Source organism: Pseudomonas fulva NBRC 16637 = DSM 17717 (assembly GCF_000730565.1).
Taxonomy (GTDB): domain Bacteria; phylum Pseudomonadota; class Gammaproteobacteria; order Pseudomonadales; family Pseudomonadaceae; genus Aquipseudomonas; species Aquipseudomonas fulva.
Genome location: NZ_BBIQ01000004.1, coordinates 230686 through 273440, shown reverse-complemented (window position 1 = coordinate 273440; position 42755 = coordinate 230686). Strand labels below are relative to the sequence as shown.

The 42755-nt window shown below is 57.8% G+C and carries 35 protein-coding genes and 3 pseudogenes (1 of these 38 running past the window's edge); 24 read left to right on the top strand and 14 right to left on the bottom strand.

The annotated features are described in order from the left end of the window. The 13 genes and pseudogenes from PFU01S_RS06780 to PFU01S_RS06735 all read left to right on the top strand — a co-directional run. A pseudogene (locus tag PFU01S_RS06780) lies at positions 1 to 1096 on the top strand (DUF2345 domain-containing protein); the annotation flags it as partial. 269 nt (positions 1097 to 1365) lie between these two features. After that, on the top strand, positions 1366 to 3066 hold the full coding sequence (locus PFU01S_RS06775) for an esterase/lipase family protein (RefSeq protein WP_028687933.1): 1701 nt from the start codon (positions 1366 to 1368) through the stop codon (positions 3064 to 3066). A 20-nt stretch (positions 3067 to 3086) separates the two neighbouring features. Beyond that, positions 3087 to 4067 carry a T6SS immunity protein Tli4 family protein gene (locus PFU01S_RS06770; RefSeq protein WP_236166153.1) on the top strand — a complete coding sequence of 327 codons (981 nt, stop codon included), beginning with the start codon at positions 3087 to 3089 and terminating at the stop codon, positions 4065 to 4067. A gap of 697 nt (positions 4068 to 4764) precedes the next feature. After that, entirely contained in the window at positions 4765 to 5652 is an 888-nt protein-coding gene (locus PFU01S_RS06765) for a T6SS immunity protein Tli4 family protein (RefSeq protein ID WP_028687935.1), read from the top strand. A 105-nt stretch (positions 5653 to 5757) separates the two neighbouring features. Then, positions 5758 to 6954 (top strand): annotated as a pseudogene (locus PFU01S_RS06760) (DUF2345 domain-containing protein); the annotation flags it as partial. A gap of 14 nt (positions 6955 to 6968) precedes the next feature. Beyond that, positions 6969 to 7166: a hypothetical protein gene (locus PFU01S_RS22095; RefSeq protein WP_125922827.1), complete on the top strand. Its 198-nt coding sequence runs from the start codon at positions 6969 to 6971 to the stop codon at positions 7164 to 7166. Positions 7167 to 7220: 54 nt separating this feature from the next. Beyond that, positions 7221 to 8918 carry an esterase/lipase family protein gene (locus PFU01S_RS06755; RefSeq protein ID WP_028687939.1) on the top strand — a complete coding sequence of 566 codons (1698 nt, stop codon included), beginning with the start codon at positions 7221 to 7223 and terminating at the stop codon, positions 8916 to 8918. 115 nt (positions 8919 to 9033) lie between these two features. After that, positions 9034 to 9921 carry a T6SS immunity protein Tli4 family protein gene (locus PFU01S_RS06750; protein ID WP_028687940.1) on the top strand — a complete coding sequence of 296 codons (888 nt, stop codon included), beginning with the start codon at positions 9034 to 9036 and terminating at the stop codon, positions 9919 to 9921. A 559-nt stretch (positions 9922 to 10480) separates the two neighbouring features. Beyond that, positions 10481 to 10744 (top strand): hypothetical protein, encoded by a 264-nt coding sequence (locus PFU01S_RS22090; protein ID WP_154665219.1) that lies wholly within the window; start codon positions 10481 to 10483, stop codon positions 10742 to 10744. Between the two features lie 41 nt (positions 10745 to 10785). Further along, on the top strand, positions 10786 to 10980 hold the full coding sequence (locus tag PFU01S_RS21405) for a hypothetical protein (RefSeq protein ID WP_028687941.1): 195 nt from the start codon (positions 10786 to 10788) through the stop codon (positions 10978 to 10980). Between the two features lie 162 nt (positions 10981 to 11142). After that, positions 11143 to 12522, top strand: a pseudogene (locus PFU01S_RS06740) (DUF2345 domain-containing protein); the annotation flags it as partial. A 194-nt stretch (positions 12523 to 12716) separates the two neighbouring features. Then, on the top strand, positions 12717 to 14420 hold the full coding sequence (locus tag PFU01S_RS21675) for an alpha/beta fold hydrolase (protein ID WP_248694604.1): 1704 nt from the start codon (positions 12717 to 12719) through the stop codon (positions 14418 to 14420). A 101-nt stretch (positions 14421 to 14521) separates the two neighbouring features. After that, a complete protein-coding gene (locus PFU01S_RS06735) occupies positions 14522 to 15484 on the top strand; it encodes a T6SS immunity protein Tli4 family protein (protein WP_028687425.1) in 963 nt (320 codons plus the stop codon). An 867-nt stretch (positions 15485 to 16351) separates the two neighbouring features. Here the strand turns inward: PFU01S_RS06735 and arfB are convergent. The 4 genes from arfB to PFU01S_RS06710 form a co-directional block, all read right to left on the bottom strand. Beyond that, complete coding sequence (arfB, locus tag PFU01S_RS06725; protein WP_028687427.1) at positions 16352 to 16765, bottom strand: alternative ribosome rescue aminoacyl-tRNA hydrolase ArfB; 414 nt, start codon at positions 16763 to 16765, stop codon at positions 16352 to 16354. 138 nt (positions 16766 to 16903) lie between these two features. Continuing rightward, entirely contained in the window at positions 16904 to 17242 is a 339-nt protein-coding gene (locus PFU01S_RS06720) for a hypothetical protein (RefSeq protein WP_028687428.1), read from the bottom strand. 188 nt (positions 17243 to 17430) lie between these two features. Then, positions 17431 to 17808, bottom strand: coding sequence for a nuclear transport factor 2 family protein (locus PFU01S_RS06715; protein WP_028687429.1), 378 nt, complete (start codon positions 17806 to 17808; stop codon positions 17431 to 17433). A 49-nt stretch (positions 17809 to 17857) separates the two neighbouring features. Further along, positions 17858 to 18679, bottom strand: a complete 822-nt coding sequence (locus PFU01S_RS06710; RefSeq protein ID WP_028687430.1) for an NADPH-dependent oxidoreductase — start codon at positions 18677 to 18679, stop codon at positions 17858 to 17860. A 139-nt stretch (positions 18680 to 18818) separates the two neighbouring features. Between PFU01S_RS06710 and PFU01S_RS22870 the strand changes: the two genes are divergently transcribed. Next, the gene (locus PFU01S_RS22870; protein ID WP_033736983.1) at positions 18819 to 19133 is read left to right on the top strand and encodes a DUF7693 family protein; all 315 of its coding nucleotides are present in this window, start codon (positions 18819 to 18821) and stop codon (positions 19131 to 19133) included. On the opposite strand, the gene PFU01S_RS06700 is transcribed toward PFU01S_RS22870, so the two are convergent. Further along, the gene (locus PFU01S_RS06700) at positions 19116 to 19478 is read right to left on the bottom strand and encodes a DUF7079 family protein (RefSeq protein WP_028687432.1); all 363 of its coding nucleotides are present in this window, start codon (positions 19476 to 19478) and stop codon (positions 19116 to 19118) included. The two genes, PFU01S_RS22870 and PFU01S_RS06700, sit on opposite strands and share 18 nt — an antisense overlap. Before the next feature lie 9 nt (positions 19479 to 19487). After that, a complete protein-coding gene (locus tag PFU01S_RS06695; protein ID WP_027914971.1) occupies positions 19488 to 19793 on the bottom strand; it encodes a DUF6482 family protein in 306 nt (101 codons plus the stop codon). Positions 19794 to 20032: 239 nt separating this feature from the next. Between PFU01S_RS06695 and PFU01S_RS06690 the strand changes: the two genes are divergently transcribed. The 4 genes from PFU01S_RS06690 (at position 20033) to PFU01S_RS06675 (ending at position 25986) form a co-directional block, all read left to right on the top strand. Beyond that, positions 20033 to 21319 carry a DUF2254 domain-containing protein gene (locus PFU01S_RS06690; RefSeq protein ID WP_028687433.1) on the top strand — a complete coding sequence of 429 codons (1287 nt, stop codon included), beginning with the start codon at positions 20033 to 20035 and terminating at the stop codon, positions 21317 to 21319. Between the two features lie 283 nt (positions 21320 to 21602). Then, positions 21603 to 22295, top strand: a complete 693-nt coding sequence (locus PFU01S_RS06685; RefSeq protein ID WP_028687434.1) for a DUF421 domain-containing protein — start codon at positions 21603 to 21605, stop codon at positions 22293 to 22295. A gap of 157 nt (positions 22296 to 22452) precedes the next feature. Then, positions 22453 to 24714, top strand: coding sequence for a TonB-dependent receptor (locus tag PFU01S_RS06680; protein ID WP_028687435.1), 2262 nt, complete (start codon positions 22453 to 22455; stop codon positions 24712 to 24714). Between the two features lie 264 nt (positions 24715 to 24978). Beyond that, complete coding sequence (locus tag PFU01S_RS06675; RefSeq protein ID WP_028687436.1) at positions 24979 to 25986, top strand: zinc-binding alcohol dehydrogenase family protein; 1008 nt, start codon at positions 24979 to 24981, stop codon at positions 25984 to 25986. Positions 25987 to 26009: 23 nt separating this feature from the next. Here PFU01S_RS06675 and PFU01S_RS06670 read toward each other — a convergent pair whose 3' ends face one another. Next, on the bottom strand, positions 26010 to 26624 hold the full coding sequence (locus tag PFU01S_RS06670) for a dTMP kinase (RefSeq protein ID WP_028687437.1): 615 nt from the start codon (positions 26622 to 26624) through the stop codon (positions 26010 to 26012). A gap of 199 nt (positions 26625 to 26823) precedes the next feature. Here PFU01S_RS06670 and PFU01S_RS06665 point away from each other — a divergent pair, with 199 nt between their 5' ends. Beyond that, complete coding sequence (locus PFU01S_RS06665) at positions 26824 to 29370, top strand: HWE histidine kinase domain-containing protein (RefSeq protein WP_028687438.1); 2547 nt, start codon at positions 26824 to 26826, stop codon at positions 29368 to 29370. 128 nt (positions 29371 to 29498) lie between these two features. On the opposite strand, the gene PFU01S_RS06660 is transcribed toward PFU01S_RS06665, so the two are convergent. After that, the gene (locus PFU01S_RS06660; RefSeq protein ID WP_028687439.1) at positions 29499 to 31142 is read right to left on the bottom strand and encodes an acetolactate synthase large subunit; all 1644 of its coding nucleotides are present in this window, start codon (positions 31140 to 31142) and stop codon (positions 29499 to 29501) included. Positions 31143 to 31310: 168 nt separating this feature from the next. Between PFU01S_RS06660 and PFU01S_RS06655 the strand changes: the two genes are divergently transcribed. From PFU01S_RS06655 to PFU01S_RS06635, 5 genes are all read left to right on the top strand, one after another. After that, positions 31311 to 32192, top strand: a complete 882-nt coding sequence (locus tag PFU01S_RS06655) for a LysR family transcriptional regulator (protein WP_027914963.1) — start codon at positions 31311 to 31313, stop codon at positions 32190 to 32192. Between the two features lie 155 nt (positions 32193 to 32347). Then, a complete protein-coding gene (locus PFU01S_RS06650) occupies positions 32348 to 33532 on the top strand; it encodes an MFS transporter (protein ID WP_028687440.1) in 1185 nt (394 codons plus the stop codon). A gap of 159 nt (positions 33533 to 33691) precedes the next feature. Continuing rightward, positions 33692 to 34543, top strand: coding sequence for a LysR family transcriptional regulator (locus PFU01S_RS06645; RefSeq protein ID WP_028687441.1), 852 nt, complete (start codon positions 33692 to 33694; stop codon positions 34541 to 34543). Positions 34544 to 34637: 94 nt separating this feature from the next. After that, positions 34638 to 35633: an aldo/keto reductase gene (locus PFU01S_RS06640; protein WP_028687442.1), complete on the top strand. Its 996-nt coding sequence runs from the start codon at positions 34638 to 34640 to the stop codon at positions 35631 to 35633. A 122-nt stretch (positions 35634 to 35755) separates the two neighbouring features. Further along, positions 35756 to 36706, top strand: coding sequence for an endonuclease (locus PFU01S_RS06635; protein ID WP_028687443.1), 951 nt, complete (start codon positions 35756 to 35758; stop codon positions 36704 to 36706). A 24-nt stretch (positions 36707 to 36730) separates the two neighbouring features. Here PFU01S_RS06635 and PFU01S_RS06630 read toward each other — a convergent pair whose 3' ends face one another. The 6 genes from PFU01S_RS06630 to PFU01S_RS06605 all read right to left on the bottom strand — a co-directional run. Continuing rightward, a complete protein-coding gene (locus PFU01S_RS06630) occupies positions 36731 to 37693 on the bottom strand; it encodes a 2-hydroxyacid dehydrogenase (protein WP_028687444.1) in 963 nt (320 codons plus the stop codon). Then, positions 37690 to 38994: an MFS transporter gene (locus PFU01S_RS06625; RefSeq protein ID WP_028687445.1), complete on the bottom strand. Its 1305-nt coding sequence runs from the start codon at positions 38992 to 38994 to the stop codon at positions 37690 to 37692. Before PFU01S_RS06625 ends, PFU01S_RS06630 begins: the two co-directional genes overlap by 4 nt. 43 nt (positions 38995 to 39037) lie before the next feature. Further along, complete coding sequence (locus tag PFU01S_RS06620; protein WP_028687446.1) at positions 39038 to 40003, bottom strand: sugar kinase; 966 nt, start codon at positions 40001 to 40003, stop codon at positions 39038 to 39040. Continuing rightward, the gene (locus PFU01S_RS06615; RefSeq protein ID WP_028687447.1) at positions 39996 to 40784 is read right to left on the bottom strand and encodes a sugar phosphate isomerase/epimerase family protein; all 789 of its coding nucleotides are present in this window, start codon (positions 40782 to 40784) and stop codon (positions 39996 to 39998) included. Before PFU01S_RS06615 ends, PFU01S_RS06620 begins: the two co-directional genes overlap by 8 nt. Before the next feature lie 73 nt (positions 40785 to 40857). Beyond that, on the bottom strand, positions 40858 to 41877 hold the full coding sequence (locus PFU01S_RS06610; RefSeq protein WP_028687448.1) for a LacI family DNA-binding transcriptional regulator: 1020 nt from the start codon (positions 41875 to 41877) through the stop codon (positions 40858 to 40860). Between the two features lie 323 nt (positions 41878 to 42200). Beyond that, positions 42201 to 42755, bottom strand: the end of a protein-coding gene (locus PFU01S_RS06605) for a c-type cytochrome (RefSeq protein ID WP_371259673.1). 720 nt of this gene lie beyond the right edge of the window; only the last 555 of its 1275 coding nucleotides appear in the window; the start codon falls outside the window, past its right edge — the gene reads right to left on this strand; its stop codon occupies positions 42201 to 42203.

Below are 42755 nucleotides of genomic sequence, written 5' to 3'. Positions count from 1 at the left end.
GACTGGGGTAGCGTGCACGTGCCACGCGCTGGCGAAGAGGTGGTGGTCACCTTCCTCGACAACGACATCGACCGCCCGCTGATCATGGGCCAGGTGTACGGCGGTCACAAACCGGCCTGGCACTCCAGCGGTTTGATGAGCGGCTACAAGAGCAAGGAAATCGGCGGCGGCGGCTTCAACTAGTGGGTGATGGACGACTCCACCGGTCAGGTACGCACCCAATTGCACAGCAGCCATGGTCACACCCAGCTCAACCTCGGCTACCTGATCGACCAGCGCGGCAACCACCGCGGCGCGCTGCGCGGCACCGGCTTCGAGCTGCGCACCGACGCCTATGGCGCCCTACGCGCCCAGCAGGGCCTGTACCTCAGCACCTGGAAGCGCAGCAACGCCCAGGGCGCCCAGCTCGACGTCAGCGAAGCCCAGCAACAACTGCAGAACAGCGAGCAACGCCTCAAGACTCTGTCCGATACCGCCAAGCAGCACAACGCCGACGCCCTGCAAGCCGGCCTGGACAGCCTGACCCAGCTCAACGCCGATGCCGACGTCACTTATGGCAACGACAACAGCAGCCCGAGCCAAGGCCCGAGCGAACAGCAACGCAACGGCGGTGACACCGCGTGGGCCATCCGCAGCGGCGGACGCGGCAAGACCCCGGGGTACCAGAAGCCACTGCTGATCGCATCCTCCCCGGCCGACATCGCTACCGCCACGCCGCAGAACACCCACCTGCACAGCGGCAAGCATCTGACTGTGAGTACCGGTGAAGACGTCAGCATCGCCAGCGGCAAGTCGCTGCTGGCCAGCGTGGTGCAGAGCATCAGCCTGTTTGCGCAGAACGCCGGGGCCAAGTTGTTTGCGGCCAAGGGCAAGGTGGAATTGCAGGCGCAGAACGACGAGATGTTACTGACCTCGTTGCAGAACATGAAACTTAGCTCGACGGCGGCCGGAATCGAGATCGCCGCCAAGGACGGGATTCTGCTGACCAGTGGTGGCGGTTACATTCGTATCAAGGGCGGCAACATCGAAATCCATGCGCCGGGAACCATCGATGTCAAAGGGGCAAAAAAGGTCTTCAGCGGCGGCACCAGCCTGTCGCACAGCTTCAATGAAATGCCCAAGACCGACTTTGCCGACCCGTATGTGATCAAGAAGCTCAGCACCGGGGAGCCTGCGCCGGGGGTGAAGGTTGAGGTGACCCGGGCTGATGGCAGCGTGATGCAGTATGTGTCGGATGCGGCTGGGAAGATTCCGGTGCAACAGAGCCAGATTGCTGAGTTCATGAAAATTAAAGTCTTGGGGGATGCATGACGGGTTGTTTCGCTAAGCCTCGTCTATCCACATTTTGAAATAAGGGCCATCGCCATGGGAACTAAAACCACGACACCTAAAGACGCTGCGTTGCACCTGCCTCAAGAATACGATGAGGATGGCATGCTGACGGCCACCACCACACTGTCTTCGTCCACCGACCCCAGAGAAAAGTGTGTAGCCTACAAAGGTCAGAAAATTGTACCGATCATCTTCATTCCTGGGATCATGGGTACCAACCTCATGAACATGAAAACCAAGAAGCGTGTCTGGGTTGCCCCAAACATGGACGGCTTATTCCCGGTGGTCAAAACGCTTGGCCTGCTATTCGGCAGCTGGTTCAAGTCATCTAAACAACGGCAGGCGGAGCTTGACTCCACGCCGGGTGCTTTGGGTGTTTACGAAGGAGGTGAGTTGGACGATGCCGGCAGCGGGCTTTCAACAGATGAAATGCGCACCCGCAAGTGGGGGGCAATCATGCGATCTGCTTATCATCCGATCATGGGTGAAATGCAACGGCAGATGAATAACATCATGCTCAACAACGATCTTCAGGGCGAATGGAAAGAGCGTGTTGGCCAAGCACCAGGCGACTGGGGAGACTGGGAAAACAACCCCAGTCTTGCAGCAATGGGCGATGCGAGTGGTTTGAAAAACGCAGCAGATACACAATATGAGGTGTGGGCGGCTGGCTATAATTGGCTTCAATCGAATCGAGATTCAGCGAAAGACATTATTAACTTCATCAACAACACAGTACTTCCACATTACAATGGCAAAGCCGGAAACGTAATCATCGTCACCCATTCAATGGGTGGGTTAGTAGCACGAGCAATGGTGGCATGCCATGGATTCTGCAAGTTATATGGAATTATTCATGGCGCAATGCCTGCTACAGGAGCTCCGGCGAGTTACAAGCGAGTTCGCGCTGGCTTTGAAGCATTGGCTGAAAAGAAAATTTTAGGCCGAGATGCTGCCGATGCAGTCGCGGTGATGGCGTTCGCATCCGGGCCGTTGGAGCTGCTCCCTTCCCACGATTACAATGACGGCCACCCGTGGCTTTTCACCAAAGACACCACTACATTAGACCGCGCAATGCGACTGCCAGTGCGCTGCCCTTATGAAGAAATCTACAAATCAGATAACTGGTGGGGTTTAGTTCCTGACAATAATAACAGACTGTTAGACCCCGCCGGAGTTGTGGCGGCGCACCAGGCCAAGCAATCTAAATGGAGTGGCATTGGCGATGAACCTCCATCATTACGATCACGGTTTTTCGAAGTTATCGATGGCGTCAAGGCCTTCCATGGAGACATAGAGGAAAAGTACCACTCTGAAACATTTATACATTACGCTGCCGAATCAAAATCTTCGAAGCTTTATACTTGGGGCACTATTGAGTGGGGGGCAAAAAATTTGATAGGCCTTGATGCAATGAATGCAAAACTGAGCGGTGACAATCTGGAGGCGCAAGTGGAACTCAATGGGTTTTACACACTCGAAATTGGCCCAGGCTATTATCCTGGCGACGGAACGGTGCCTGCTTTTTCCTCTTCGTCGCCACGTGGAAAGCCGGGGGTTAAGGGTGCCTTCGCGCATGGTCAGAACAGCGGAGCGTTAAACCAATACTGCAAGACAGGAATATTCAATCAGTCAACCGGTTACGGCCATCAAGATGCCTATACTGACAAGGCTGGGCGCACTCGATTTGCCACACTGTACAGCTTAGTTCGACTATCTGCACAAATCAGCTAACGGTGCCCAAGGAGTAGTAAATGCGCAGTATGTATAAGGCTTCTCTAACGCTATCTGCCCTATGGTTACTCAATATATCCGTTGCGACTGCAGACAAAATGGAAGGCAACGCCATGAATGATACAAACTGGACTACACATTATTTTGGCCGTTTCGAAATCACCCTACCGAAAGGATCAGAAATTTCGGCAGACTATAAAATTTTCAACGAAAATCTTGTCCTGATAAGTAAAAACGGACGCAGTGACCTGCCGACCTTAGCAAACCAAAAAACAGAGGAACTCAAAAAGGGTATTGCTCGAGGAACCAGCAGTCGTTACGAAAAAACGGTGCCTTTAAACAACGGCAGCATATTGCTTCTTTCTCGGCTCGGTGAGTTTTATACATTCAATGTATATTTACTTTCAAATAAAAATACACTCTATCACCTGATGGCCAAAACAATTAACAAAAAAAGCATACCTGGCGGCGTTGAAAAAATGCGCTTGCTGAGCGATTCAATTTTCTTCCGTCGCCCCAATGAAGCCCCTCCACCGGGCGGTTTTGCCATTGAGGCCGGTTATACCACACTCCCTAACGACAAATTCTTTGAGTCCATCTATATGGGTGCTCAAATCTCCGGTCACCCTGGCACCTATATCAGTCTTCTGACCAAAGGCATCCTAGAGAAAGAACCAACTCTTTTGCAGCGATTTGATAATCACGAGCATGGCATTTCCTTAAATGAGCTGACCCATTCAGGCCGGATACGAACGTTGCGAAAACAAAAGCGGAGCGTTGGACACTTAAACGGTGAAGAAGTCGCGATTAGTACATCAATCGATGGCAAGCAATTTTATGCATTCCAGTTCGAGTACGAAGGAACGCTGGAATCAAATACGCGACCTTACGTCGCCATTGAACTCGGTACACATGAAGAAGGAAGTAACTTTAGATCTGAGGATGAGGCATTAGCATTTTGGGATCGCATGCTAGCCAATTTCAAACCTCTCTCGGAGTAAAGAAAAGACTGTTCAGAGTGGCTATGCGTCATCTATTGCGACTACTCACTCTGTCAGGTTGCGATATTTAACGGGCCTTTGCGTATAACTCTTACCGATATCCTGACCCATCCATGATAGGCGCTCGCCTTTGTGTTTATCAGCGAGCTTCAGAGATTTTCCGACCACCCCGGGCGACTTTTGCACACGGAAATAATGGCACACTAAATCTAACTATTTGAGGAACAATCGAGTGGGCAGCCAACAACTTACAAGGCCTCGATATTAAAACAGCCAATCTGAGCAGCGACAACTTAGACGCTGAAATCACGCTAAACGGCTTGTATACCCTTAGCATTGGGCCTGGTTACTACCCTGGCGACGGTACGGTCCCGGCATTCTCATCTACTGCACCTCGGGGAAAACCAGGCGTGCTCGGGACTTTTGCTCATGGTCAAAATGGTGGATTACTGAATCGTTACTGCAAAGAAGGAGCGTTTAATAACACGATGGGCTACGGCCACCAAAATGCTTATACTGACAAGGCGGGGCGAACGCAATTTGCCACTTTGTACAGCCTGATAAGAATTTCCAGCAGCATTTGATGTTTCGATAGGGATTCGGGATGAATATAAATCACCGTTTTTTATTAGTTGCAGTATTGATAGTTACTTCATGCTCCCTTTTCGCAGCCACCAGCAAACCAAGAGAGGCCTCCATGTCTGGTAACAACTGGAACACGCATTACTTCGGGCGTTTTCAACTATCGCTCCCGCCAGGCTCGGAAATCGCTGCTGACTACAAGATTTTTGATGAAAAACTTGAATTGGTGAGCAAAAATGGAAAGTCTCAACTGCCCGTCATTACTCAACGCCTCATCGAGGATCTGGAAAAAGGAGTCGCTCGCGGGACAAGCAGCAAATACGAAAAAACCATTCAGCTCGACAATGGAAGCGTCCTTTTGCTTTCACGCCTCAGCACACTATACACCTTCAATGCGTACTTGCTCACAAGCAAAAACACGCTATATCACATGATGATAAAACGTGTCACACCAAACGGTGTGCCCGAAGCAGTAGAGAACATGCGAAAACTAAGCAATGCCATTTATTTCAGACGTCCTGATACGGAGCCCCCGCACGGAGCATTCGCATTGGAGGCTGGTTACTCCACGCTCCCCAACGATCAATTTTTCGAATCTGTCTATATGGGCGCGCAAATTAAGGGCCACGCAGGCAACTATGTAAGCCTCCTTACAAAGAGTATTACTGAGAAAGAGCCCAGCCTTCTCGAACGGTTCGACCAAAAGGAATATGACCCTGTAGTCGGTGAACTGTCGAATCGTGGTAAGCTACAAATACTTCGAAAGAAAAAACTTACTGTCGGCGGTATCGAAGGGGAAGAGGTGGCCGTTAGCACCGTAATTGATGGAAAAACATTTTATGCCTTCCAATTTGAATACGACGGAACATTAGAATCGAATACGCGCCCCTATATCGCCATTGAACTGGGCACTCATGAAATCGGAAGTAATTTCAATTCGAATGAGGAAGCACTAGCGTTTTGGGATGAGCTATTGCGTGGCTTCAAACCTCTTTCGGAGTGAATGGACGATGGCGGAACAGCTATACATTTCGCCATACAGCCACCTGCTGCAACTGTCCCCCATTGGCGGAGTGAACAATGGGTAAATCGGTAATTATCCTGCTATCTCAACCGTGTGTGCGTGCGTTTCCACTGGGATCGCCTCAGCCAGGACGGCGAGCTTTCCTCGTGCTGGCTGCGCATGCTGCAGCCGAGCAGCGGCCCGGACTGGGGCAGTGTGCACGTGCCACGCGCCGGCGAAGAGGTGGTGGTCACCTTCCTCGACAACGACATCGACCGCCCGCTGATCATGGGCCAGGTGTACGGCGGTCACAAACCGGCCTGGCACTCCAGCGGTTTGATGAGCGGCTACAAGAGCAAGGAAATCGGCGGCGGCGGCTTCAACCAGTGGGTGATGGACGACTCCACCGGTCAGGTACGCACCCAATTGCACAGCAGCCATGGTCACACCCAGCTCAACCTCGGCTACCTGATCGACCAGCGCGGCAACCACCGCGGGGCCCTGCGCGGCACCGGCTTCGAGCTGCGCACCGACGCCTATGGCGCCCTACGCGCCCAGCAGGGCCTGTACCTCAGCACCTGGAAGCGCAGCAACGCCCAGGGCGCCCAGTTCGACGTCAGCGAAGCCCAGCAACAACTGCAGAACAGCGAGCAGCGGCTTAAGACGCTTTCCGATACCGCCAAGCAGCACAACGCCGATGCTCTGCAAGCGGGCCTCGACAGCCTCACCCAGCTCAACGCCGATGCCGACGTCACTTATGGCAACGACAACAGCAGCCCGAGCCAAGGCCCAAGCGAACAGCAACGCAACGGCGGCGACACCGCGTGGGCCATCCGCAGCGGCGGACGCGGCAAGACCCCGGGCTACCAGAAGCCACTGCTGATCGCTTCCTCCCCGGCCGACATCGCTACCGCCACGCCGCAGAACACCCACCTGCACAGCGGCAAACACCTCACCGTGAGCACCGGCGAGGATGTCAGCATCGCCAGCGGCAAGTCGCTGCTGGCCAGCGTGGTGCAGAGCATCAGCCTGTTTGCGCAGAACGCCGGGGCCAAATTGTTTGCGGCCAAGGGCAAGGTAGAGTTGCAGGCGCAGAACGACGAGATGCTGCTGACCTCGCTGCAAAACATGAAACTCAGTTCAACCGCTGCCGGTATCGAGATCGCCGCCAAGGACGGGATTCTGCTGACCAGTGGTGGCGGTTACATTCGTATCAAGGGCGGCAACATCGAAATCCATGCGCCGGGAACCATTGATGTCAAAGGGGCAAAAAGGTCTTCAGCGGCGGAACGAGCCTGTCGCACAACTTCAATGAAATGCCCAAGACCGACTTTGCCGACCCGTATGTGATCAAGAAGCTCAGCACCGGGGAGCCTGCGCCGGGGGTGAAGGTTGAGGTGACCCGGGCTGATGGCAGCGTGATGCAGTATGTGTCAGATGCGGCTGGGAAGATTCCGGTGCAACAGAGCCAGATTGCTGAGTTCATGAAAATTAAAGTCTTGGGGGATGCATGACGGGTTGTTTCGCTAAGCCTCGTCTATCCACATTTTGAAATAAGGGCCATCGCCATGGGAACTAAAACCACGACACCTAAAGACGCTGCGTTGCACCTGCCTCAAGAATACGATGAGGATGGCATGCTGACGGCTCACACAACACTTTCTTCATCGAGTGATCCGATTGAAAAGTGCCTTCAGTGCAAAAGTGACAAAGTGATTCCGATTATCTTTATCCCGGGAATCATGGGCACACACCTGATGAACATGCAAACCAAGAGACCAGTCTGGATTGCTCCTAACTTGGATGGCATTCTACCCAAGATCAAAATTGTCGGACTACTCCTCGGAAGCTGGTTCAAATCCTCCAAGCAACGCCAAGCCGAGCTAGACTCTACTCCCGGAGTAGTTGGTGTATACGAAGATGGTGAATTGGATACCGCTGGCAGCGGATTATCGAAACAGGAAATCAAGAAACGCAAATGGGGCTCACTGATGAGAACGGCTTATCATCCGATCATGGGCACCATGCAGAACCAAATGAATAGCGTCATGGTCAATAAAGAGCCTCAAGGGGAATGGAAAGAGCGGATCAAGCAGGAACCATGTGACTGGGGGGATTGGGAAGAGAACCCAAGCTTAAGCTCGCTTGGAAAAGCCAGCGGACTGGATGAAGCCGCAGATATACAGTATGAAGTCTGGGCGGCCGGTTACAACTGGTTGCAAACGAACAGAGATTCAGCCGAGGATATTATCAATTACATTAACAAAACAGTTATACCCTCCTATAAAGGAAAGGCTGACAAAGTAATAATTGTTACACACTCCATGGGCGGCTTGGTGGCGCGAGCAATTGTAGCGTGTCACGGGTTTAAGAATGCCTACGGTGTTATTCACGGTGCAATGCCAGCGACGGGCGCACCTGCTAGTTACAAGCGCGTTCGTGCAGGTTTCGAGGCATTCGGTGAAAAGAAAATTTTAGGCAGAGATGGAGCGGACGGGGTCGCGGTAATGGCGTTTGCTCCGGGCCCCCTTGAATTGCTGCCAACACGTGACTATAACAATGGACAGCCATGGTTGTTTGCGAGGGATCGTAAAACCGGCAAGAAAACATTGGGGCTTCCCAAAAAATGCCCCTACGAGGAGATTTACAAGTCAGGCAGATGGTGGGGGCTTATCCCTGAACGCAACAACAACCTAATGGACCCAGCAAATATAATCTCGACCAAATTGAGCAGCGATGATGATGAAGGGTTTCACCAGAGCGGCAATAAACTTCGTGACCTATTCCACCAAACGATAGACTCAGTAAAAGTTTTTCATGGCGACATTGAGGGTAAGTACCACACCAGCACTTACGTGCATTATTCAGCAGAAGCCAAATCTGAAGATCTATTGACATGGGGAAATATGGATTGGTCTGCTGCAAATCTTGACGGCCTTGACATTTTAAATGCCCAGCTGACAAGCGATAATCTTGATGCCTGCATTAGTCTAAACGGCTTATATGAATTTGAAGTAAGCGAGCCGGCTCATGCTGGTGACGGGACAGTGCCCGTTTATTCATCCGCATCACCCAGAGGAAAAATCGGCGTACTCGGTGCCTTTGCTCATGGTCAAAACAACGGAATGCTTAACCACCACTGCAGGATTGGCAAGTACAACTGCACTGTTGGCTACAAGCATCAAAATGCTTATAACGATAAAGATGGACGCTCTACTTTTGCCACTCTGTATGGGCTGATTAGGCTTTCCGCACCTCAGACTTGAACGTGAATATGAAATGAGAAAAAATTTTATGAGCATTGCAAATATAGCACTCATATCGCTAATGGCTTTGCTTTACGCTCAACTCTCCACGGCTCAGCCACCCCAGGATATCAATATGCGCAATGTCGATTGGCAAACTCGTTACTATGGTCGTTTCAAACTTGATCTGCCCAAAAACTCAGAAGATTCTGCTTACTATAAAATATATAATGAGAAAATAGACCTTATCAGCAAAAATGGAAAAAAGGATATTGAGTCAAAAACCGAAGAACTGGTTGGGCAGCTTAAACAAGGTAAAGCTCGAGGCACATACAGCCGTTATGAAAAAACAATTCTGCTTGATAACGGAAGTGTATTGATCGTATCAAAGCTTGAGAAGCTCTACACTTTCAACTGTTTTTTCTTGACTAGCAAAAACACACTTTATCGCATGACTGTCAGCGCCTTAAATGAAGCAGATTACAAAGGCGCTATTGATAAAATGAAAATGATAAGCAATGCAATTCATTTTAGATCACCGCAAAACGCCCCTCCTGCCGGAGCCTTTGCTATCGAAGCAGGATACTTGAAATTTTCTCCCCAGCAACCTGCAGAGTCAGTTTATATGGGTTCCCAAATCGCTGGTCACCCGGGCACGTACGTCAGTCTTCTCACACAACGTGTTAGCCAACTAGAGGAGCCTCTTTTTACTCGCTTTGACAAACAAAAAAATAGTGGTATCAGCGGCGCGCTTTCTGAACTTATTAACAAAACAAAGACCTTGCGAAAGCAAAGCCGTATGATTGGAGCGCTGCCCGCGCAGGAAATAGCAATCATGACCGAAGCCGACGGCAAGCTCTTCTATAATTTTCAGCTTGAGTACCAAGGCACGGTAAAATCCAATTCTTCGCCTTATTTCGCTCTGGAGATGGGTACGCATGAGGTGGGAAGTGATTTTAAATCAAACGAAGAAGCACTAGCGTTCTGGGATCGTGTGGTTAATAGCTTGAAACCGGTTCCATGAAGCTATAGAGGCCGCTTCTTTTGTGATGGCCTTGGACCGTTTACGAACGCCAGGGCCAGTAGAATTGACACAATAATAAAATCTGGATCAAGCTTGAACAGATACTCAACAAGTCCTTAGGAAATTCTTTCGGCGTTGTCTTCGGCATCCCGCTTTCGCAAAGCAGCCGTATGCTGCAATTGACCACCCCATTGGTGGAATTAAAATGCGTAAATCCGTAATTGTCTTGCTGTTCGCTGCGCTGCTTGGATGGGAATGAGCTGGAATGAAAAACGACAGACCCACAATCGAAATAAACTTTTACGAACCGATCCAGTCCCTGCTGTCTAAATCGACTGCACCGCTGTCCAGCGACTGCAATGGTGATATCTGCTTTTTTGAGTTCGACATTTCTTCAGCCAGCCCGAATAAAGCCGTATTGACCGTTGAAAGCAGATACTAAACTGCGGTTTTTGCCGACGGTATCAGCGCGGCATCAATGACGTACAAAAGTGATACACTCGCAAACTCGTATGCCACGCTGAATGGCGTAGCGCCAAATAGCGAGCACGAACTTGCCATGAATTATTTTAGTGAGCATCTAGATAAACTCAGCAAGGCGGGATGGCAACGTTATATCTATCCAAACGAGACGAGAAAACCAGCCACTGTAAGTAGTAAGTTCAAAGATGTGGATGGAGCCCTAGGTGCTGCTGTAGTAACGGGCGCATGGCAAGACCCCACCCTTGGCCTTGATAAAGATGGGTGGCTATCTATGCCAATGTTCAGCAATTGGCTTTTGTATCGAGACAATGAATACCTAAAAGGTAACCGTTCAGCGTGAAAACGACGCGAAAGCTCCCAGAGAGGTCGTACTGGTTCACCTTGACCTTCCGGAATGAACCCGATTTTCACAAGGGCTTCGTTGATGACGAAGACCGCGAAAACTGGAAAGCTTTTGTACCTGCCGAACTCAAACGCATGGCCCAGGAACGCGCCCAAACAGAAGCACGCCTGAAAAAAATGGGCATCGCCATTGATGAGGACTACCAGGACCCACCCATCAAGGCCCTGGAATAACCACCCGATCAGCCCCCATTCAGGAGACGCTTTGTCATGGACCTGACCTTCGGCACCCCGCTCTCGCAAAGCGGCCGCCTGCTGCAACTGACCACCCCCTTGGGTACCGATCAGCTGCAAGCCCTGCGCGCGGCGCCTGACGATGGCCTGCTCGGCTCGGCCCTGAGCGAAGCGTCCTATGGTTTTTTCATCAGCCACTTCGAGGGCCAGCTGCACAGCGCGCCGTACCGCAGCCCCTTAGAGCACACCAAGCCCACCAGCCCTGGCCCGCAGACCGCCGTGGTGGTCTCGCCCAGTGGCCATGAACTGTTCACCGACAGCCTCAACCGCGTCTGCGTACACTTCCACTGGGACCGCCTCAGCCAAGACGGCGAGTTGAGCTCCTGCTGGCTACGCATGCTGCAACCAAGCAGCGGCTCCGACTGGGGCAGCGTGAACGCGCCACGCGCTGGCGAAGAGGTGGTGGTCACCTTCCTCGACAACGACATTGACCGCCCGCTGATCATGGGCCAGGTGTACGGCGGGCATAAACCGGCCTGGCACTCCAGCGGTTTGATGAGCGGCTACAAGAGCAAGGAAATCGGCGGCGGCGGCTTCAACCAGTGGGTGATGGACGACTCCACCGGCCAGGTGCGCACCCAGCTGCACAGCAGCCACGGCCATACCCAGCTCAATCTCGGCTACCTGATCGACCAGCGCGGCAACCACCGCGGCGCCCTGCGCGGCACCGGCTTCGAGTTGCGCACCGACGCCTACGGCGCCGTGCGCGCCCAGCAGGGCCTGTACCTCAGCACCTGGAAGCGCAGCAACGCCCAGGGTGCCCAGCTCGACGTCAGCGAAGCCCAGCAACAACTGCAGAACAGCGAGCAACGCCTCAAAACCCTGTCCGATACCGCCAAGCAGCACAACGCCGATGCTCTGCAAGCGGGCCTCGACAGCCTGACCCAACTCAACGCCGATACCGACGTCACTTATGGCAACGACAACAGCAGCCCGAGCCAAGGCCCAAGCGAACAGCAACGCAACGGCGGCGACACCGCGTGGGCCATCCGCAGCGGCGGACGCGGCAAGACCCCGGGCTACCAGAAGCCACTGCTGATCGCCTCCTCCCCGGCCGATATCGCCACCGCCACGCCACAGAACACCCACCTGCACAGCGGCAAGCATCTGACGGTGAGTACCGGCGAAGATGTCAGCATCGCCAGCGGCAAGTCATTGCTGGCAAGCGTGGTGCAAAGCATCAGCCTGTTTGCGCAGAACGCCGGGGCCAAATTGTTTGCAGCCAAGGGCAAGGTGGAGTTGCAGGCGCAGAACGACGAGATGCTGCTGACCTCGCTGCAAAACATGAAACTCAGTTCAACCGCTGCCGGTATCGAGATTGCCGCCAAGGATGGGATCTTGCTCACCAGTGGCGGCGGGTACATCCGCATCAAGGGCGGCAATATTGAGATTCATGCGCCAGGGACGATCGATGTGAAAGGGGCGAAAAAGATTTTCAGCGGCCCTACGAGCTTGTCACATAGTTACAACGAAATGCCAGACGTAAAATTTGAGAAACGGGTTGCGGTCAAATATCAAAATGGCGAAGTTGCACGAAATGTGAAATATGAGATTCATCGAGAGGACGGCAGCATCATTAGCGGGGTCACTGATGCTGAGGGCCGCGCCCAGCAGCAGAAAAGCGACATGCTGGGCAAGTACGTCTTCAAGATTATCGAATAACCATAGGTGCCCCCATGGATCAGAAAGAAAGCATATTGCAAACTCAGATAGGGCTTGACGGGCGTGAACAAGCCTCTGCGCCGCTAGAGAGCCAGGGCTGTGCAGACAACCTTTTGTATATCAGCCCAAGGCAGGCAATTCCTGTCATCTTCGTACCTGGCATTATGGGTACACCGTTACTCGCGACAGGCAAGAATAATAAAAATTTGGTGAAAAAATTAAACGGCCGATGGGCCTGGTTTCCGGATAGTTTGGGTTGGATGGGGATTGCAAGCATCATTGGTGGATTCAATCGACTCAGCCCAGCGGAAAAAAAGACTCTGCTTGATCCTGAACAGACCAAAGTTCCGAGGGCAATAGGTGAGGCGGATTTCTCCGGATTCGACTTGAAAACATGCCCGCTGCCTAAGGATGAGATCGAACGACGCGGATGGGGTTCGGTTCTGTTAAGCGACCTTGGCGGCTATGGACCAATATTGAGCTTTCTCGAAAACGAACTGAAAACGCTCTATCATGATACGGGTAGAGGCAAACCGCGAGTCAAAGGTGCGATGTTAGCATTTGAGGGCAGCATTCAGGCAATTAAGGGTTATGAAGCGCTGGACCTAGCTGCCTACAAGAAAGCCTCAGCATGGAGTTATCCTGTATACGCGTGCGGTTATAACTGGCTGAGAAGCAATGAAGAATCGGCTGATGAATTGGCTCATTACATACAGTATGTATTGAACGACTGCAGAACACGGCTGAAGTTAAAGTGCGACAAAGTCATCCTCGTTACTCACTCAATGGGTGGGCTCGTAGGGAGGAGTTGCGCACAAAAACACCCCGAAAATATATTAGGGGTTGTCCACGGCGTACAGCCAGCTATAGGTGCCGGCACAGCATATCGACGCGTTAGAGCCGGGTGGGAAGATGTCATAGGTCGGTGGGCTATAGGGGAAAATGCTGATGAAGTCACCCCGGTCTTTGGCGCCCCAGGCCCTTTACAGTTGCTACCGAATCAACTGTACGGCAACGGGTGGCTTAATGTCCGCTGGGGGAAAAAAGACGGTCCCCTCTTGATGTCACTGCCCAAGCAATCCAACCCCTACGACGAAATTTATTCAAAAACCACTGCATGGTGGCGTCTATGCGATCCTCGTCTAGTAGAGCCGCGCGCGCAAAATAGAGAAGAACTTGAAGATGGCTGGAATTTGTATTTGAAAAACCTGAAAATGGCTCAGAATTTTCATGCAACTTTAGGCACTTATTATTTCCCTGATACCTATGCGCATTTTGGATCTGATAGCAAATTCCCAGCATGGAATAAAATTGACTGGATTCTCAAAGCATTCAGAAATATGACCGGCCAATTCTCTCCTGTGTCGTCAAAAGAGGCGACCGCACACCTTAGGTTATGTTCAGATAACAGAGTCAATTATCTGACGCTCAATAATGCACAAACGGCCGGCAAAATAGCCTATCAACCGCTGCACGGTCCTGCAGTAATAGGGGCTGAATACAGCGGGGACGCTTATCACGCGGCGATGGCCTCGCAGGATGATACGGGTGACGGGACGTTGCCTTCGCACTCAGCTGCTGCTGTAACAGACCATATAAAATTTTCAGCACGTCTTTCTGGGTTCGAACACAGCGCGTCCTACAACGACAAGTCGGCCCGGGCAATCACGCTCCACTCGATTGTCAGCCTCGCCAAGGATGCTAAGAACCTATGCTAGTGCCTCGTACTGGAAGTGCGGCTGCGATTGCAATCGTGATGAGCTGTGCTTTACCGGCTGTCCCATTGACTACCCCTACCGCACAAGGAGCCACAACAGTAATGGACTCAAGCACGAACCCCAAAAAAACGGTCCGCGTGGGTCGGTTCACCATGGACTTGCCGGGTGACGCCGTATTTGATGGCGCTTTACTAGAGCTGAATGGCGTGCCTGTAGCCATCACACCGCGCTTCATCAAGCCCCGTGTAGAGCGAGAGGCACAAAAAAACTGGCGCATCATCGAAGATCGAAATCGTGGCAACGCGGAACATAAGGCAACCCGAAAGGATTTAGCACAGGGGGCCGTTATCTTCAATTATGACCATACTCGAATTACGGGTGAAGGGCTCGATGGAGAACCTATTAACAAAGTAGTGCACTCCACACTGGCGTACCAGTGGTTTAATAACTTAAAATTTGTTCTTGGCAACGACAGCACACTCAATCGAGAGAACCAAATCAGGGAAATACTGGACTCAATACTCCTCAGCGGCACTGATGTTAAACAAGCCCTCTGCTACATGGAAGGCTGCTTGACCTATCGAACCGGCAATGAAGGTGTTTATGTGGACATTAATTTCGCAGAACGGCCCAATCTAAGAGCAAAGTTTACATCTAAGCAATATGGGGGTGCAGCCAACCAATATTTATCTGAAAGAAACAAAAACGGCTTTTCACCAGCTGATGCGACAGCATGGATAATGAAGTCTGAGTTCCAGCACCGCACCTATCGCAACACCAAACGGACAGTCAATAATCTGGTAGGTGAAGAAATCATTGAGGCAAGCACAGAGAAATCAGCAGAAGGCTACCTGACCGAAGTGAACGCTGTCTGGTATTATCCGGGCGAGCCCAATAGGGCTGACAAGCCCGAAATTCGTTTGGATTTGGATTACAGCTACACGACCAAGCAACCGCCAAAAAATGGCACAGGATTTCCTGATCAAGAGGAAACCCACTCAGTGCGCGAGGAAGAATTTATGAAGATCTGGGATGACGCGCTCAATTCCCTCGTCTCAAAATAACCTCGTTAAAATGAAGATCTGCCTGCCTGGTGCAGTGATGCGAAATAGATGCAAGGCTGTTCACTATCAAGCATCGGGCAAATCTCCATCAGGTATTAAGCAACTACGCAAAGGGCAAAATACTCATGACTTCGACCTCTTCTAATCCTGTACGCTATTTAGGAGCCGTGAGTATCGGCTTTGCAATCCTAGGCTCGATTGTCTCTCTCATTTTGTTAACGGGGCCAAGCCACGGCACGATGCCTGGGATAGGAGGATACCAGAAAATATTCGCCTTACTTTGTTTATCATTCACAAATGTTGTGACCTTGATAAGCAACACAATCTATTTCTTCTATACGCAAAAACCTAAGTGGTTGAAAATCATTATATTAATGCAGCTTATGGTTGCGCTCATTACCCTTGCTCTTTTGATTTGATATTCACGGCGTCTTGTTCCACATGACTCTGTCCATTGGCATCCCACTTTCAAAGAGCGAACCTTCATGGAGGCTTGACGAGCTACAAACGTTGCGCGCTTTCCGACATCTCTACCTGAGAAGTTGGGAGTGCGGCGCACAGTAGTCGTCACAGAACAGCGAACACCATCACAATCCCTTCTTCGACTCCGCTACACCGCGCGATGGCCTTTTGGAGTAAAAATGCCCAGGCCCGTAATTATCGTGATGTTCGCAGCACTGCATGGATGTGGGAACTTTGCCGACCCGTATGTGATCAAGAAGCTCAGCACCGGGGAGCCTGCGCTGGGGGTGAATTTTGGGTGGCGCTTCAAGTCTAGCACGGCCCACCTGGAGTAGTTATGTACTCCTGGGCTGGTCACTAGTCAGTGAATTCAGAGCCGTGAAATCAGTATCCTACCGAGCCCATCTAGAACTCCACTTTCCCTCTCCCGGCCTTGATACCGCTACGCCTGGCCTTCCCCTCCAGGCGGCGCGTTTTGGACCCGAGCGTCGGCTTGGTAGGCCGACGCTTTTTCTCGACCTTGCCTGCACTCACGATCAATTCGGCCAGACGCGTCAACGCGTCATTTCGGTTCTGCTCCTGAGTGCGGTACTGCTGAGCCTTGATGATCAAGACGCCGTCGCTGGTGATCCGGCTGTCTCGTAATGCCAGCAGCCGGCCTTTGTAGAACTCAGGCAATGAAGACGCCGGAATGTCGAATCGCAAGTGCACAGCACTCGACACCTTGTTGACGTTCTGCCCACCCGCGCCCTGAGCGCGTACGTACGTCAGTTCGATTTCGGCGTCCGGCAGTTGTACGGAATTGGAGAGGGTCAGCATGAAGGTCCCTTATGATTGACCGAACTATCACAGTAATGGCCGCGCGCCCAAGTAACGCTGCTTGATTATTCGATGGCTGGCCCCTGTGAAAGGTCAGTCAGACCTCAGCAGGGACTCGTGCACCCTGCCCCACCAGCCTCAGTCAGTTTGAGCGCCAAGCGAGTATTCGTCACTTGAATCAAGCTGCTCAAGTAGCAGGGCAAAATCGGACACCAGCGCCAAGGCCTCTTTCTGATACTGATCACGCCAGCACTGTGACCAATCGGCAGGGCGACCTTGGTCTTCCCAATCAGCCAGCGCCAGCCCATTTAGGACTTCCATTTCTAACCAGAGTGTTTGCCAAGCCTCCAGCGCCGCCAGGTCTGCTGAGTGTTGCCAGTGAAATTCAGTATCAGTGACAAATTGATGCCAGTGCCTGAAATCACCACACGCCTCTAACGCGGTTGAGAACAAGTCTGAAACCCAAGTCACATTCATCGTCCTGTAAGCCTGTACGATTCACGAAACTGCCCCTTGTTGGAACTTCCGGTGACAATGGTTAGAGGGGCATACAATGCAACAGTTGCCACCCGCTGCTGTCTAGGTGTTCGAACAGTCTATACGTCGCCAGCGGCCGCCGATCACGAGATCAAGACGCCCGCGAACTTAGCCGCTTAACCGAGCACTCATACCGCCCAGGTCTCATGCAAATGACGCCATTTCACCCGCCCCGCCTCCAGCACCAACAGTGCCGTCGATACCCGTACCGTATCGTCCTTACCCTCGGCGCTATGTATCTCCCGATACCTGACCAGCGCCCCGTCGGCCCATTGATGCAGGGTTTCCAAGTCCGTTAGCTCAATGTTCAGCCCCGGCTGACTGCCCGTGTTCCGCTCAAAAAGCTGCTCCACATCCTGCAGCCCGAATTGCAGCCCCGCGGGTGAAACCATCGAGAAACTTGGTACGAAGTGCTCCATCATCGCTTCCAACGACCCCTCGCCCCGGGCAAACCGTGCTTCGATCAGTTGGTGCAAGTCCACGACTTCTTGAAGATAGCTATTCATAAGGGTTTCCTAACCAAAGATGCGTAGTGATCGGCAAATGAATGCCGCCTCACCGCAACCCAAACCCCATCCGCTTCAACTCATCGTGCAGCGCCTCTCGCCCATGCAGGCTGGCAGCGCTTCGTAGCCGGCTGACGACCTGCTCCGACCACCCCGACGCCTTCATGCCTTCACGGTGGTAGAACGCCCCCAGGCGCTCGTCGTAACGGGCCAGCAAGCTCTGCTCCTGAGCGGTCGAGTACGTCTCATGATGCAGGACGGCCTCCTGCGGTAGCCGCGGCTTGACCTTGGCGGGCCGGTCGGCAGAGGGATAGCCGACACACAACCCAAACACGGGATAGACATGCGCGGGCAAGTCCAACTCCGCGGCCACCCCTTCGATGTCGTTACGAATACCGCCGATGTAAACGCTCCCAAGTCCCAGAGACTCCAAGGCGACGACCGCATTCTGCGCTGCGAGGGCTGCATCGATGGTGCCTAGCAACAAGCTTTCCAGGTAAGGCAGTGCTTCGAGCGCCACGTCATGCTGCTCGCCAATGCGCGACACCCGTGACAAGTCGGCAAGCCAGACGAGAAACAGCGGCGCTTGGTGGATGTAAGCCTGATTGCCCGCCAGAGCCGACAACCGCTGCTTGCGGCCGGGATCCTGAACGGCCACCACGCTCCAGACCTGAAGGTTGGAGGACGTAGACGCAGATTGAGCAGCGGCGATCAAGGCGTCCAATGTCCCCTCAGGCAGCGGTCGGTCCGCAAATGCACGGACGCTGCGATGGTCGAGCAACTGCTCGATCACGGCATTGCATTGGCTGAGCGGCGATACCTCTTCGGTCCCATAGCGGGCGACCAGTTTTGCTCGGCTATCGGCTGTCATACAATTCCTCCAAAAAGATAGGAGGCTATCAAAAAACCGCGTCCTGCACATAGCAGGTGTCATAGTCTCCGAGCCTTCCGGCTGGATCAGGTACCCTGTGCCGACTGACTTTCAACTCAATGGATAACGGACAATCAGCGTGGCGACACCTTCGCTTGCACCTCGAGAGGTCTACCAGATACTGCGTGATATCGCCCTCGGGATTCGGGATTTACAGCGTGTGAGCGAGCCACGCTGGGCGGAAATGGCGTGTGGGTCCATGACTGTGCAAGCGGACGGGTGGATGCTCACCTTGTGCAATGAGGAGGGTGCGCTGGATCACTGCATCCGCTGCTCCAGCCCCGATGGCCGTGCTTACCAATTCGATACCCAGCACCCTTACGGCACCAACCCGGTGGCGTTGATGAGCACTTGGGAGCACGCGCAACTGCTGCGGTTACTTGGGGCGGCCTAGCCCCTGAACGCGGAGTCTCGCCAGCGCCCGTTCCCAGCACCGGGCGATCTCATCACCCACTGCTCCGCTGCGCGGGACTGCCGGTTCGAACGGCCGCACCCTGACGTGTTCGATCAAGAACTCGTCCGTCCAGCCTGCCCACTCGCCGGCCATGGACCTGAGATTCCACTGCAAGGCCAGATACAGTTCATGCCACAAGATGCTGTGCAGTTGATCGAGTGTATAGGGGCTCTGGGTCATGACACTTGCCACCCACGCCAGGCTCGCCTCGGTCAGTTCGGTGTCCAGGAAGAACTGCGACAGGGCCTGCCAAGCGTGCAGGCGGCTCTCGTCTACTCTTTGCATCGGGTGGTACTACCACTGCTCTGCTAGCGTCACGGGCACGCGCAGCGGCGCCAGGGGGCCATCGCGCTGACCGCACATCTCGTCATGCACCACATGCTGCACCAGCATGCACGGCACAGGCGGTACATCGGCCAGCAGCTCGCGCACCTCCGTCATTGACCGCAGTCGCACTGCCTGCCCTTGGGCATCGCTGAACGTCTGCGGCCCGTCGGCCGTCAACGCACGCAGGACGTAAAAGCCGCCTTCGAGCGACAGCAATTCGAGTTCATTGACAGTGCCGGCAGTGGCCAGTTGCTTCAGTTGCTCTAGGTTCATGGCAGGTACTCCATCCGGCAGGCGCGGCCTGCATCGGGCTTGATGGAAAATGTCGAGCGCGTGCACTTATACAAATCCAGCGCCTTGTATAAGGATGCCGACGCGCCGCGGTCGTTCCGTATGGATTGCAAAACTCAACCCAGGGTCGCGAAACTATCTGCACGGGCTAGGACTCAATCGTGGCGATGCCGCAGCGCTCCAGCCTGCATCGGCCTATCTGTTGAGGAAGAATAACCACCATGATCGCTCGCTGGCGTTGGGCACTTGCGCAAACGACGAAAAGGCTGTGGTTTCGCGCCAGCCTGTTTTCCCTGATCGGCGTACTCACCGCGCTGCTGGCAATCGCCTTGCGCGACATGGTGCCAGCGTCGTTGCCGGCGAAAGTCGGGGCCGACTCGGTCGACAAAATCCTGGGCATCATCGCCTCCAGCATGCTGGCCGTAACCACGTTTTCGCTCAGCACCATGGTGTCGGCCTACAGCGCCGCCAGCAGCGGCGTCACGCCTCGTGCGACCAGCCTGGTGATGGAGGACGCCACGACTCAGAATGCCCTGGCGACGTTCATCGGCTCTTTCCTGTTCAGCCTGGTGGGCATCATTGCCCTGAGTACCGGCATTTACGGCGCTCAGGGCCGTGTGGTGCTGTTTGCAGTGACCCTGGTGATGATCGTACTGATCGTGTACACCCTGCTGCGCTGGATCGACCACTTGTCCAAGCTTGGCCGCGTTGGGGAAACTATCGATCGGGTGGAAGACGCGGCCATTGCAGCGCTCAAGCGCCGTGCGCAGTGGCCTTATCTGGGTGCGCAGCCCTACACCGATGCAACGCAGGTTGCCCCGTCGGCAATCGCAGTCCTTTGCGAGGACATCGGCTATGTACAACACGTCGATGTCAGTGCCCTCGCCCACGCAGCTGACAAGCACAATGCCGTGATCTACCTGGAGGTGCTGCCGGGCAGCTTCGTGCACCACGGTACGGCGCTGGCGCGCGCCGTCCGCGCAAGCCAGGCCGCCGAAACCACAGACCTTGAAGATGAGGTGCTGGCTGCAGTGACGCTCGGTGCACGGCGCACCTATGGCCAGGACCCGCGCTTCGGGCTCTCGGTGCTGGCAGAGATCGCCTCACGCGCATTGTCTCCCGCGACCAACGACTCTGGCACGGTCATTGACGTCATAGGCCGTGGGGTACGCTGCTTTTCCACCTGGGCACGGCAAGCGCCCGACACCACGACCGACGGCCAGTGGCAGAACGTGCATGTGCGCGGGTTGACAGTCGACGACATGTTCGATGACTTCTTCACCCTGATTGCACGGGACGGTGCTGGCTTGCTGGAAGTGGACATCCGCCTGGTGAAGGCCTTGGCGAGCCTGGCGCAGATCGCGCCCGATCGGTTTGGCCAAGCTTGCATCACGCATGTGGACCTGTTGCTCAAGCGGGCCGAACAGGCATTACCGTTGGAGGAGGACAAGCAGCGCTTGCGGGCGCTGGTCCGAAGTTTGGAATGGCCCCTGGCACGGCTGTCCTGAAATTACCTGAGGATCTGACCGTTCATCGCCTGTGCCGCATAAATGAGCACTCCACACAATGGGGACTTTTATTTCACCGAATTTTCACGTTGCCGAGTGGATTATCAACTCATCCCCATGAGAAAGACTTAAGCCCGACTAGCAGCGGGCTTTCTTTTGCCCGCTCGACAAGCCCCCTTCCTGAAATCCCCCCTTCCTTGCCTGGCCCATGGCGAAGGCCAGGCTGAACCGTAGTTAATGAACTCAGGTCAATTGATCACAAGGTGGCGACGGAGGGCGCTCGATGGAGTCATTCGATCTGCAAAGGATGCTGCTGGGTGACTTGCCCGTCACGTTTCTGATGGAAGTGATGGTGCGCGTGGTTGCGGCCTTTCTCGCCGTGTTTCTGTTTCTGAAGTTCAGCGGCAGGCGTGGCATCAAGCAGCTCTCGCGCTTCGAACTCGTCGTCATCCTGACCCTGGGTTCTGCTGCAGGCGATGTGACCTTCTACGAAGATGTGCCATTGTTACCAGTAGCCCTGGTGTTCGTCACGCTACTGCTCCTGTATCGCGGCACGATCTATCTGATGCGTCGCAGCAAGATGTGCGAAGCCTGGATTGACGGGCTCCCGATCACCGTCGTCAAGGACGGCCAATATGAAATTCACTCGTTGCGCAACCTGAACATCTCCTCCAACGAGTTGTTCATGGAACTGCGTCAACAAGGGGTTGAGCACCTTGGCCAGGTGCGATTGGGTTTGCTGGAGACGGACGGCGAACTGAGCCTTTATTTTTACGAGGCCAAAGACACTCGACCGGGCCTGTCCGTGCTGCCGCCCGAGCACCGTCCAGAATACGACTCTCCACCGTCTCCAGGCCTGTATTGCTGCGTTAGCTGTGGCCTGCCAGTGCAGCATCAGCTGCATGACGTGATTGCCTGCATGCGCTGCGGTCATCGCAGTTGGTCACCTGCCCTGCAAACAACGCGCAACCGTTAACCGTCCGGACCCTCAAGGTCGTTGAGCAAGCGCCAGGTTACAACTTGGGCTGGAGCTGCAAACAAAAGCTTAGCGATAACGATTCCCACTCGCTATAATTCTGCGCTTTGTAGCACGCCAATTCCCTGTCGTCCCAATTCCTTGATCAGGTTCTCACATGCCCTTCCCGAATTTTGCCCGCAAGCCTGCGCTGCACACCGTTGTCTGGTTGCCCCTGGGGTTGGTCGCAAGCGTGGCCTCACCGCTCGCACTTGCTCAGAACGCGCTGGAAATCCCGGTGCCGGTTGCACAACCTGTGAATACGGCCGGTACCACTGGCGCGGTCCTGGAGCTTGAAGAAACCGCAGTTTCGGCCAGCGCAGACGCCTCCAAGGATGGCTTGGTTCCTGAGTATGAAGGGGGGCAAGTGGCCCGGGGCGGGCGCGTGGGTATCCTGGGCAACAAGGACTACATGGAAACGCCCTTCACATCCACGTCCTATACCAACCAGCTGATCCAGGACCAGCAGGCGCACAGCGTGGCGGACATCCTGCAGAACGACCCCTCCGTGCGGGTCGCCCGTGGTTTCGGCAACTTCCAGGAACTGTATGTCATGCGGGGCTTCCCGCTGTATTCCGACGACATCGCCTATAACGGCCTGTATGGCCTGCTTCCGCGTCAATACGTTGCAGCGGAGTTCATCGAACGGGTCGAGGTATTCCGCGGGGCCAACGCCTTCCTTAATGGCGCCGCCCCCGGCGGTACCGGGATCGGCGGCGCCATCAACATCCTGCCTAAACGCGCCCCGAACGAACCCCTTACCCGCTTGACCGCTGGGGTTGAAAATCGCGGCTTCGGTACCGTTTCGGCTGACGTGGCGCGCCGCTTCGGGGAGCAGGACCGTTTTGGCGTGCGCGTGAACGTGGCCAAGCGCGACGGGGAAACGTCGGTACAGGACCAGGACCGCTCCCTGGACATGTTCGCCCTGGGCCTGGACTACCAGGGCGAACGCCTGCGGCTTTCGGCCGACATTGGGCACCAGTACCATTTCATCGACAATCCGCTGCCCAGCGTCACCCCTACAGGCCGCGTACCTAGCCCGCCGGATGCCGACAAGAACTACGGCCAGCCCTGGACGTACTCCAAGGAGAAGCAAACATTCGGCACCTTCCGTGCCGAGTATGACCTCTCCGATGCGCTCACCACCTGGGCTGCCATCGGCATGCGCAAAGGTGAAGAGAAGAACGTGCTGGCCAACCCCTCCTCCGACGCCAACGGCGTGACCCGATCGACGCGCTTCGATAATTACCGTGAAGAGACAGTGGCTACCGGTGAGGTGGGCATGCGCTACACCTTGCAAACAGGTCCGGTGTCGCATCAATGGGTGCTGTCCGGTTCGATGTTCGACAACAAGGACCGTAATGCCTGGGCGGGTAATTTCACTGGTTTCGCCAACGATCTCTATGACCCGGTCTACGTGCCCAAACCCGACAACACCAGTTTCAGCGGCGACATGTCCGACCCGCATGTGACCGCCAGGACCCGTACCCAGAGCCTGGCCATCGCCGACACCCTGGGGTTCTTCAACGATCAGTTGCAGATCACCCTGGGAGCCCGTCGACAAGGGCTCAACGTGACAGGTTACGATTACAATTCCGGCGACAAGACATCCAAGTACAACCGCTATGAAACCACGCCCGTTGCCGGCGCGGTGTACCAGATCAACGAGCAGTTCTCGGTTTACGCCAACTACATCGAAGGCTTGACCAAAGGCGATACGGCCGGCGCCACCACTACCCTGCCTGATGGTTCCAGAGCCCCGGTGCTCAATGCCGGCGCCTCACTGGCGCCCTACGTGGCCAAACAGACCGAAGTGGGCGTGAAGTACGACGGCGGTGGCCTGGGTGGCAGCCTGGCGGTGTTCGAGACGCGCAAGCCGGTCGGCATCGTCGAGGATCAGGTGTTCAAAGATGGCGGTGAACAACGCAACCGCGGGATCGAGTTGTCGGTGTTCGGTGAGCCGACGCCCGGCGTGCGTCTGCTCGGTGGCGTCACCCTGCTCGATGCCGAACTCAGCAAGACCCAGAACGGTCAGGACGACGGCAACCAGGCCATCGGCGTGCCTAAAACCCAGGCCAACATCGGCGGCGAATGGGACGTGCCGGGTGTGAACGGCCTGACCCTGACCAGCCGCGTGGTCTACACCGGCCGTCAATACATCAACAACGCCAACAACCTCGAGATTCCTTCGTGGACGCGATTGGACCTGGGGGCCCGCTACGGCTTCAAGGTAGACGAGAAGGACGTCACCCTGCGTGCGCGTCTGGACAACGTGGCCGGTCGTGACTATTGGGCCTCCGCTGGCGGGTATCCAGGCTCGAACTACCTGGTACTCGGTGCACCACGTACGCTGTCTCTGAGTGCCTCGGTCGATTTCTGATCGCGCCAAGGTCGTACAACCTGGGGGTTCCCCGACGGCGAGCGTTGCGGCATGCACCTTTCAGGGCTGCCCCGCAGACCATCGCCGTTGAGCCGGGCGCTTCACGACTTCAAATTGTTGCAGGCCTCTGGTTTGAATGCTCACGGATCGAGCACCAACGCGTTTTCACTCCTGAAAAGAAAGTATTAATTCTTCAAGCCTGTTTTTCTGCGCAATCGATAGTAATAGCCTAGGCAGGTACCTTTTCAACCAAGGCCCTCCCCCATGAAATCTGTCGTTTACTCGCAGCCTGGCTTGCCCCTGCAAGACCCTCAATCTCTCTATGATGCAGACCTGCCCGTACCGTCCCCCGGTGCGCGAGACCTGCTGGTCGAAGTCAAGGCCATCGCAGTCAACCCGGTCGACACCAAGATTCGCGCCAGCCGTGGCGGTGACCAGCCGCAAGTGCTGGGTTGGGACGCGGCCGGCATCGTCCGTGAAGTGGGCGAGCAGGTGACCCTGTTCCAACCAGGGGATGAGGTGTTCTACGCCGGCGCCATCGACCGCCCCGGCTGCTACAGCGAATTCCATCGGGTGGACGAGCGCCTCGTTGGGCGCAAGCCATCTAGCCTGGATGCTGCCAGCGCCGCTGCGCTGCCATTGACGTCCATCACTGCGTGGGAGCTGCTGTTCGACCGCCTGCGCCTCGAAGAAAACGGCGGTCAGGGTCAGCACCTGCTCATCATCGGCGCTGCCGGTGGAGTGGGTTCGATCCTGGTGCAATTGGCCCGCCAGTTGACTGGGCTGACCGTGATCGCTACGGCTTCCAGGGCCCAGACGCAAGCCTGGGTGAAGGACCTGGGTGCCCACCTGGTGATCGACCACTCGGCCCCACTGGCCGCCCAGCTCAGCGCACACGGTGTCGCAGCGGTCGATCACGTGATCAGCTTGACCCATACCGACACTTACCTTGAGCAACTCATCGAGGTACTGCGCCCGCAAGGGCAGCTTGCCTTGATCGATGACCCTGCGCAGCTGGATGTGGTCCCACTCAAGCGCAAATCCTTGTCGCTGCACTGGGAGCTGATGTTTACCCGTTCGCTCTATCAGACGCACGACATGATCAAGCAGCACCAACTGCTCAACCGCATCAGCGAAATGGTCGACACCGGTGTGCTCAAGACGACGGTGGGCGAACATTTCGGGACGATCAATGCGAGCAACCTGAAACGGGCGCACGCGGTCATCGAGAGCGGCAAGGCCAGGGGCAAGATCGTGTTGGAAGGCTTCTGAACCCAGTGGCCTGAACGATGGGTTCAGGCGTGCAGCAGCGGCGTGACGGCCTCCACCAACTGATCGACGGCGTCCGCCACGGTGCCTTCATTTTGACAAAGCAGCCAGCCGTGCTCGTGTGCAGCGTGGTTGAACGCCTGGGTACTCGCCATCTGCTCCTCCAAGGTATGGATGACCGTGCTGCCCAGGCCCCGACGGCGGGACGCAGCCCTCGTCCAGGACGTTTGCGCCGTGGTGAGCACCGCGATGTGCAGGTCAGGCACCTGCACGCCGCGTTCGATGTTCAAACGCAACACCTGGTCGAATGGCACGTTTCGGCGAAACGCCGCGTCCGATGGGTACCAACGGTCAATCAGGACAATGCTGTCGCCAGGTTGACGCGGCAGTACGTGGCGGGTGATCCAGGCGCGGCTTTCGGCCAATCGCTCGCAGACCTGCCACTCAACCGTTGGCGAAGGCTGCCTGGCCAGCTGATTGACCAACGTCATGGTCTGCGCGCGCTGTGGATCATTGTTGCCCTCGCACAGCCTGACCACTTTGTTGCCTCGGGCCCGTAACGCCTGGGTGAGTGCTTCGAGCAGCGTGGTCTTACCAGTACCTTTCGGCCCGTCCATGGCGATGAAAAGCGGGCGACTCATGTGCGTGTACCTCCAAAATCAAGGGCCGCATGAAACCACCGAGGCCAGTCACACACAAGCGCTGGCACCGCGTGCAGACGACTGACACCCTCAAAACTGCTATCCGGGGCACTCACTGGCTATGCCGTACGCGGGTGTGCTGATAGGCTGACGGCGGCAGCCGCGCAGGCAGCCTTTACATCATCTACAGGCATGGCTAATGACCCTCGACCCACAGGTAAACCTGAGTAATTGCGACCGCGAACCCATTCAGATTCCCGGCAGCATCCAGCCCCATGGCTGCTTGCTGGCCTGCGACGCCACCGCAACCGTGGTCCTGCGTCACTCGGTCAATGCGCCGAAATTACTGGGGGTCACGCTGCCGCTCAATGGCCGTAAACTCGATGACGTGATTGGCGGGGAACTCGCCCATACCTTGCGCAATGCCCTGGCCCGTATCCGCGAAGGATCGCGCCCGGCGTTGAGCTTTGCAGTCGCCCTGCCCGATGGCCGGCGTGTAGATGTGTCGGCGCACCGCTTCAAGGGCAGCACTCTCCTGGAGTTCGAGCCTGCGGGCCAAAACGTTGCAGAACCCATCGAGCTTGCGCGCACTTTGATCGCGCAGCTGCGCGAAATCGACCAGACCGACCGCCTGTTCCGCGACGCCGCGCGTTTTGTGCGTGCAGTACTGGGCTACGATCGGGTAATGATCTACCAACTGGGAAGCGATGGCGCCGGCAAAGTGATTGCCGAGGCCAAGCGCAGCACGCTCGAGAGCTTCCTGGGGCAGTATTTTCCCGCATCGGACATCCCGCAGCAGGCACGCGCCTTGTACCTGCGCAACCCGATCAGGGTCATCCCTGACGTGCAGTTCGAGGCGGTGGCCCTGGAGCCTGTGCTGGACCCTTCGGGCGAGCCGTTGGACCTGTCCTATGCCCACCTGCGCAGCGTGTCTCCCATCCACTGCGAATACCTGCAGAACATGGGCGTTGGCGCCACCATGTCCATCTCGATCATCGTCAATGGCGCGCTGTGGGGGTTGATCGCCTGCCATCACTACTCACCACGCAACCTGACCATGGGGCGACGCGTGGCGGCCGAGATGTTTGGCGAGTTCTTCGCCCTGCACATCGAAACAGTGCGCAGCCGGCAACAACTCGAAGCGGCCGTGCAGGTGCACGACACGCTCGACCTGATGCTGCGCGATGCCAACCATGCCGCCGACATGCACAGCTTCTTCGAAGACCGGCTGCCAAGGCTGATGTCGCTGATTCCGTGTGATGGCATCGGCATCTCCCTGCAAGGGCGTTGGTCGAGTGCCGGTACCGTTCCGCCTAGAGCTTGCGTGCCTGAACTGCTGCGCTTCGCCGAAAGCGTGGCCGAAGCCAGGACGTGGGCATCGAACAGCCTTTCACTGGCCCATCCGGCGGCCCAGGCCTACTTCAGCGACGTGTCGGGCGTGCTGCTCATCCCCATTTCGCAGCGCCCGCAAGACTACATCATGTTCTTTCGCAAGGAGGTGGTGCAGACCCTCGACTGGGCGGGCGACCCCAACAAGACCTATACCAGTGGCGCGATGGGCGACCGGCTGACGCCGCGCACGAGTTTTTCCATCTGGAAACAGACTGTGCACCAGCAGTCTGCGCCATGGACGGAGCAGGATCGACAGTTCGGGGACGCCATTCGTACGGCCATCGTCGAGGTGTTGCTGCACAACAGCGAACTGCTGGCCAGCGAACGCTCCAAGGCCGAGGTGCGCCAGCGGGTGCTCAACGAAGAGCTCAACCACAGGGTCAAGAATATCCTGTCGCTGATTGGCGCACTGGTTGCCCATCCCACGGCCGAGGGCCAGACGCTCAAGGGTTACGTGAACACCTTGCAGGGCCGCATCCAGGCCCTGTCGCTGGCCCACGACCAGGTCGTGCGGGGTGATGGCGGTGGGCGCCTGGCGATGTTGCTCGATGCCGAATTGTCGCCTTACCGCACGGCTATTGCCGACATCGTCATGCAAGGACCCAACGTGATTCTCGATGCCAGGGCCTATTCGGTGATGGCCCTGGTGCTGCACGAACTGGCGACCAACGCGGCCAAGTACGGTGCGCTGTCGAGTCCAGGGGGGCGGCTGTCTGTGAGCTGGGCGATCGATGCTGCAGGCGCCTGCGCCATCATCTGGCAGGAAAGCGGCGGCCCGCAGGTGCAGGTACCCCGGCGCCGCGGCTTCGGCTCGGTACTCATCGAGCGCAGCATCCCGTTCGATCTGGGCGGTACCAGTAGCGTGGAGTACTACCCTGATGGGGTGCAGGGCTTGTTCACGCTGCCAGCCAGGCACCTGGCGGTTGCCGAGTCCGAGCCTGCGCCTGCTGCTGCCGCGCCCATGATCGATTCCTCTGACCCATTCGCCGCACGACCTGGCCTGAGCGTGATGATCCTGGAGGATCAGTTGGTCATTGCCATCGGCCTCGAGCAAATTCTCAACGACGCCCACATCGAGCATGTCATCACGGCCAGTTCCGAGCAGGAAGCTTTGCAGGTTTTGGAGCAGCACTCACCCGACGCCGCCATTCTCGATGTGAACCTGGGGCGCGGTACGTCCATTGCCGTGGCCGAGGCATTGATGCGTCGGCGCATCCCTTTCCTGTTCGCAACCGGTTATGGCGATGGCATCAGTATTCCCGCGCACCTGAAGCACATTCCGGTCACACGCAAACCTTATGACATGAGTACCATCGTGATGAGCCTTCGTGGCCTGCTCGAACCGCAGGACTGAAGACGCTCAAGACGGCGGCCATTGCGGCCGCCGTACACAGCCTGAGATCACATCCACGCATCCTGCTGCAGCTGGTCAATGCAGCAGGATGATCGACTCGGCGATCAGACGCAGCGTGTGGGCACGCTTCAGATCGCCAGCGCCCGCTCGCGCAGCTCGCTGTTGAGAATGCGGTCGTTCTCGCTGTAGTCGACCGGGCAGTCGATCACATGAACGCCTGGGGTGGTGATGCAGTGCTCCAGCAAGGGCAGCAGGCCCTCGGCGCTTTCGACACGGTGGCCGGTGGCGCCGTAGGCTTCGGCGTACTTGACGAAGTCCGGGTTGCCATAGTCCAGGCCGAAGTCGGTGAAGCCCATGTTGGCCTGCTTCCAGCGGATCATGCCGTAGCCGTCGTCACGCAGAATGACCACGGTGATGTGCATCCCTAAGCGCACTGCGGTTTCCAGTTCCTGGCTGTTCATCATGAAGCCGCCGTCGCCGCATACCGAGATCACCGGGCGGTCCGGGTAGACCAGATACGAGGCCATGGCCGATGGCAAGCCGGCACCCATGGTCGCCAGGGCGTTGTCCAGCAGCACCGTGTTGGGCTTGTGAGCCTTGTAGTTACGAGCGAACCAGATCTTGTAGATGCCATTGTCCAGGGCCACGATGCCCTCGGAAGGCAGTACGCGGCGGATGTCGGCTACCAGGCGTTGTGGGTAGACCGGGAAGCGGTCGTCGTCGCCGCCTTCGGCGATCTGCGCCTCGTTGGCTTCACGAATCGCCATCAGGCGGGTGAAGTCCCAGTGCGCGGTGTCGGTCAGTTGCTCGCTGATCTGCCACACGGCGTTGGCGATGTCACCGATCACTTCGACCTGAGGGAAGTACACGGCATCGACTTCGGCGGAGCGGAAGCTGATGTGGATGACTTCGGTGCCGCCACGGACCATGAAGAACGGTGGCTTCTCGATCACGTCGTGACCGATGTTGATGATCAGGTCGGCCGCCTCGATCGCACGGTGCACGAAATCGCCGGACGACAACGCCGCGTTGCCCAGGAAGCGTGGGTGACGCTCATCGACCACGCCCTTACCCATCTGGGTGGTGATGAACGGGATGCCGGTCTTGTCGATCAGCTGCTTGAGCACCTTGGCGGTCATCTTGCGGTTGGCGCCGGCACCGATCACCAGAATCGGGCTGCGCGCTTTATGCAATTTTTCCACGGCTGCGTCGATGGCCACGTGCTCGGCCAGCGGGCGACGGTGCAGGCTGCGCGGGATAGGCAGGGCATCGGTCTGCTCGGCGGCGATGTCTTCAGGCAGTTCCAGGTGCACAGCACCCGGCTTTTCTTCCTCGGCCAGGCGGAAGGCTTCGCGCATGCGGGCCGGGATGTTGTCGGCCGAGGCGAACTGGTGGGTGTACTTGGTGATGGGGTCCATCATGCCGCACACGTCGATGATCTGGAAACGGCCCTGCTTGGACTTCTTGATCGGCTTCTGCCCGGTGATCATCATCATCGGCATGCCGCCGAGATAAGCATAGGCGCTGGCGGTGACCAGGTTGGTAGCGCCGGGGCCCAGGGTGGACAGGCTGACGCCGGTCTTGCCGGTCAGCCGACCGTAGGTGGCAGCCATGAAGCCTGCAGACTGTTCATGGCGGGTCAGTACCAGCTTGATCTTCGACTTGCGCAGGGATTCGAGCAGGTCGAGGTTTTCTTCACCGGGAATGCCGAACACATACTCGACACCTTCGTTTTCCAGGCATTGCACAACGACATCGGCGGCCTTGGCCATTTAATGTACTACCTCAAGATCCAGGGAGGATGCAGCCGGCTGGCTGCGTGACTGAGATGTTGCAGGATGTCTCAGTGGCGCGCATCGTAGGCCTTGGCGTTAATAATAGTAAATATATTGTTATGATGCTGAGCATCACAAAACGTTATCAATTCCGGAATACCTCAAATGAATCTCAAGGCGCTGCGTTGTTGCGTTGAAATCGTCCGCCAGGGCAGCTTCACCAAGGCCGCTCAGCACCTGCACATCGCCCAGCCGGCGCTGAGCATGGCTGTGACGCGTCTTGAAGAAGAACTGGGCGTCAGTCTGTTCAACCGCACTACACGCAAGGTGGTGCTGACGGTGGAAGGCGAGCAGTTTCTGCCCCGCATCGCATCAGCGTTGCGGGAGATGGACGTGGCCCGCCAGGCGTTGCGCGACATGGCCGACCTCAAGCGTGGCGAAGTGAGGCTGGGGATCCCGCCCATGTTCGGCCTGCACTATGTGCCCGGGCTGATGAACGCCTTTCGCCGGCTTTATCCCGGCATCGCCATGACGGTTTTCGAGGGCAGCGCCGAAGACATTGGCCAACGCCTTGAACAACGGGAAATCGACCTGGCGCTGCTCGAGTCTCGCCGCGTGCCCTCGGACAAGGAGTCGATCCTGTTGGGTAGCGATGAGATGCTGGCCTGCATGCACCCGGATCACCCCTACGCCAGCAAGGCAAGCCTGACCGCCGAAGATCTGCGCAACACTGACATGGTGGTGTTCGACCGCACATTCGTACAGCGTCAGCTGCTCGACGCCTTCTTTGCCGAACACGGCATCACTTACCAAGTGGCATTGCAGAGCAATTTCGTCTCGTTGGTGGTCCAGGCCGCCCTGGACAACATGGGCGTGGCCACATTGCTGCGCTCAGTGCAATTGAGAACACCAGGGATCGTTGGCGTGCCGTTCGAGCCTGCCCAGCAGATGAGTTTTCGGCTGTGCTGGCGCTCGGGTGAGTACTTGTCGCTGGCCAGCCAGCGCTTCATCGATTTTGCCGGACAGAGTCAATATCTGGATCGCTAGCGGCCTGGAGTACATCTGTACTCCAGCTCGCTCGACGCTGTCTGCGCCCACATAGCTTCGTTAATTGGGTCGGCTAGTGAGTCAGCGCGCCTCGACGCACCGTTCGCGTCTCCATTATCATCACTTGAACGTTTCAGCATGTTTCAAGGAGCCAGATGTCTGTTCTAGAACCCTCCCCACTGCCCGGTAAAAGTACCGTCGTAAAGATTGAAGCCGCCATGGCATTGGGCAGCTTCGCCATTGGTACCGGCGAGTTCGCCATCATGGGTCTGATGCCGGATATCGCCAGCAACCTCAACTTGAGCGAACCGCAGGTCGGTCACGCCATCAGCGCTTATGCGCTAGGGGTGATGGTGGGCGCACCCACCTTGGCCATTCTGGGCGCCAAGGTTCTGCGCAAGCACATGCTGCTGATGCTGATGGCCCTGTACGCCCTGGGCAACCTGGCCACTGCCTTCGCACCGTCGTTTGGCGGTCTGATCGCGTTTCGCTTCATCAGCGGCCTGCCCCACGGCGCGTACTTCGGCATCGCCGCAGTCGTAGCCTCCAGCATGGTGCCCAACAACCAGCGCGCGGGCGCCGTGGCCCGGGTCATGATGGGGCTTACCCTGGCCATGTTGCTGGGCAACCCGATCGCCACCTTTCTGGGCCAGTACTTCGGCTGGCGTTCGGCGTTCGTGTTGGTCGGCCTGATCGCCGTTTGCACCATCGCGATGGTGTGGCGCTTTGTGCCCCAGCGTCATGATGAGGTGCGCAGTGACCCGCGCAAGGAACTCAAGGCCTTCACCCTGCCCCAGGTATGGATGGCGCTGGGCATTGCGTCCATCGGCTTTGCCGGCATGTTCTGCGTGTTCAGCTACCTGGCCCCGACCATGCTCGAGGTGACCCGCGTGGCGCCCCAGTGGATCCCGTTCGGCCTGGCAGCCTTCGGCCTGGGCGGCATCGTCGGCAACATCGTGGGCGGCAAACTGTTCGACCGCTTGCAGTTCCGCGCCGTGGGGCTGGTGCTGGCGTGGTCAGTGTTGGTCCTGCTGTTCTTCACCTTTGCCGCGGCGAACCTGTGGAGCCTGCTGTTGGGCATTGGCCTGGTGGGCACCATGATCGCCCTGGCAGCGCCTTTGCAAATCCGCCTGATGGACATCGCGCACGAAGCCCCAAGCCTTGCAGCGGCCTCGAACCATGCCGCCTTCAACCTGGCCAACGCCCTGGGCCCATGGCTGGGTGGCATGGCTATCACGGCGGGGTTGGGCTGGACCAGTACAGGCTACATCGGCGCCGCCATGGCGCTGCTGGGCCTGGGACTCTATGCGGTGGCGCGGCGCATGAAAGGCGGCGCTTGAGACAGAGGAGAGCACCGCGCTGATGGTGTGCCTGGCGGTGGCGTGGCCGGCGCACCAGTACAGCCCGTTGCCAGAAGCGGGCCTTGCCAAACGGCCGGCACGGGCTAGTACCCTAAACCCCACCTACCCCTCTCAAACCCACCACTGCCGAGCCTGCTCATGTTCGATTGGGAAGACCTACGCCATTTCTCGACTTTCTGCGCCACCGGGTCGCTGTCTGCCGCCGCCAGGGTTCTGTCAGTCGACCACGCCACCGTCGCTCGGCGGATCGCCTCCCTCGAAGCTTCGCTGAATCTGAAGCTGGTCGACCGCCGCGCACGGGCCTATGTACTCACCGACGAAGGCGAACGCGTAGGTGAGTTGGCCGGCCAGATGGCCGCGTCGTCCTTCGCCCTCGAACACTTCGCCAGCGCCGGTCAACAGACGGTAGAAGGTGAAGTGGTCCTTTCGGCGCCGCCCGCCCTGCTGGGCAGCATCATCGCCAGGCGCCTCGGGGACCTCTACCAGCAATACCCCCAACTGCGGCTGCGGTTGGTCGGCAGCAAGTCCCGGGCATCCTTGGCCAGGCGCGAGGCCGACATCAGCGTCGTCTTGTCACGGCCCACCGAGCCCACCCTGGTGGTCAGTCTGCTCGGTCACCTGGATTACCGTTTGTATGCCAGTGCCGATTACCAAGCCAGCGGTTCGGCACGGCGATACATCGGTTATGACGCCTCCCAGGCCCATTCGCCGCAGCAGCAGTGGCTCAACCGCCAGGCGGGCGCGCAACCCTTCGCCCTGCTGAGCAACGACCTGCGCATTCAGGCCCAGGCCTGTGCCGGGGGGATCGGCATCGCTTGCCTGCCCGCCTTCATGGCCCATGAGCAAGGGTTGATCGTGGTGGGGCTGCCTGAGCAGACCATGAGCATCGAGATCTGGCTGGCGGTGCACGAAGACGTGCGCGCCACGCCGCGCATAAAGGCAGTGACCGATTTCCTGCACCAGCAGGTCAAGCCCCTGTTGCGCTTGTGAATTCCTGCATGTCCCACTTGCAGCAACAGGGAATGTGCCTGCATGGCCAACAAGGGTACGCTGCACCTATTCAAAGGCTGTCGAGGACACACTGATGCAATACGTGAAACTGGGTACCACCGGGTTGGACATTTCCAGGTTGTGCCTGGGCTGCATGACCTTCGGCGAGCCGGATGCCGGCACGCACCCCTGGACACTGGGCGAAGAAGCGAGCAGACCTATCATTCGCCACGCCGTTGAGCAAGGCATCAACTTTTTCGACACGGCCAACAGCTATTCAGCGGGCACTTCCGAGGTGATCCTCGGCAAACTGCTCAAGGAGTTCACCCGGCGTGACGAGACGGTGATCGCCACCAAGGTGTTCTACCCAGCCAACATGTGGCAAGGCGCCAGCCGTCCCAACGAGCAAGGGCTGTCGCGCAAGGCGATCATGACCAGTATCGACGCCAGCCTCTCGCGTTTGGGCACCGACTACGTCGACCTTTACCAGATCCATCGCTGGGACTACACCACGCCCATCGAAGAGACCATGGAAGCGCTCAACGACGTGGTCAGGGCGGGCAAAGCGCGCTATATCGGCGCTTCGTCGATGTACGCCTGGCAATTTGCCAAGGCGCAACAGGTAGCCGCCAGCAACGGCTGGAGCCGTTTCGTGTCGATGCAGAACTTCCTGAACCTGCTGTACCGCGAGGAAGAGCGCGAAATGATTCCGCTGTGCCTGGATCAGGGCGTCGGGCTGATGCCCTGGAGCCCTATGGCACGGGGTCGCCTGACACGCCCCAATGGCCAGCAGACCGAGCGGACTCGCACTGATCTGTCCGGGCAGTCATTCTTCGAAAACAGCGAGGAACAAGACGGACGGGTCATCGACGTGGTCGAACAGATTGCCCAGGAACGCGGCGTGCCGATGGCGCAGGTGGCGCTTGCCTGGGTACTGGGTAAGCAAGGGGTCAGCTCGCCCATCGTAGGTGCGTCCAAGCCTGCGCACCTGGACGACGCGTTGGCCGCTATCGACCTGCACCTGACGGCTGAGGAAACCGCTCGGCTCGAAGCACCCTACGTGCCCCATGCAGTCACCGGTTTCAAGTAGCCTCAGCGTGCGATAAAACCCATTGGCCACCCCTTTTCCTACACGTGGTGGTCAATGTGTGCTGTCTGCTCTGGGTAGAAGTACTACAATGCACGCCCCTGTAATCTGTGTGCTGTTTACCCATGAAATCATTGCGTTACGCCCTTCATCTACTGCTGATTCTAAGTGGCTATACCTGGGCTAATCCGCCCTCCACCTTTGCTGAAGCCAAGGTCGTGGCAAAGCAGCAGGTCTACATGGACCAAGGCAAGAGCGCCATGGGCGAGCTGTACTGCGGCTGCCGATGGACATGGGTAGGCAAGTCAGGCGGACGGATCGACGCGGCTTCGTGTGGGTACCAGACCCGAAAACAGCAAAACCGCGCCGAGCGCACCGAGTGGGAGCACATCGTGCCAGCCCATACCTTCGGTAACCAACGCCAGTGTTGGAAAAACGGCGGTCGGGAGCATTGCGTGGACAGCGACCCGGTATTCCGCGCCATGGAGGCCGACCTCTTCAACCTCTACCCAGCCGTGGGTGAGGTGAACGGGGACCGCAGCAATTTCAACTATGGCATGGTCAGTGGTAATCAAGGCGAGTATGGCCAGTGCACGACCAAGGTGGATTTCGCCCAACGCGCGGCCGAGCCAAGGGATGAGGTCAAAGGCCTGGTCGCCCGTACCACGTTCTACATGTTCGATCGTTACCGCCTGAACATGTCGCGCCAACAGCAACAACTGCTGATGGCATGGGACCGCCAGCACCCCGTCTCAGCCTGGGAAAAAGAGCGCGACCGACGCATCTCCGCCATCATGGGCCACGCCAATCCGTTCGTCACGGGCGAACGCCAATGGACGCTGAACTACACACCCACGGGCGATGGCGTGCAGCCGTCATTGGCGGCGCCAGTCCGTACCTCCGCCGCTAGCCAAGCCCCGGTGGGCGCCGTGCTGGGCAACCGCAACAGCCACGTGTATCACTTGGCTGCCGGGTGCCCGGGCTATCACCAGGTCGCGCCCAAGAACCAGGTCGCGTTCGCGACCGAGGTAGAAGCCCAGGCGGCGGGCTACCGAAAAGCCGGCAACTGCCGTTGATCCACCACCCTCAGCGGCGGCTTATCAGCCATTGACCGCGTTGGCCGGGCGCCTACCCGCCAGCGCGGCGAGCAGGTTGTCCACGGCGCAACGCGCCATCGCTTGCCGAGTTTCTTCTGTGGCCGAACCTATGTGCGGGGTGGCCACTACGTTGTCCAGCCGAAGCAAAGGCGAGTCGGCCGCCAATGGCTCCTGGACGAATACATCCAGGCCCGCGCCGCGGATGCGCCGTGTTTCAAGGGCATCGATCAGTGCCTGTTCGTCCACGACCCGCCCTCGGGAGATATTGATCAGGATGGCCTCAGGCTTCATCAGCGCCAGCTCCCCGCGCCCGATCAGCCCTTCGGTAGCTGCGCTCAACGGGACGGTGAGGCAGACGAAATCTGCCTGCGCCAATAGCTCGTCCAGAGCAAAGCGTCTGGCCCCGTAGCGGGCCTCGACGTCAGGCTTGGGTCGCTGGCTGTGGTAGATCACCTGCATGCCGAAACCAGCGGCCGCTCGCCGCGCCAGCGCCTCACCGATCCGTCCCATGCCGACGATGCCCAGCGTCTTGCCGTGCACGTCGCTGCCGAACTGCGCAGGACCAAGGCCCGATCGCCAGTGACCGTCGCGTACCCAGTTGGCCAGTTCCACCACCCGCCTGGCGGTGGCCAGGATCAGTGCGAAGCCGGTGTCGGCCGTGGTTTCGGTCAACACATCGGGGGTGTTGGTAAGCACGATACCGCGTCGATCAAGGTCGGCGATGTCATAGTTGTCCACGCCCACCGAGACACTGGAAATGACCCCGAGCTCGGGCGCCAGGTCAAGCAGGCTGGCATCCAGGCGCACACTGGCGCCCAGCAACCCGTGGGCGCCAGGCAGCGCATCACGCAAGCGCGCCATGCCATCGGGACGGGCCAGGTCGACGGTGGTGACCTCTGCCGCGGCCTGAAGGCGAGCGAGCAAGTCGGGGGACAACGCCTTGTACAGCACGATGCGTTTTTTCATGTCGGGTTCCTGGAAGGGATGGCCGGGCGCAGGCAAGGTGTCTTGGCACGCCCGGAGGTCGTTGAGTTGTTCAGCGCCGCGGTCAGGGCGACGGCGCACAGCAGCGCGCCGCACATGAACAGGTACGAGGCCGCAGGGCTACCCGTGGCACCATTGAGGTAACCCACCAGCCACGAACCACCGAACGAGCCCAGCGCGCCCATGCTGTTGATCAAGGCCATGGCGCCACCGGCCACGTTGGCCGGCAGAATCTCGGGCACGATCGCGAAAAACGGGCCGTAGGGGGCATACATGCAGGCCCCGGCGACCACCAGCAGTGCATACGACAGCCAGAAGTGCTCGGTCCCCAAAGCGTAGGAGCCATAGAACGCGAGCGCTGCGACCAGCAGCGGTGGCCACACGAAGCGCTTGCGCCGTTGCATCCGATCGGAGGCCCAGGAGACGCCCACCATCGCGATCACTGCTGCCAGGTAGGGTACCGAGGCCAGCCACCCGGCCTCGACGATGTCGACGTTGGCTGCCTGCTTGAGGATCGAGGGCAGCCACAGCACAAAGCCGTACACGCCAATGCTCCAGCAGAAATACTGCAGTGACAGAATGATCACCTGCGGCGAGCGGAACGCCTCTCGGTAGTTCTTGACCGGCTTGATGCCCTGCTGCTCCGCCGCCAGCGCCTGTTGCAGATCATTCTTCTCCTGCTCGCTCAGCCATGAAACCTGCGCAGGCCGGTCATCGACCAGGCGCCACCAGCAAAACGCCCAGATGACCGCCGGCAAACCCTCGATGATGAACATCCAGCGCCAGTCGAAATGCTTGATCAGGTAGCCGGACACCACCGACATCCACAGTATGGTCACTGGATTGCCCAGCATCAGGAAGGTATTGGCGCGCGAACGTTCCGCCCGGGTGAACCAGTGGCACAGGTAGACCAGCATGGCCGGCATCACCGCCGCCTCTACCACACCCAGCAGAAAACGGATGCCAATCAGCATGTACACGTTGCTGACCATGCCGGTCAGCGTGGCCAGCCCACCCCACAGGATCAGGCAGACGAAAATGAGCTTCTTGACGCTGCGCTTTTGGGCGTAGATAGCCCCCGGTACCTGGAAGAAGAAGTAGCCCAGAAAGAACAGCGCACCCAGTAGCGAGGACAGCACAGGGGTGATGTGCAGGTCTTCGGCCATGCCCGATGCGGCTGCGAAGCCGTAGTTGGCACGGTCCAGATAGGCAAGGCTGTAGGTGACGAACACGATGGGGATGATGTACCACCAGCGGCGTGGCGCCAGGCTTGTACGTTTCATGGTGAGTTTCTCCTGAGCTTGTTGTTTTTGTGCGACAGGTGATTCAGGCCGTGCGTATTTCAGGGTTTTGTGGGGATTCGTATGCCGTCAGGTCCTGCCGGTGCGGCAAGCCCTCCATATCACCGCGCGACTGCACCGCGCGGCTGCCGCACCAATTGCCGCGGGCAACGGCGTGCTCGACGGGCTGGCCTTCAAGCAAGGCGCTGAGCACACCGACGGCGAAGGCATCGCCAGCGCCCACGGTATCGACCACGCAGGGCGCAGGTACGGCCGCGACTTGGCCCTCCTCGTTGGCACTGCGGTAGTAGGCGCCCGCCTCGCCCAGCTTGATCACCACCAGGTCCACACCAAGGTCCAGGTAAAAGCCGGCGATCTCGGCAGGTGTCTGCCTGCCCGTGAGCAGGCGGCCCTCCTCCAGCCCCGGCAGCACCCAATTGGCCTGGGCAGCAATGGCGTTGATCTCGGTGATCATGCGCTGTTTGTCGGGCCATAGCGTCGGGCGCAGATTGGGGTCGAATGAAAGGGTGCGACCGGCTTTGCGCATCTGGCTGACCAACGCCTGGGCAAGCCCCCGACAGCCGTCCGACAGCGCCAGCGGAATGCCGGTTACGTGCAGGTGGCCCGCGCGCAACCAGGCCGGATCCAGCATCGAAGCGCTCATGTGGCTGGCTGCAGAGCCACGCCGGAAATACTCGACGACAGGGTCACTGCCGTCATCGCAGCGCGCCTTCAGTTGAAAACCCGTCGGATGCGTTGGGTCAACCTGCACATCCGCGCAGTCGATCCCCTCTGCGCGCAAACTGTCGAGTACGAAGCGCCCCAGCGAGTCGTTGCCGACCCGGCTGATCCAGCGCACGCCAAAGCCAAGCCGCGACAAGCCGATGGCGACATTGCTGTCGGCGCCGGCAATGCGTTTGCCGAAACGCCCGACCTGTGCAAGATCCCCCCCATCATCGGCCACGAACATGGCCATGGTCTCGCCGAAGCACAGCACGTCATGATCAGGCATGGCTCAGCTCCCGTGCGCAGTGGCGCGCACCCAATGCGGACAGTTGATGTACGTGGCTGCGCGTCACGGTCAGCAAGTCTTCGCCAAGCAGCGGGTATTCCACAGCACGCATGACCCCAGGTGTGAAATGGGCCAGGATCTGCTGCCAGTGCTCAAGATCGGGCGCCTGAGGTGCAGCGGCAGCCAGTCGCCCACCACCATGGCGAGTCACTGCTTTGCAGTGCACATACTCAACCCACCGCCCAAGCCGGCTGGCGGCTTCCAGCACCGGCTCGTCCAGCCACTGCCAGTTGCCGATGTCGAACGTCATGCCGACCCGCACGCCGCACGCGTGTGCCTGTTCGAAAAAGCCCACGAGCGGCGCGATCCGCCCACCGTGCTCAGTCTGGTCGTTCTCGACCAGCAACACGGGGCCGTCCTCGGGTAGCACCGCCCGCAATACCTGCATGTCGACGCCAGCTCGGTAATGCCCCAAAGACACCTTCACCGCTACAGCCCCAAGTGCCTTGGCGATGCGCAGCTTGGCACCCAGTTCGGGCGCGGGCGTACCCTCTGCGCACCAAAGCTCCAGCGGTGTGGAATAGAGGCACTGCAGCCCTGCACCGGCGATGAATGCACCCAAGGCAGTCGGGTCGGGCTGGCATGAGAACAATTCCTCACGTAACTCAACGCGGCTTGCCCCGGCGCTTGCCAGCAGATCGATGAACTGCTCCTGGCCGCGTTGTCGGACGAAGTCTGCGCCGTAGCTGGACAGGCTGATGGAAACAGGATTTGCATGCATTGTTATTGTCCTATGAAACCGGTTTCATTTTTGAACGTCAGGCATTGCGGATAGGCCGCTAGCGCCGTTATGTTCAACGTAGGGGGGTGGAACCTCGTATGATCAGCGACGCTTTGAAATCGATGCGCCGGGCGGCGCCTTGTTCACCGTGCAGGCGACTGAGCAAGTGCTCGAACGCTGCCATGCCGATGCGTTCGGTGGGCTGCGCCAGGGCCGTGATGCCGTTGCCTACCAAGGGGTACCAGTCAAGGTCGTCCAAGGCGATCACCCCAACATTACCGAACAGCGCATGCCCGGCCTCGCGCAATGCGGTGGTGACCGCCAGCGTTGCAACGCCGTTGAGGGTGAAAAGTGCCTTGGGACGGGTGCCGTTGCTGCCCAGGAAACGGATGAGCGCTTGTGACAATCCCAAGCCGGTCTGCACGACCTCGCACTGCATGTCGGCGCGGCTTTGGACACAGGCTGTCAATGCCTGGACCCGCTCGGCTCGCGAGCTGGTACCGTCCAGCGGCTCGGTGACGGCGAGAATGTCCCGGTAACCCCGAGCGTGCAGATGCTCGACACCCTGCTGCATCGCTTGAGCGTTGTCCAGGCCGACCAGGTCGGCGTTAATCTCAGGTAACTGCCGGTCGACCAGCACGATGGGCAGGTCACGCATGACGGTAAGCAACTCACCTGGGTGGTGGCCCAGGGTGTTCACGATCAGCCCTTCCACGTTGTAGGACTGCAACGCGCGCAGATGGTGGCGCTCTTGCTCGTCATCGCGGTTGGTGTTGCACACTACAAGGCTGTAGCCATGCTGGCGACAAGCCGTCTCCACGCCGTGCATGACTGCGACCGAATAGGGATTGAGAATATCGGCGACCAGCATGCCGATCAGTCGTGTCTGCCCGCGCTTGAGCCCGCGCGCCATCTGGTTCGGCCGATAGCCAAGCTGCTCGATCACCTCGCCCAGGCGTTGGGCCGTGGCATCGGCCAGCAACTGGCGATCGCCTCCGATGTACCGGGAAACGGTGGCCTTGGAGACACCTGCGACACGGGCCACCTCGCTGATGGTGACACGGTCGCGCGCTGGCGCGGGTGCTGGGCTCATGATGGGACCTTATGGTTGTTGTGATCATGATGAAACCGGTTTCACTAGAACAAAAAATGCCTATACGCGTCAATCCACCGTTGATCGGGAATGCTGTTTACTGCCGGTTCAAACAGTAGGAGGGCCCTGTGGAAGCGGCCTAGCCGGGGCGCCGGACCAGCCGTGATGGGCCGCCCAGAAGCCCCAGCGATGTAAGATACGAAGCTAAAATCTGGGGGCCGCTGCGCGGTCTATCGCGGCCGGAAAGGCTTTGACTCTCGGGATTCCAGGCTGCAGGGGCAGTGCAAACACAGGGCCCCTGGCAGCGGCATAGCCCTGCAGCGCTAGTGCTCGGTCACCTGCCCGAGATCATCACCCGATGTCTGCTTCATGTCGCTTGTGCGAAGCTTTTTCACCGCCTTGACCTCGATAGGCTCACCCTGGTTACCCCAGCTGGTGCGGATAAAGTTGACCACGTCAGTCACCTCCTGATCGCTCAGGCGCCAGCCATAGGCCGGCATGGTGAAGTTCGAGGGCGCCGTGCGGGTCGCGGGCAGGGTCCCACCCTTGAGTACCAAATGAATCAACGAGGTAGCATCCTGGGTCTGCACCACCGGGTTACCGGCAAGCGCTGGGAAGACGCGCGTGTACCCCTTGCCATCGGTGCGGTGGCAGGCGGCGCAATTGTCGATATATACCCCAGCCCCTGGCTTGCTGTCGTCGCCTTTCCACAGCGCATCCGCCACTTGCCGATCGTAGACGTGGGGCGTGTCATTCGGATTGCTGGGCGGCAAGGTCTTCAAGTAGCGCGCTATGGCTGTCAGGTCGGCGTCGCTCATGTACTGCATGCTGTGCTCCACCACATCGCTCATGCCACCGAACACGGCACTGGTGTCGCT

Bases quoted from the DNA above. Each gene is read 5' to 3' on its own strand.
- PFU01S_RS06775 (WP_028687933.1), top strand. From the start codon at position 1,366: ATGGGAACTAAAACCACGACACCTAAAGACGCTGCGTTGCACCTGCCT.
- PFU01S_RS06770 (WP_236166153.1), top strand. From the start codon at position 3,087: ATGCGCAGTATGTATAAGGCTTCTCTAACGCTATCTGCCCTATGGTTA.
- PFU01S_RS06765 (WP_028687935.1), top strand. From the start codon at position 4,765: ATGTCTGGTAACAACTGGAACACGCATTACTTCGGGCGTTTTCAACTA.
- PFU01S_RS22095 (WP_125922827.1), top strand. From the start codon at position 6,969: ATGCCCAAGACCGACTTTGCCGACCCGTATGTGATCAAGAAGCTCAGC.
- PFU01S_RS06755 (WP_028687939.1), top strand. From the start codon at position 7,221: ATGGGAACTAAAACCACGACACCTAAAGACGCTGCGTTGCACCTGCCT.
- PFU01S_RS06750 (WP_028687940.1), top strand. From the start codon at position 9,034: ATGCGCAATGTCGATTGGCAAACTCGTTACTATGGTCGTTTCAAACTT.
- PFU01S_RS22090 (WP_154665219.1), top strand. From the start codon at position 10,481: ATGAATTATTTTAGTGAGCATCTAGATAAACTCAGCAAGGCGGGATGG.
- PFU01S_RS21675 (WP_248694604.1), top strand. From the start codon at position 12,717: ATGGATCAGAAAGAAAGCATATTGCAAACTCAGATAGGGCTTGACGGG.
- PFU01S_RS06735 (WP_028687425.1), top strand. From the start codon at position 14,522: ATGGACTCAAGCACGAACCCCAAAAAAACGGTCCGCGTGGGTCGGTTC.
- arfB (WP_028687427.1), bottom strand. From the start codon at position 16,765: ATGCTGACCCTCTCCAATTCCGTACAACTGCCGGACGCCGAAATCGAA.
- PFU01S_RS06720 (WP_028687428.1), bottom strand. From the start codon at position 17,242: ATGAATGTGACTTGGGTTTCAGACTTGTTCTCAACCGCGTTAGAGGCG.
- PFU01S_RS06715 (WP_028687429.1), bottom strand. From the start codon at position 17,808: ATGAATAGCTATCTTCAAGAAGTCGTGGACTTGCACCAACTGATCGAA.
- PFU01S_RS06710 (WP_028687430.1), bottom strand. From the start codon at position 18,679: ATGACAGCCGATAGCCGAGCAAAACTGGTCGCCCGCTATGGGACCGAA.
- PFU01S_RS06700 (WP_028687432.1), bottom strand. From the start codon at position 19,478: ATGCAAAGAGTAGACGAGAGCCGCCTGCACGCTTGGCAGGCCCTGTCG.
- PFU01S_RS06695 (WP_027914971.1), bottom strand. From the start codon at position 19,793: ATGAACCTAGAGCAACTGAAGCAACTGGCCACTGCCGGCACTGTCAAT.
- PFU01S_RS06690 (WP_028687433.1), top strand. From the start codon at position 20,033: ATGATCGCTCGCTGGCGTTGGGCACTTGCGCAAACGACGAAAAGGCTG.
- PFU01S_RS06685 (WP_028687434.1), top strand. From the start codon at position 21,603: ATGGAGTCATTCGATCTGCAAAGGATGCTGCTGGGTGACTTGCCCGTC.
- PFU01S_RS06680 (WP_028687435.1), top strand. From the start codon at position 22,453: ATGCCCTTCCCGAATTTTGCCCGCAAGCCTGCGCTGCACACCGTTGTC.
- PFU01S_RS06675 (WP_028687436.1), top strand. From the start codon at position 24,979: ATGAAATCTGTCGTTTACTCGCAGCCTGGCTTGCCCCTGCAAGACCCT.
- PFU01S_RS06670 (WP_028687437.1), bottom strand. From the start codon at position 26,624: ATGAGTCGCCCGCTTTTCATCGCCATGGACGGGCCGAAAGGTACTGGT.
- PFU01S_RS06665 (WP_028687438.1), top strand. From the start codon at position 26,824: ATGACCCTCGACCCACAGGTAAACCTGAGTAATTGCGACCGCGAACCC.
- PFU01S_RS06660 (WP_028687439.1), bottom strand. From the start codon at position 31,142: ATGGCCAAGGCCGCCGATGTCGTTGTGCAATGCCTGGAAAACGAAGGT.
- PFU01S_RS06655 (WP_027914963.1), top strand. From the start codon at position 31,311: ATGAATCTCAAGGCGCTGCGTTGTTGCGTTGAAATCGTCCGCCAGGGC.
- PFU01S_RS06650 (WP_028687440.1), top strand. From the start codon at position 32,348: ATGTCTGTTCTAGAACCCTCCCCACTGCCCGGTAAAAGTACCGTCGTA.
- PFU01S_RS06645 (WP_028687441.1), top strand. From the start codon at position 33,692: ATGTTCGATTGGGAAGACCTACGCCATTTCTCGACTTTCTGCGCCACC.
- PFU01S_RS06640 (WP_028687442.1), top strand. From the start codon at position 34,638: ATGCAATACGTGAAACTGGGTACCACCGGGTTGGACATTTCCAGGTTG.
- PFU01S_RS06635 (WP_028687443.1), top strand. From the start codon at position 35,756: ATGAAATCATTGCGTTACGCCCTTCATCTACTGCTGATTCTAAGTGGC.
- PFU01S_RS06630 (WP_028687444.1), bottom strand. From the start codon at position 37,693: ATGAAAAAACGCATCGTGCTGTACAAGGCGTTGTCCCCCGACTTGCTC.
- PFU01S_RS06625 (WP_028687445.1), bottom strand. From the start codon at position 38,994: ATGAAACGTACAAGCCTGGCGCCACGCCGCTGGTGGTACATCATCCCC.
- PFU01S_RS06620 (WP_028687446.1), bottom strand. From the start codon at position 40,003: ATGCCTGATCATGACGTGCTGTGCTTCGGCGAGACCATGGCCATGTTC.
- PFU01S_RS06615 (WP_028687447.1), bottom strand. From the start codon at position 40,784: ATGCATGCAAATCCTGTTTCCATCAGCCTGTCCAGCTACGGCGCAGAC.
- PFU01S_RS06610 (WP_028687448.1), bottom strand. From the start codon at position 41,877: ATGAGCCCAGCACCCGCGCCAGCGCGCGACCGTGTCACCATCAGCGAG.